The sequence below is a fragment of the Ruegeria sp. L12 genome, from assembly GCF_056531745.1.
In genome coordinates this window covers 1-57,671 of record NZ_JBQFMH010000016.1, presented here as the reverse complement: position 1 = coordinate 57,671, position 57,671 = coordinate 1, and the positions used below count along the sequence as shown (strand labels likewise).

The window sequence follows — 57,671 nt, the reverse complement described above, 5'->3', positions numbered from 1 at the left end:
CTCACTTCAATCGCAATTGGGTACGCATTTGGTAGGAGGTACTGCACCAGTCACAGTTGGCTGCGAGTGCATTCCGCATAGTTAGACCGAATACGGACACGAGTTTTCGTTTGCTGAGCATCAGCTTTGCTGCCTTCTCAAATGCTAAAGTACCCGCTTTGCGTGGCGATATTACTATGAGAAAGTGCTACCGCCCTGTCTGGCATGGTCGTCGCGGTCGAACCAAACCAACAACAACTGTATCAAGCCATTGTCGTCGAGGGTCCACTCCTCCCAGCCCAACAGGCGAACAGGAGAATTTTCACGCCTTCCGGGACCGACGAGCATACCGGTAAAGAGAGCGTGGTTCCCAGATAAACGAAAATCATGCAGCAACACCGAAGAACCAGGGAAATCGCGGAAGAACGGGGCTGCGTAATCCGAAGCAATTGCTTCCCGACCTTGTATCGCCGCGCCGGAATTGAGCCGAGCCGCCCCGTCTTCCGCGAAATGTGCTGCTACCTGTGCCGGATCGTTGGAACTCCACGCAGCAGCATACGAAGAAGCTTTCTCGAGTGCATCAGCAAACAACATTTCGGTTGCTCCTTTCTCGAACATGGCCACTTTTTGGCTTTGAGGGTGAGACCCTGGATGTATCTTAGACGCGTATGTGCAATAAGTCATAGCTATCCGCATTTTAGGCGTTCAATCCCAGCGCAGCGAAAGAGCACTCCTCCGAACCGGACGTTCGCAAAACTCGCAGCGACAGCGTCGGACGCACCCAAATTTCTGTTTTCTGCGGAGGTGACGAACGTCGGCCATACGTCTGAGCCAATCGATATTCCATCAGCACATGTCTCGCGCGCTTCACTGCCACGTTCCCAAAATCGTAAGCGCTATTCCGTGGACCCAATCAGAGCATACGACTAGCATCAGTGATTACTCAGCACGAAGGGAGACACGCATGTCGAAGTTCACTAATAGAACAACTGCCCATGGGGTTGCTGCACTCGTAATCTGCTGTTTCGCAATGGCTGCACAGGCTCAATCGGCGAGTGAGGAGATGTCATTTTTCATAACCAGTGTGGGTAAGGGGGACGGCGCCAATCTGGGCGGGCTAGAAGGCGCCGATGCTCACTGCAATGCGCTTGCTTCTGCGGCCGGTTCTTCCAAATCCTTTGCGGCTTACCTGAGCACCTCAATGTCTATTGATCGCAGCACCGACCCGATGACAATCACCAATGGCATTTCTGCGCGCGACCGGATCGGGTCGGGCCCTTGGTATAATGCCAATGGAGAGCTTATCGCCAACAATGTTGAAGACCTGCACAGTGACGGTGTGAATATCAATCTTCAAACCGCGCTCGACGAGAATGGTAACCCTGTCAACGGGCGTGGCAGTCAGCCGAACAAACATGACATTCTGACAGGTTCCGATTCCGCAGGACACTTTTCGACGGCAGGTGGCGATACGACGTGCAGCAACTGGACTTCGAATAGTGAAGACGGGTCTGCGATTGTCGGACACCATGACCGTGTAGGTCTCAACGATGCTCGAAACATGTTGTCCTGGAACTCATCGCACGGCTCGCGCGGTTGCGGAGAGGAACATCTGCCACGTTCTGGCGGGGCGGGCCTGTTTTATTGCTTCGCAACTGACTGATCAGGCAGCAATGGTGCGCGTGTCACGCGCATTGCACCTGATATTGTCTGGTTGGCTTTAAAGGTCGCGTTCTGAAAACGGTTTTTGGGCAGCAAAGCCCAATTGCCGTTTCGGCCTGTGGCCGACACCGAATTAGGAGAATCGCAATTTCTATCGACAGTTTTGCGGACACTGAGATTGGAAGACACTTGGCCGACGCTGCACGTCGTTGCCGCATGGTTTTCTTCACTGGATTACCGGCATCTGGAAAGTCATTCCTATTGCGCAAGCAAATATCCATTGCGATCTCCTTGGGACGTCGCGTGCATATCATGCGTTGGGATACGGGGCTCGCGGCGTTTCAAACCGAAGATATACTCGCGAGGTATCCAGATGTTTCAGATGGAACTCATCCGTTGATACGAAGGGCAGCTGGATTGTGGGGCCGGAGAGCCCTGGCGCGATGGCTGGTAGAGAATACCGACCCCACAGACATGATTGTCGGTGAAGTCCCTATAATCGGAAACAGGTTTTCCGAGTTCATCCAGGCGCAGCCGGATCAGGTTGAACCAGCCTTAGCATCCGAGGAAACCACATTCATCTATCCTGTACCCACAAAAAGCTTGCGTGCCAATCTCGAAGCCATCCGAAGGTCAACGTTTGCGAACCCAAAACATCCTGATGAGGCCAGAGATGCGCCTCCATCGACAATGGAACTGGCCTGGCGCCAGACATGCGCCAAGGCTGCGGAATTGGGCTTTGTCTCTGAGATTGACATCCATTCTCCGTACGAGGAGACGATCTATGTCCGATTTTTTGAGCACCTGCTGCAACACCGAAACGCCGTCAGAATTGCGGTCGATACGATTTATTCAGATGCCGGGTCAGCCCATGACCTTGAGGGCAACATCTTGGAACTCAGCGCAAGCCCGGACGAAGTACAATGTGCTATCGCAGAGGTAGAGGCTGCTTTCACAGTCGAGGAAGCCGCCCGAGACGTCGAAAACTGGTATCAAGTTTAGTTTCAGGCAATATTCTGCTCATTAGGGCATCTCGAAGACTGCAAAGTCCGGTCTGGGCTGCGAACCAGCCAATCATGCAAGCTGCGGAGAACGGCAACTCTGGAGCCCAAGGCAGTCATTGTGTTTTTATGCTGCGCGCGCTCGCAGCACGAAAATCGCTGCAATTGCGCGGTTTTCGACGCTGCAAAGCGGCGGGGATAGCGGCCATTGGTTCATGGCGCAGCGAAGTTTTTGGAGGGAACTTACGGGTCGCGGACGAACCAGACAGTCGGGTCGCAAGCTTCAACGTCAACAAACGGCCCTTAACGGATTTCAGCAGCCTTTAGCATTACTGCGGTCGCAATCCGCAAAGCCGCCATTCGCTGCGACAGGAAAAAGCAAAGCAAAAAATCATCGATAGTCCGGCAGGACGGTAACCGGTTTCACTTCACTACGCCGAAATACGCCAGGTGCGCTCGCCTCGTTCCATCGAAAAAGAGTGATGTGCCAAAGGCCCGGGCGCCTTCGTGAGGGATCAATCAATCCGATATGCCCGTCTGCTCTGATCCGATCAGCAGCGAACCATGAGGACGGATCCCTACCGGCAGCTACGAGTTTGCGCCAGGGTTGACTGGCAAGCGCATAGATATCTGCGGCTTCGGGGCTGCGCAGATCGAACAACGCACATCGTTCCACTTCGAAGGTCAGCACAACCCGCGGGCGATCATCCTTCCTGACGTCCTGCCCAATAGCGACTTTTGCGCTTTCGACATCAGGGCTCAGATACAAAGCGTCCTGCCCCCGGCGATTGAACCGGGCGGGTGGGCGATCCGGTGCGCCGCGCATGAGGTGAACGTCTGGGTCATCGGCCCAAACAATTTTTACGAATTCTCCGGAAACTTCTGTCAGCATAACGGGTGGCACTGATCGTTTGCGCGTCGCGCTATAGGAAAGACGCAGGGCGGCAGGGGTTTTCCTAGAAAAGAGAAGACGCATGATACCTTGATTGAAATCACCTACTCATGTTTCCTCGCATTGCGTTGCATTTCCAAAGGCCTCTCGCATGAAGGTTCCAAAGATCGCCCTCCTTGGCGCAATTCTCGAGTCAAATCGTTTTGCACCGCCGGCTGATTTGTCGGACTTTAAGTCTCTGACATGGCTTTCAGGCGATGCTTTGATGTCTGAAGCGAGATCCGCGACACCAAAGCTGGCAATAGAATTTGCAGCCTTTGTCAGGGCGATGGATGCCACGGGCGACTGGACGCCGGTACCCTGTATCTTGGCAGCCAGCCACCCGGCGGGTCCAGTACGAAAATCTGTAATCGAAGAGGTCATAGCGACTTCGGAAGACATGCTGCGCTCAGCTGGCCCTGTTGACGCAGTCTACATCTGCAACCATGGCGCGATGGTTGCCGAGCATGACCACGACCCCGACGGTTTGTTGATGTCACGCATTCGGGGAGTTGTAGGACCGGACATACCTGTCATTGCGACACTCGATCTGCATGCAAATATCTCACAACGGATGGTCAATGCCTGTGACCTGATCGTCGGCTATCGGACCAATCCTCACGTCGATCAGATAGAACGTGGCGAGGAAGCCGCCTTTTCGCTGCGCCGGGTTTTGGCGTCGGGCGTCCGGCCCCAAACCGCGCATGTCAAACTGCCTCTTGTTCCGGCATCCGTGACCCTGCTAAGTGCCGAGCACCCGTATGGCGCGCTGATCGACCATGGTCAGCGACGACAAGCCGAAGGTCGAGGTGAGATTCTAAACGTATCGATCTTCGGTAATTTCCTTTTCTCCGACACGCCCGACAACGGTCTGAGCATCGTTGTCACCGCGCGTGAGGACCAGAAGGCGGCCAATGCACTGGCGGAAGAATTGGCAGACATGGCCTGGTCATTGAGGAAGGATTTCGTTCGGAAACTGACATCCGTGACGGAAGCGATCTCAATTTCCACTGACCAAGCGCGCACACCTGTGATTTTCTCCGATGCCGGTGACAATCCTGGTGGCGGCGGCAGTGGCAGGACGACGGAACTGTTAGCCGCTCTTCATGCGGCAAAAGTCGAAGAATGCCTATTCGGTTCCTTTTGTGATCCGGAACTTGCGAACGAAGCCCATGGCATCGGTGTCGGCGGCAAATTCAGGGCACGATTCAACCGGTCTTCCGACTCCAGCGCTTTCTGGGCGCAATGGGATGTGCCTTTTGAGGCGGATGCAGAGGTCTTGGGTCTCCATAGTGGAGATGTGGTAGGTGAACTGGGCATGACGGCTGGTCGGAGATTGGCCCTAGGGCCATCCGCTGCGCTTCGTATTGGTGGTATCACCGTGGTGGTGATCACCGATCGCACACAGACTGCCGACCCCGTGTTCTTTCATATGTTCGGGCTGGATATTGCGTCTGCCCGGACTGTTGTTGTGAAATCCCGAGGCCACTTTCGGGCCGGGTTTTCCAACTGGTTTGGGCCAAGCCAGGTATTTGAGGTCGACACGGGCGGGCTTACGTCGCCAGTTCACGACCGCTGGCCGTTTGCGAATTTGCCACGACCGAACTTTCCGATGGACGTCGACACCTCGTGGTCGGCTACGATGCTGCGCTAGACGGGCTCTGAGTATTTGTCCTGCGGCGTCGTCAACTTGACAAATTGCATGAACTGGCGGGCAAGCTGAGAAGGTGGCCTTCCTGATGGAAGTACAAAGCTCGTGTCATAAAAAATGGCGGCGTCAAATGGCCTGACGACGACACCTTCCATCCCTGACGACAACAACGGGAAGGGATTGATCAGCGTCACGCCCAAACCCTCGCGGACGAGCTCCAGTGCGGCCATGTTCGTTGCCGTTTCTGCGACTTGTTTCGGCCGAATTCCAGCGCGCGCAAAGATCTTTTCGGTGATCGCTCGCGTACCCAGCCTTCGCAGAAACTCGATCAGCGCGACGCCTTCAAGGTCGTGCGGCGTCACCACTCGTTTTTCCGATAGCGGATGGTTGCTCGGCATGGCGCAGACCACCTGACTGCGGCGCCAAGGCATGAGATGAACACCCGTTCGTTGGATCATCGCACTCGTCAAACCAAGATCATAGCGGAGGTCGAGAATGCCGGCGACCAGCACGTCCGTGGCCTGAATATCCAATTGAAGCTGCTTTCCTTCATTCTTCTTGAGAAAACTGGCCACCCTGGAGATGACAAAGTGATGTGCCAGAGTCGGCGGCACGATCAGGCGTAACGGCTCATTATCCGGAGTAGCCCATTCTGCGCCCTCAATGTCCGCCAGCGTCTCGAAAATTGGGTCCAGTTTTTCGTTGAGACGCAAGGCTTCGTCTGTTGGGTCGATACGTCCCGATCGCCGGAGAAAGAGCGTTCGCCCAACACGGGCCTCGAGTTGTGATAAGGACCGGCTCACGGCAGACTGCGAAATCCCGAGACGCCGCGCGGCGCCGATGGTTGTCCCAGTCGTGATCACGGCTCTTAGCGACTCGAACTCGCGCAGTCTATGTCTGTGTTCCGTCATGCTACATTACTCCCCCGGTACGAGCGGCTGAACATCCAAACTCTTGGATTGGTCTATGCAAAGTCGCATAGCAATATGTATTGGCAATGATTTTTGCGGTAGCTAGCCTTTTTTAATAGGGCGCGGGATCGGCCAAAGATTCGCCCATTCACAAGCGCCAAACAAACAGGGAGTCTTTTTGATGAGGAAACTCACATCTGCGACAGCCGTCGCTGTCAGCATTTTGGCTTTCGGCGCCGGTGCTGTCTCGGCCGAAAAACTAACGATCGGCCTCGCTTCGGAGCCGACGTCACTCGATCCGCATTTTCACAACCTGGGTCCGAACAACGCGTTGTCCGTGCACATCTTTGACCGGCTGATCGCGCAGGATGAGAAGCAGCGCCTATCGCCGGGTCTTGCCGTGTCATGGGAGCCGATTGATGAATTAACTTGGGAGTTCAAGCTGCGTGAAGGCGTTAAGTTTCACGACGGAAGCGACTTCACGGCGGACGACGTCGTCTGCACCATGGCGCGCGCGCCGGACGTACCGAACTCTCCATCGGGATACGGCACCTATCTTAAGGGTAAGGAAGTCGTCAAGATCGATGACTACACGGTGCACTTCAAAACGGCCGCACCTTATCCGTTGATGGGCAATGACATTTCCACGATCCCTGTGATCTCAGAAGTGGGATGCGAAGCAACGACAGAAGACTTCAACGCGGGTACGGCCGCCATCGGCACAGGGCCGTTCAAGTTCCAAAGCTACACGCCGGGTGAAAGCATCGTGTTGGTGCGGAACGACGATTACTGGGGTGACGCACCGATCTGGTCCGAGGTGGAATTCCGCCCAATCACGTCCGGTCCGAGCCGTGTTGCATCGCTTCTTGCCGGTGACGTGGACATGATATCGGGCGTACCAACGACCGATATCACAACACTTCAGGGCAATGACGGTATCCAGTTGAGCCAGGGCGTGTCCAACCGAGTGATCTATCTTCACATGGACCAATTCCGCGAGGATTCACCCTTTGTGAAGGCCAACGGTGGCGGCGATATCAAGAACCCCCTCATGGACGTCCGCGTCCGTAAGGCGATCAGCATGGCGATCAACCGCGATGCAATCGTTGAGCGTGTCATGGAAGGGGTTGCCCTGCCCGCCGGTCAGCTTCTGCCCGAGGGGTTCTTTGGCGTGTCTGACAATTTGGACGTCGTGACCTATGATCCAGACGGTTCTAAAGCGCTTCTGGCTGAAGCCGGTTATCCCGATGGATTTGAAATGACAATCCATGGGCCGAATGACCGTTACATCAACGACGCCAAAATTGCCGAGGCAATTGCGCAAATGTTGACCCGTGTTGGCATCAAGACAGCCGTCGAAACCATGCCGCGTTCGGTATACTTTGGGCGCGCTTCCAAAGGCAGCCCAGAGGGTCTACCGGAGTTCAGCTTTATCCTCGTCGGATGGGGCGCGGGGTCCGGCGAAGCGTCCTCGCCTCTCAAATCGCTGATCCACACCCATGACAAGGATGCGGGCTTTGGATCATCAAACCGTGGCCGACACTCGGATGCTGAAACCGACGCGTTGATCGAAGAAGCCCTGCGAACAGTCGATGACGCAAAGCGGCAGGAACTGCTCGCCGCGGCAACAGAGCGCGCGATCGAGAACGTGGCGATCATTCCGACGCACTTCCAGGTCAACACCTGGGCGGCCAAAAAAGGTCTGAGCTACATCCCTCGGACCGACGAATACACTCTCGCGACAGGCGTCGTGAAAGAGTAAACGCAATGCAAACGGGCCGCCTTCGCAGCGGCCCGCAGCCTTTGCCCAGGGAATGTCCTCATGACCGTTTTTGTCATTCGCCGATTGCTGCAAGCAATGCTTGTTGTCTTCCTGATGTCGGTGATTGTCTTTTTTGGCGTCAACATCGTTGGTGACCCGGTCTACATGCTGGTAAGCCCCGACGCGGATCAGGCTGACATCGAAGCGGCCATTCGACGGCTTGGATTGGATCGGCCAATTTGGGAACAGTACTGGTTGTTCCTCAAAGGTGCGGCACAGGGTGACCTCGGCGATAGCTTCGTCTTCGGTGAGCCCGCGCTCAAACTGATCCTGCACCATATGCCTGCCACGATGGAACTGGCCTTCAGTGCACTCTTTCTTGCCATCGTGATCGGAATTCCATTGGGGCTTTATGCCGGGCTCTATCCCGACAGCCCGCTTTCCAAAGGCGTTATGGCTGGCTCGATTCTCGGTTTCTCGCTGCCGACCTTCTGGGTCGGACTAATGCTCATCATGCTGTTTGCCGTAGAACTTAGATGGGTACCTGCGACAGGTCGTGGCGACATCGGCTCGTTTCTTGGGATTCACAGCAGCCTTTTTACGCTCGATGGGTTGAGCCACATCTTCCTGCCTGCTCTCAACCTGGCACTTCTTAAGATTTCGCTGGCAATCCGTCTCACCCGAGCGGGTGTCCGGGAAGCGATGGGACAGGATTACGTTAAATATGCCCGGGCCAAAGGGCTTTCGACCCGACGCATCATTCTGGTGCATGTAATGAAGAACATCATGATCCCGGTAGTGACCGTCATGGGCCTCGAATTCGGCAGTTTGATCGGGTTCTCGGTGGTGACTGAATCAATCTTCGCGTGGCCGGGAATGGGCAAACTGCTGATCGACGCAATACTGCAATTGGATCGGCCTGTCGTCGTCGCCTATCTGATGATCATCGTACTGTTTTTCGTACTGATCAATCTGATCGTCGACATACTTTACTCGATCCTCGATCCGAGGGTTCGTTTGCAGGATCAGGGCGCATGACCGACACCGTCACAGATCATTCGCTGACCACCGCCAAATCCCCTAAGGTCGAGACGCCGTTCCAGCGATTTCGGGCCGAGTTCTTCGAAAGCAGGATCGCAACAGCGGCGCTCGGCATATTCCTGATCATCGTTCTTTTGGCCATCCTGGCACCCTGGATCACACCGCAGAACCCCTACGATCTTGGTCAGGTCAGCGTCATGGATGGGCGCTTGCCGCCAGGTTCCGAAGCCTTCGACGGATACACAATGTGGCTCGGCTCGGACGGGTCTGGGCGCGATCTCTACTCGGCAATTCTCTATGGTTTGCGTATCTCTCTGACCGTTGGGCTTGCATCCGGAGTGATTGCCCTTCTGATCGGTATGGCGATCGGTCTGGTCGCGGCCTACGCTGGTGGCCGGACCGAAGCGTTCATTATGCGCATCGTGGATCTTCAACTGTCGTTCCCGGCATCGCTGGTTGCGCTGATGATGGTTGCGGCACTTGGTAAGGGTGTCGACAAGATCATTCTTGCCCTTGTAATTGCGCAATGGGCCTACTACGCCCGCACGGTGCGCGCGACCGCGCTTGTCGAGCGTGGAAAGGAATATGTTGAAGCCGCACAATGTCTCGGCATTTCGCGTTCGCGGATCGTCTTTCGGCATATTCTCCCGAATTGCATGGCGCCTCTGATTGTCGTTGGCACGGTACAAACCGCCAGTGCGATCTCATTGGAAGCGACGCTTTCGTTCCTTGGCGTAGGCCTTCCACAGACTGAGCCTTCGATCGGGGTGCTGATCGCAAATGGATTCGAATACATGCTTTCAGGACGCTACTGGATTTCCGTTTTTCCCGGCGTCGCGCTGTTAATGACGGTGGTGTCCATCAACCTTGTTGGCGACCATTTGCGCGATGTTCTGAACCCGAGGTTGAAGAGATGACTGAAGTACTCGAAGTCAGCGGGCTGAAGACCCACTTCTTCACGCACGCGGGTGTGGTCAAGGCCGTAGATGGTGTGGATTTCACCGTCTCCAAGGGCGAGGTAATGGGTCTGGTGGGTGAGTCCGGGTCGGGCAAGTCGATCACCGGGTTTTCCATCCTTGGGCTGATCGATCCTCCCGGGCGCATCGTCGATGGGTCAATCCGTTTTAATGGTGACGAGATCGCGAACGCACCGGAAGAGCGACTCAAGACCTTGCGTGGCAACCGAATCTCGATGATCTTTCAGGATCCGATGATGACGCTCAACCCGGTCCTGCGCGTCGATACGCAGATGATCGAGGCCATTCTCGCCCATGAAAACGTAAGCCGCCAAACCGCCTGGGAAAGAAGCCGTGATGCGCTTGGTTTGGTTGGCATCCCATCGCCGGAAGAGCGATTGCAAGCCTATCCGCATCAGCTTTCCGGTGGGATGCGGCAGCGCGTGGCGATTGCGACAGCCTTCTTGAACCAGCCGGACCTCATTATTGCCGACGAGCCGACGACAGCGCTCGACGTGACAATTCAGGCGCAGATCATCCACGAGGCACAGAAGCTGACGAAACGCACGGGAACCGCGATGATCTGGATCACGCATGACCTTGCCGTTGTGGCAGGGCTCGCGGACCGGATTTCGGTGATGTACGCAGGACGGATCGTTGAGCAAGGCGGTATCGACGATGTTATCGACCGTCCGTTGCATCCCTATACGGTCGGGCTTCTCGGATCGGTTCCGACGGCGAACCGGCGCGGGCAGCGTTTGTTCCAGATCGAAGGGATGACGCCAAACATGCTCGCCCTGCCTGAAGGATGCGCCTTTGGACCGCGTTGTCAGGCCCGAACGGCAGCGTGTTCCAAGCGCCCCCCGATTAAGGACGTGGATGGCCGCAGCCTTCGCTGTTTCAATCCGCAACGCACCAAGGAGACGACGCTTTGAGTGAGCCGCTCGTTGAAATCCGAGGCGTTTCGAAGCGCTTCACCAAACGTTTGGACGTCGCGGGGAAAATCGCACAGCGACTTGGCGCAAACATCCGAGAAGAAACGGTCCATGCTGTCGATAACGTGAACCTGTCGATTCAAAAGGGTGAGGTTCTGGGATTGGTCGGCGAATCCGGCTGCGGCAAGTCCACTTTGGGACGCATTGTTGCCGGCATTCACCCTGCAAGTGACGGACAGATGTTCTACGGAGGCAAAGATGTTGCAACGTTGAACGGCACCGACAAACGCGCGGCGACCCTCGCAATTCAGATGATCTTTCAGGACCCCTTTGCCAGCCTAAATCCGCGAATGCGCGTCGAAGATATCATCGGCGAAGCACCGCGTATGCATGGGATCGTCAGCAAGGCAGAGAGTGCGGAATACGTGGACGACGTGATGCGCAAGGTCGGCCTCGACCCGTCGCTCAAGCGGCGTTACGCGCATCAGTTTTCCGGCGGTCAGAGGCAACGGATTGGAATTGCACGTGCGCTCGCCGTGAAGCCGAAGTTCCTTGTCTGCGACGAAGCCATCGCTGCGCTGGACGTATCGATCCAGGCGCAGGTTATCAACTTGTTCATGGATCTGCGCGAAGAGCTGGGCCTGACCTATCTGTTCATCAGCCATGACCTGAGCGTCGTCGAACACATCGCCGACCGCGTGGCGATCATGTATCTGGGCCGCATTGTCGAGAGAGCATCGACTGAGGAAATTTTTTCGGACCCACGCCATCCCTACACGAAAGCGCTGCTTGCAGAGGCTCCGCGCCTTGATCAGCGCCGGCGTGATTTTGCCCCGATTGAGGGGGAAATTCCGTCGCCGCTCGATCCGCCATCTGGATGTACCTTCCACCCGCGTTGCCCGGTGGCGACCGCTGAGTGCCGCACCACTGTTCCTGAACTGAAAGCCGGGCGCGGTGGGCGCGAAACAGCCTGCCTCCTGGAACACGCCGAAACCGTTTGAACGAGAAGCTGGAGAGCCCCTTGAAAAACGCCGATCCGATCTGGGACCACGTTGACCGCCATCGTGATGATTTTATCGCATTGTCTGACCGCGTCTTTGACACGCCCGAGACGCTTTACGCCGAGTACAAGTCCGTCGCTGAGCATGTGCAGATGTTACGTGCTCAGGGGTTCAAGATAACAGAGAATGCAGCTGGCATTCCTACGGCCGTGATTGGCGAAGCGGGAGACGAGGGTCCGGTGATCGCCATCCTCGGCGAATTCGATGCGCTGCCATATCTGAGCCAGGCGCCAGGTGTGGCTGAACATCAGCCACTTGAAGAGGGCGGCAACGGGCATGGGTGTGGTCACAATCTGCTGGGCGCCGCCGCACTCTTGGCCGCGACGGCGGTGAAAGACTGGCTGACCGAAAACGGCATCAAGGGCCGTGTGCGGTACTATGGCTGCCCCGCTGAAGAAGGGGGCGCGGCCAAGACTTACATGGTGCGCGAAGGACTGTTCGATGATGTCGACGCGGCCATCTCGTGGCATCCAGCGACCTTCACAGGCGTGAATGAGGCCAGATCGCTCGCGAACACCCGGATCGACTTCACTTTTCATGGAAAAGCTGCCCATGCTGCTGGCGCGCCTGAATTGGGCCGGTCCGCGCTTGATGCGGTTGAACTGATGAACATCGGCGTGAATTATCTGCGCGAGCACATGCCCGACAGCGCCCGGGTGCATTACGCCTATCTCGATGCGGGTGGCGTTGCACCGAACGTGGTGCAGGCCAAGGCCACGGTGCGCCAGCTCGTCCGGGCCAGTTCGCTACCCGACCTCGCCGAATTGGTTACGCGTGTCAGAAAGATTGCAGACGGTGCGGCGCTGATGACTGGAACGCAGGTCACAAGTCGGGTCTTTTCCGGCGTTTCAAACCTGCTTGGAAACCGTCCTTTGGAAGAAACCATGCAGCATGAGCTAGAGAAACTCGGACCCGTCGCCTTTGACGAGTCAGACCTCAGCTTTGCCCGTGAGATTCAGACTACATTGACCAAGGCTGACATCAACACGACCTTCAAGCGGATCGGAGCCAAGCCCAAAAAGGATCTCGCACTCTGCGACTTCATCGCACCTCTTGATCGCCACAGCGATGGTGGCGAAGGCTCAACAGATGTAGGGGATGTGAGTTGGGCAGTTCCGACGGTTCAGGCACGAGTTGCCACCTGTGCCATAGGAACGCCGTTTCATACGTGGCAAACAGTTGCTCAAGGCAAGGCACCCGCGGCTCACAAAGGCATGGTCTACGCGGCAAAAGCAATGGCCGCGACTGTGTGTCGACTGGTTGAGGATCCCTCGCGCATTGCAGCTGCACGCGCGACGCATCAAGACCATCTGGGCGAAACGCCGTACACATGTCCGATCCCTGCAGACGTGCGCCCACCTGTCTGAGGGAAAGTGAACATGAGCCGCGCTGCTGCCATAGACAACGTCGCCGAATATTTTGACAGCGGTCGATTTGCAACCGATCTTAGCGAACTGGTTGCCCATGAGACGGAGAGCCAGACACCAGAGAAAGTGGCGGAACTTCCGCGCTATCTTGAAGAAGCCCTCGTTCCGCGCCTGCGCAGTCTTGGGTTCTCCTGTGCAATACACCCGAACCCTGTGCCAGATGCAGGTCCTATCCTTGTCGCTGAACGCATCGAGGACGACGCGCGTCCGACAATCCTGTCCTATGGGCATGGCGACGTGATCCGCGCGCAAACGGATCAATGGCGCGACGGGCTTCACCCATTTCGATTGGTTGACGAGTGCGACCGCCTCTATGGACGGGGAACCGCCGACAATAAGGGGCAGCATCTCATCAATTTGGCGGCGCTGAGCGCTGTCATTGAGGCTCGTGGAGCGCTCGGTTTCAACATGCGCATTCTCATTGAAATGGGCGAAGAAATGGGATCACCGGGGTTGTCGGAGTTTTGCGCCAAGCACAAAGACAACCTAGCCGCCGACGTCTTGATCGCATCGGACGGACCGCGCCTTCAGTCCGACACGCCTACGTTGTTCATGGGGGCAAGGGGCGGCAATTCGTTCGACCTCATCGTTGACCTTCGAGACGGTGCGCATCATTCCGGCAACTGGGGCGGTTTGCTTGCCGACCCCGCGATGATCCTTGCACAAGCCCTCTCGACGATCACCGATGTGCGGGGCCAAATCCAAATACCAGAATGGCGGCCGACCAGCCTGACTGAAGACATCCGGGACACCCTGCGCAACTTGCCGGTTGGCGGGGATGGCGGTCCGAAGATTGACGAGAATTGGGGAGAGGAAGGCCTGACACCGGCCGAACGGGTCTTTGGCTGGAACAGCTTTGCGATCCTCGCAATGAAAAGCGGTGTCCCCGAAGAGCCGGTTAACGCGATCTCGGGATATGCCAAGGCCGCCTGTCAGCTCCGCTTCGTTGTTGGCACCGATCAAGCCGGTATCCTGTCGGCCCTTCGTCGCCACCTTGATGCAAGAGGATTTCAGATCGTTAAGATCAAACCTCACGACCGCGGATTTTTCGATGCGACGCGGACATCGCCGGAGCATCCTTGGGTGTCGTTTGTCGCGCGTTCGCTGGAAGAAACGTCTGGAAAGCGGCCACATATTCTGCCAAATCTCGCCGGTTCCCTGCCCAATGAGGTCTTTTCCGATGTGCTCGGCCTCCCAACGATTTGGGTGCCTCATTCCTATCGTGGCTGTTCACAGCACGCGCCAAACGAACACGTGTTGAAGTCGGTGTCGCGTGATGCATTGCGGGCAATGGCCGGTCTTTTCTGGGATATTGGTGACCTTGCCAGGCCACTCTGACCGCGCGCCACAAAGGCTTTCATCCACACCTGGATCGGGCGGGTATCGCACTCCCGACTTTAACTGACCGCTTTGCGGACAAAACCGACTTTTGTAGCCACGACTATTGCTCATACTGAAAGTGCTTGCATCCACAGCGGTAGATTTTTCGGTCGAGCAATGATTTCCGGTTTGCGGCCATTCTACTGGGCCAATCCAGCCCGAGTTCAAGCTATCCTTTCGGTGTAATCAGCGTTGAAAATTGAACGCCAGCGAAGCGGGCTCCCAAAAAGAGAAAACGAAATTCCGTTTTTGAATTTTTGTAACTTGCACGATTAGCAAAAACGACATCGGGTCGCTGGCAGGAAAGATAAAATGAGGAAACAAGTTTGACTAGTTCCAAGTCCATTGAGCACTTCTCATGCACGAACGTCGAATACCAGAATGGCTTCGCCATGCGCCAGCACCCAGCGTGCGGGGATTCGCCATTCTGGCGGGAACGGAGGCGATTGCCAGGGGTATTTTGATCTCTGTCTTTCCGGTAGCGATGTACAACGCGCTGAAGGATGCGCGTTTTGTATCCGAAATTTATTTCGCCATTGGCGCGGTATCACTCTTGATCGGTCTTCTGGTTCCCTACCTGATCCGGTTTGTCCCACGGAGATGGGTCTATGTGTTCGGCACTCTTTCGTACGTCGCGGGTACGGTTGTGACGACCGTTGCGACCCCTGCTGCCGTTATTGCGGGGCTCGCTCTCACGACTTTCGCCGTTGTGACGACATTTGTGTGCTTCAACGCCTATGTGCTCGACCATGTTGCCAGGATTGAACTGGGACGTTTTGAGACATCGCGGCTTTTTTACAGTGCGCTGGGTTGGACGGCTGGGCCTGCACTTGGCGCGATATTGTACGAATGGTGGCAACCTGCGCCGTTCCTGATTGCAGCCGGTGCGGCGATTGTCATGCTGCTCATCTTTCTTGTTATGCGCCTCGGAAACGGCAGGCTGATCACCAGAAGCCAAAGCGCTCCCGCAAATCCGTTCGCCTATTTCGGGAGGTTTTTTGCGCAACCGCGATTGGTTGCCGGATGGGTATTCGCGGTCGTTCGTTCCTGTGGGTGGTGGATTTATGTCGTATACCTGCCCATCTATGCGGTTCAGAACGGGCTAGGCAGCCAGCTTGGAGGGATTGCTTTATCGATTTCCAATGCCGCCCTGTTTTGCACCCCACTGATGCTTCGTTTCATGCAGCGCAGTTCGGTACGCGCAGCAGTCAGAACCGGATTCCTCATGTCCGGGCTGCTGTTTCTTTTTGCTGGAGTTCCATTCGGAATCCCTGAAGTCACAATCGCATTCTTAATGATGGGCTCGATTTTCCTGATCTTGCTCGATGTTTCCGCTGGTTTGCCGTTCCTTCTCGCAGTCAAACCTTCCGAACGAACTGAGATGTCAGCAATATACGCGAGCTTTCGCGACGTTTCGGGTATTATTACACCTGGTGCCGCCTGGCTGGTTCTTCTCGCTGCACCGCTCTCTGGCGTGTTCGCTGCGGGTGGCGCAGGTTTGCTTTGGACGTGGGTTCTGGCTCGTAAGCTGCACCCCCGGTTGGGCCAGACACGCATATCTGTCGAAAGTACTTCAAAGGAAGCTGGCAAAGTTGCTTCTGATATGGTGAGCCTGCCAAACTTAGTCCATGAGAAATCAGTCGCCAGTCGCTTACCGACTGACACATAATAGAAGCCAGCCATTGAGTGACCAAAGCAACTCAGGCGTCAGTACCGTGCAGCTTCTAGGATTTAGCAGAGATGTTGGACTACAAGAAATGCCATTTCAGCGAATGTGTTAAAGGCAAGCTTAACTCTTTCGACTCTGTTTCCTACACGAAAGGAACCGTTAGCCTTGTAGTCTCGGACTCTTAATCAAACGAGTACGGAAATCATCACCGAAACGTCGGGCCATGCGCCCAGACCGTCAACGAATACCGATCACCATTCTCAACCGGTGTCACCTGATGCAACAAGAAGCTGGGAAAGATGGTCGCGCTGCCCTGATGTCGGCTGGCCGTTACAGCATAAGCGCCCGGCATTATCTCCAAGTCTCCGCCGTCGTACATTCCGGGTTTGCTGAGTTGAACGACCAGCGACAGCTTTCTTTTTCGGGCAACAGGCCCGTCGCTGATATCGGAATGCCACGCAAAATGACCACCATCTGATGCTTTATAGCAGGCAATCTGCGGACTTTCGGCGAACTCGCTCAGATCAAAGCCAAACTTGTCGGTGTTGGAGCGACGGACAACATTGATCAGGCGTGACATCACCCAATCAGAGCCTTCGACGTCGTCCAGCCAGGTCACATCCGCTCTGCGCAGATTATGATCCTTGTTTTGCCCGACAAGCAGAGCCTCGTTCGCCGGGGCTTTTTGTGATGCAGCAACAATCTGCTCACATTCCCGCGCGGTAAATGCACCGGGAATCGAATGAACTTCCAGCATTCTGTACACCATTTTTGATTGGTACTGAATTTTGCCAAGATGCACAGATGGCGCTGCGCTGTTTTCGACCTAAGAGGCTGAAAGCGACGTAATTTTTCTGCAATCTCAATTGTTTTGGGTCCAGGAATCCGGATTTGGAATTCACCCTAGACGTTCTCGGATCCCAAACGGTATACGATGTGCGGCTATCGCCTGCTATTAGACCTTTCAGCGAGTTGCCGAGGTTTATTCCACGCTGGCTTAAGGTCATTGCGATGGCGCGTACCGTGATGGTCGCCCGGGAGAAAAGCGGAAATTCGGCTGTTCCGCAGCATAAGACAGATTGGGCTCGGAGCAACCGTTCGCCGCAACCCTTAAACACGACTACTTCGCGGACAACCTTGCCATCCGCTTCATTTTTCTCACTGTCTGCTAGTGGCGTACGACCGACATCTACCCTTTCCCCGAAAAAGGGGATGGTTCTTCTGCTGCCATTTGGTGCAAAGAAGGACGTCTTCGCTCCTACTGACGGATTTGCAACGTGTTGAAGCTCATCAAGAATGCGCGCCTCTATTCACCTGAACCTGTTGGTTTGGGCCATATTCTCACTGCGGGTGAACGCATCATTTACCTCGGCAGCAATAAACCCGAATTGCCTGTCCAGCTTCAGGCAGAGATCATTGACGTCGAAGGCGCAGCGGTTGTTCCGGGTTTTATTGATGGGCATGCGCATATAACTGGCGGTGGCGGTGAAACCGGACCAGCCAGTCGGGTGCCGCCGCTTGTCCTGTCCTCTTTCACGCGTGCCGGTGTCACTTCAGTTGTTGGAGTATTGGGCACGGACGATCTGACCCGCAACACGCAGACCCTGGTGCAACAGGCCTATGGGTTGCGCGAAGAAGGACTTTCAGCCTGGTGTCACACCGGTGGCTATCACGTCCCACTGACCACCCTCACCGGTTCAGCCCGTGGAGACATTGTGTTCCTTGATCCGGTCATCGGTGTTGGGGAACTGGCGATCAGTGATCACCGGTCGAGCCAACCGACATTGGACGAGCTTCTGCGGATCGCAAGCGAAGCGCATGTCGCAGGCCTGATGACTGGCAAGGCGGGGATTGTGCATTGCCATATGGGAGATGGCGAGCGAGGGCTGTCAATGTTGGAACAAGCTATCGCGACCTGCGAAATCCCCGCACGCGTCTTCAATCCAACCCATGTCAATCGCAACAAACCACTCTTCGAACAGGCCGTGGCGCTAGCTCGGCACGGATGTTACATCGACGCTACTGCATTCCCCTGCGGACATGTCGAGCCGGGCATCTCTGCTGCTGAGGCCTACATTCAGTTTCGCGATTTGGGCGGTCACGCCGACCGGTTCACCATCAGCTCTGACGGTGGTGGCTGCCTGCCCGCCTTTGACCATGAAGGCAATCTGACACGGTTTGGTGTGGGTTTGTCGGACACTTTGCCGGACACGCTGCGCGAACTCACCAACAGAGGAGTACCAATGCCCGAAGCGCTGGCTCCGCTGACCTCAAATGTCGCCGACCTGCTGAAGCTGCACCAGAAAGGTCGTCTGAACGTGGGTATGGACGCTGATTTGGTCGTTCTTGACGAAAACACTGCCGTGCGGCATGTGATGGCCCGGGGGGAATGGCATGTACGCGACGGCCAGATAGCCCGACGCGGCATGTATGAACAGGTTTGAGCGTCCGCGCGGTCCCCGGTGGCTGCCCGCTATAGCACCGGAAGGTAGTTAAGATATGTGCCCTGCACCCGTTGATGCAGAAACCCCGCGCGGGTTCATCATTCCGATCGGCGGCGGTGAAGACCGCGTCAAGGAAATGCAGATTCACCGAAAGTTCGTAGAACTGTCCGGCGGTGCCGACGCTGATATCGTCGTAATCCCAACAGCCTCGATGCTGGAAGAAACCGGGCCGGACTATAACCGCATCTTTTCCGAGCTTGGTGCAGGCAAGGTTGAATTCCTGCCTATCTCGCGCCGCGCCGATTGCGACAACCCGGATTACGCGAGGATGCTGGATCGTGCTACCGGAATTTTTATGACCGGTGGGAACCAGTTGCGCCTGTCAGCGATTCTTGGAGGCACGCTCGTCGCCCAAAAAATCCGGCGCCGAAACGCGGCAGGGGTGCCGGTTGCAGGAACATCGGCCGGTGCTTCGATCATGTCCGAGCATATGGTAGCAGGTGGCAGCAGCAACTCTGGTCCAGCCGAAGGTAACATCACGCTGGCTCCCGGTATGGGTCTGACCAACGCCGTCATCATTGATCAGCACTTCACCCAACGCAACCGCCTGGGTCGATTGCTAACCGCTTCATCTTTTAACCCTTTTCTAATCGGATTGGGCGTTGACGAAGACACGGCGGCCTTCATTGGGCCCGATAACGTCTTTGAAGTAATCGGCAGCGGAACGGTTACCGTGGTGGATGCCAGCCATTTGACCCATTCTTCGATGTGGGATGCCCGTCGCGGCGAAGCACTCAGCCTTCTTGGACTTCGGCTTGACGTTCTGGGTGAAGGGTGCCGTTATGATCTGACGGCTCGCCAGGCTTTTCCGCCGGATGAGCATATGGCGTTCTGCACATTGCCGGATCTGTCCGAGGATGAGGCCGCCAGCGGGGGGAAACAATAAGCTAACCAACGGGGAGCCTCATGAAAATAATCTCGACCAATGTCTTTGTCGGCCCGAATGTCTGGGCAAGTTTTCCGGTCATTCGCCACGTCATTGATCTGGGCGTTCTGGAAGATTGGCCTTCGGCCAAAATTGGTTCCGAGTTTATTGATGCATTGACCCAGACCCTTCCCGGTCTGGCGGAACATGGCTGTTCCTACCGCGAACCCGGTGGTTTCATCCGCCGATTGCGCGAAGATGAAGGCACTTGGCTTGGTCATGTTTTGGAGCATTGTGCCATCGAAGTGCAGAACGTGGCCGGTTCGGATGTAACCTTTGGCAGGACGCGCGGCACAGGCGAACCCGGCCAGTACAACATGGTTTACGAATACCGCCAGCGCGATGTTGGTCTGGACGCAGGCAAGTTGGCAATGCGGCTGCTGATGCATCTGTTGCCGCAATCCCTCAAGGAACAGGTGGACTACGACTTCGACCCGGAATTCAACTGGGATGACGAGTTGCGTAGCTTTGTGCTGCGGGCGCAGCGCAAGGAGTTTGGTCCCTCAACCGGCTCATTGGTTAAGGCCGCGCAAGAGCGTGACATCCCTTGGATCAGGCTGAATTCTGGGTCATTGGTTCAGTTCGGGCACGGCAAATACCAGAAACGCATTCAGGCAACCATAACCTCTGAGACCAAGCATATCTCGGTCGAGATTTCCTGCGACAAGGAAGACACCCACAATCTGCTGAACGATCTGGGCCTGCCTGTGCCGCAGCAACGCATGGTCTATTCCGCGCGTGAAGCCGTGCGCGCCGCCGCACGGATCGGGCACCCGGTGGTGGTCAAACCGCTCGATGCCAATCATGGGCGTGGTGTTTCGATCAACCTGAACTCGGACGAAGAGGTCGAGGCAGGCTTTGCCGAAGCCAAGGAACATTCTCGCAGCCGCGCCATTCTGGTGGAAAGCTTCATCACCGGGTTCGATCACCGGATGCTGGTGGTGAACAACAAGCTGGTCGCTGTAGCCAAGCGCGTGCCGGGCCATGTAGTAGGCGATGGCACGCACACGATTGCCGAACTGGTCGATATCGTGAACGAGGATCCGCGCCGTGGCATCGGGCATGAAAAAGTGCTGACTATGCTGGAGATCGACAATCAGGCCAACCGCCTGATGGAAAATGCTGGCGTGACGGAAGAAACTGTGCTGCCTGACGGCGAGGTCTTCTATCTGCGATCAACCGCGAACCTGTCGACCGGCGGCACGGCCATTGATCTGACGGATGTGGTGCACCCTGACAACCGTGACATGGCCGAGCGTGCCATCATGGCCGTCGGGCTGGATGTGGGCGGCGTCGATTTCCTGATCGACGACATCACCAAATCCTACAAGGATATCGGCGGCGCGATTGTCGAGGTGAACGCCGCCCCTGGGTTCCGGATGCACGTGGCACCGTCCGAAGGTCAGCCGCGCGACGTGGCGGGCAAAGTGATCGACATGCTGTTTCCGGCCACCGAGGAAACCCGCATTCCCATCGCGGCAATCACCGGAACCAACGGCAAGACGACCACTTCAAGGATGCTGGGGCACATCATAAAAACCAGCGGCAAGACCGTTGGCATGACCTCGACCGATGGCGTTTATGTTGACGGCAAGCTGAGCGTGAAGGGCGACATGACGGGACCTAAGTCGGCACAGATCGTTCTGCGCGACCCGGCTGTCGATTTTGCGGTGATGGAAACCGCACGCGGCGGACTTGTGCGCTCGGGTCTGGGCTATCAGCGCTCGAACGTAGCGGCCTGCCTGAACGTCTCGGCAGATCATCTGGGTCTTGGCGGCATCAACACGGTTGAGGAACTGGCCGTTGTCAAACGCGTGGTGGTGGAAAGCGCCACCGACACGGCAGTTCTGAATGCCGATGACATCAACTGTTTGAAAATGGCCGACTATGCCGGTGCGGATCAGATCTTTTATGTCACCACCAATCCGGGGCACAGCCTGGTCAAGGAACATATCAAGGCAGGCGGCAAGGCCATTGTGCTTGAAAAGGGCATGAATGGTGACATGCTGACCATTTATGACAACGGTCTTCATATCCCGGTGCTGTGGTCGCATCTGATCCCGGCGGCATTTGAAGGCAAGGCCATTTTCAACGTCCAGAACGCGATGTTCGCCGCCGCGATGGCCTATAGTTTCGGAGTGGATCTGGACAATATCCGCCATGGGCTGCGCACCTTCGACACCAGCTATTTCCAGGCACCCGGGCGGATGAATGTCTATGACGAGCATCCCTTCAAGGTGATCCTCGACTATGGCCACAACCCTGCCGCGCTCAGGGCGATGGCGGCTCTGGCCGATCAGTTGGAGGTCAAGGGCCGAAGGCTGTGCGTTGTTGCGATGCCCGGCGACCGGCGCGATGAGGATATCATCGACGGGGCCGCCGCATTGGCCGGGCATTTTGATCATTTCATCTGCAAGGCAGATGACCGCCGCCGGGGCCGTGGACACGACGAAGTACCGCAAATGATGCGGCAGGCCCTGATCGACAACCGCGTCGATGATGCCGCGATCACGATCATCCCGGATGAGGTCGAAGCGGTGACTGCAGCGTTGGAACAGGCCGCACCGGGCGATCTGCTGGTGATTTTCGGTGATGACACAACGCGCTGCTGGAAGCAGATCATCTATTTCAACTCCGATAGCGAAGCGCCGGTCACAGAGGCTGCGCCGGTGGCAAGCCCCATCGACACCTCGTTCGAGGACATGTTCGAAAGCGACCAGAACCTGATCCGGGATGCGCGCGGCGTGCGCCTGGCCCGCGACATCAGCGAAGACGCGGATTAAGCGGGGGTACCGGAATGGACCGGATCGAAGAGCTTGAAAACGCGCTGACAATTGAAAGCGCGTACGCCGATCATATCCGGGTAGACGATGCCCGACGCTTGACCGGGCCGGGACTGTTGTGGAACCGCCCCGGCACGGTGATGGATGTGTTTTTCACCGATACCGGCACCGCGCAGGTCACTGCTTTGTGGGAAAAACACGCGCGCCGCGTGCTGGACGCACTTGGCTGGCAGGATCAGGACGTAACCCACCGCAGTTTCACCGGTGGCGTCAATCTGGCGATTTCAGCACCGATGGATCAGCTCTATTCCGCTATCTTCGCGGTGCAAACCGTCTGGCATTTCTGTGCTGCCGAACTGTTGGCATCCGAGCCCGGCGATTTCGATCAGATGGTTGCGGATGTCAAAAGCGTTATGGAGAAGGAAGCCAATCCCGCGCTGATCGCCCTGATTGCGGCAGCAGAAGCGCATGGTGTGGATATCCTGTGCGATGATGACGAAGTGTCGATCGGGCACGGTACTGGCAGTCAGACCTGGCCGGTCGATGCGCTGCCTACCCCCGATGACTTGGACTGGTCGGCTCTGCACAATATCCCGGTGGCCTTCATAACCGGAACCAACGGCAAAACAACCACAACCCGTTTACTTGAGGCGATCGCCCGCGCTTCGGGCAAGGTTGCCGGGCTGACCTCGACCGAATTTGTGCGGGTGGGAGACGACATTCTCGACCGTGGCGATTATTCCGGCCCCGGCGGCGGGCGAATGCTGTTGCGTGACAAAAGGCTGGAGGTCGCCTGTCTGGAAGTCGCGCGCGGAGGTATCCTGCGCCGGGGTCTGCCGACCCGCGCGGCAACGGCAGCGGCGGTCACCAATGTGGCAAACGACCATCTGGGGCAATACGGGGTCAACACGGTGCCAGAACTGGCTCAGGCCAAATTCGCCGTGCATCGCACGCTGGCCGAGGGTGGCGTGCTGGCACTGAATGCCGATGACTTGTATGTCCGCGCAGAAGCGGAAAATACATCCGCAAATATCTGGTGGTTCTCGCTGGATGCGCAGAACAACCTTGTCCGTCAGGCGCGTGATGCGGGCAAGTGCTGCGCCTATGTGCAGGAGGGAGATATCGTCTTTTTCGACGGTGCGGTCGAACAGGTAGTCATTGCAGTTTCCGATGTTCCGCTGACCATGGGCGGCGCTGCGAAATACAATATCCTGAACGCGCTGGCGGCCCTGTGCCTTGCCTTGGCTCTGGACTTGCCCGTTCAGGGGGCTCGGGATGGGTTGGCCGGGTTCAAACCCGACGCCAAGGACAACCCCGGACGCTGCAACGAGTTTAGTTACAATAATGCGCGTGTTTTTGTGGATTTTGCGCATAACCCGCACTCAATTTCGGCCGTTTGCGATGCGCTGTCAAGCCTACCGGCGAAACGGCGTTACATTATGCTCAGCCATGCTGGCGATCGGTCGGATCAGGATATTCGGGACGTTACCGCGACGGCGTTAAATTTCCAGCCCGACGTGGTCGTCGCAGCCGAACTGGAAGGGTATTTAAGAGGTCGCGAATTGGGAGAAATCCCGGACCTGATCAAAAAATCCGCCTTAGAACAGGGATATGACGCGCAACAAGTCCTGAGAGCATCTTCGCCCTCTCTAGCTGCCTCGATGATATTGGAAAAGCTGGAACCGGGTGATCTTGCCTTGCTGTTGGTCCTGTCCGAACGCGACGCCGTGCTCGCGATGCTCGACGGATAAACAGAGCCGGGTGCCGGTGTCACGCAGTTGTAGCTAGCACGCGGCGATGTAAGCGCGCAAATGCAAACAGGCAGGGAAGTATGCACCAAAAATGTTGCACCTTCGACCAAAGACCGATCGGAGGCGGACTACGGTGCAGAACCCGCCAAGTGATCGTTGCGCAGTATCCGGTACTTTGGGCTCTCTGCCGCCTTTTGCTCGCGCAGCGATGACCAGATTCATGCGTCTCTGACACTGGCCATTCCTTCTGACTGAAAAATCGTCCCGTCAGCGCAGTGCTGATGATTGGGCATGGAGGGAGGATTGGAGGGCATATCATGCCTAGAGTTCAACTTCCCTCCGTCACCCCAAAGTGCAAGGCTTGGAACAAGGGGCGGATCATCGGTCAGAAACGTCCACTGTTGCCAAAGCAGGTTTGGGCTATCCGCGCCCGGCTCGAACTCGCTGGTAATCTTCGTGATCTGGCCTTGTTCAACGTCGCCATCGACAGCAAGCTGCGCGGTTGCGACCTAGTCAAACTGGCGGTGGCCGATCTCGTCAAGGATGAACGCGTCCGGGAACGTGTTTCAGTGGTCCAGAGCAAGACCAAACGGCCTGTGCAGTTCGAACTGACGGAAAACACACGCGAAACTGTCTTAGCCTGGGTCAAATCACCTGAGATGTTTGCGTGTCGGTTCATGTTTCCCAGCCGCTTCCATGATCGGCCACACATCTCAACCCGCCAGTATGGACGATTGGTTCGGGATTGGGTGACTGCGATTGGCCTGGAGCCGAGCGGATATGGCACCCATTCGCTCCGTCGAACAAAGGCAGCGGAGATTTATCGAAAAACCGGTAACCTCCGCGCGGTCCAACTGCTGCTCGGTCACACGAAGGTCGACAGTACAGTGCGTTACCTCGGCGTCGAACTCGAAGATGCTCTGAGCATCGCTGAGCGTATCGATATCTAAGCTACCTTGGCGAACGGTTCTGCCGTTCGCCATTTCAATGCGGGTGTCTGTCCCTCATGCGGCGTTGGTCGGTACCGAGCCCAACCTGTGAGTTCGGATTTTTCGCTGCGTGCGCACGCAGTACGGTAATTTCTGCAACTGCGTAAGGCTCGCTGCGGAGAAGCAGCGATAGGACCTGCCATCCGATCGGAGCGCTGCGATACTTGTTTCCAGAACTGATGGTCCAGGACAAAACGCAAGAATACACTCCCAAATTTAAAATCAATGACATTGTAAATGTTAGTCAGCCTGATGCAGCTCAATCCTATGGCGGGCACTATTTAAATGCTTCCTCGAAAAACGCGCTCATGTGTACCAGAAGTTTTAATCTGTTTTTTTGTTTGTAGATCCCATGGCCCTCATCGGAAAAGGTCAACAGGTCATGACCTATTCCCAACTGCGTGAGATCGTTGCTTGCGCGCCGAGAGTTTTCGGGACCGACATTCGTGTCACGCAGCCCATGCACGATCATCAATCGACCAGTGATATGTGGATAGTCCGTTCTGAGCGTACCCTGCTCATAGATGGCGGGTCTTTCCTTTGGAGTGCCCCCAAGCATCTCGACGCTGTAGTCTCGCAGATGCGGCATGGACGTACTTGCATAATCGATAAACAGGTCGCTCATGCCGCAGATCGAACAACTGGCTGAAACCAGATCACGCATTCGCGTGATTGCAAACCAGGCCGAATACCCGCCGTAGGATTGTCCTGCCACACCAATTTTGCCAGGTTGCGCTATTCCCTGTGCGATTAGCATTTCGATCCCGCATCGAATATCCTCCTGCTCGCGCCCGCCCCAGCCATCTTCACGGATCAGGTTTCGATAACGCATCCCAAATCCGGTCGAACCACGGTAGTTCGGGTCGAGCACAGTAAATCCGGCAGCCGCGAGATACTGAATGGCAGAATGCACCTGGTCCTTGCTCATGGCGGTAGGGCCACCATGAACCCAGACCACAAGGCCACGGCTTGGTTGTTGTGGTTGGTAGAGCCAGCCCTGAACCGGTTCGCCATCCGATGACAACCATTTCACCGATTGCGCTTTGGTGAAGCTTCGCTGCTGCTTTGGATGGGCGCAGACAGCCAGTTCCGTGCGGATTTTCCCTGTACTGTCTGTCCGCACAAGTTTTTCCGGTTCGGACGCGCTGTAGGCGCGGGCGATCCAGTCACCGTTCTCCAGCCTGTCCAGCGGGTCGAAACCATGGTCGCCTGTCCCGAAATTGGTTTCCGCTCCAGTGGCGACGTCAAGGATAAATGAGTGCAATCTTCCTTCGCGCGCCTCAGTCACGAGGATCACCAAGAATGGCGACCGCTACATCCGAAAGCTCCTGATCACCGGCATGACATCCCGTGCCCTGATGGGCAGGAAGCACCCGGAGCGCATAGATATCTGGATCGCCAGAATCCTCGCAGAGAAACCGTTTCGGTTGGCGACGGTCGCCATGGCCAACAAGAGCGCCCGGATCATCTGGGCGATACTGACGAAACAACACGAGTACCGGCAGCCGACCGCCTGAACAGGCCGACCTGCCCAGAGATGCAAGACACTTGATGTGATGATGCGGACTTAAGTCAACCAAAAGCCAGGACACTCCGACGAATGTCGCGGCCCAAACCGAGGTCGTTTAGCCGATAGGAACCTTACTTGCGGAACTCATCAAGGCCAGCAGCCGACAACAATGGCTGCGTGAACAGGCCGAACACACGACAGTACTGACGGACCGCCGCTATCAACGCAGAAAACACTTGCAATGCAGGCGCCACCCACACAGGTCCTCTGGCGTCAAATTGGTTGCCGCACTGCAGCATGCGTCAAAGCGGCCGTTCTAAGGCCTCCAAATTGAGTAGGAGCGGGTTCCTTCTTGATTGGGACTTGCACTCTATGAGCTTAGGCTACATCCCAGAAAGCCCCGCATTGGTGTTCAATAGGAACTGGCGGAAAATTGGGCTGCTTGCCGCCCCAATGCCGCGGGCGTTTTCCCCAACTGCTGCGGCTTCTACGACAGGAGGTATCAATCCGCGCTTGTCTTGGTTAAGTAGGTAACGACGAACCCGTGCAACCAACTCTTCCCGTACTTCCGATGGGAAAGCGCCGTCAATGAAAATTGCCTCAAAGTCGATGACCGCGCAAATGGACAAGGCAGCTTTGGCCAGTTCTTGTGCTGTTGTCCCAATCCAGGGTTCGACATATCGTAAAATGCTGCTCCAATCCTGTGGCTTCTGCCAGAGGATTTCGGGATCGACACCGGCTTCGATCAACCTGTCTTCGAGCAGGAAAAGTGAGGCAGTGTCGATCAACTGCTGGCTTTCGCCTAAAGGCCCGGTCGTTCGCATCGCACCCAAGGCACCTGCATTTCCCTGGTTGCCCTCAAACACGGTGCCGTTCAGCGCGACTCCGCCGCCGATCATTGACCCGATGAAGAAATAAAAATAGTCGCGATATTCGGCCCCGCGCCCATAAAGATGCTCGGCGTGACAGGCAGCCGTCGCATCGTTGACCACAAAAACTGGCAGGTCGCTGAACTTGGCGACCTCAGAAAAGAAATTCACGTTTTTCCAGGACCTGAATTTCTTGGCCGCAAGGCCAGACAGGTCGTGCCACTTCCACAGTTCGAACGGAGTTCCAATCCCAATGCCGCAAACACGGTCGCGTAACCTTTGAGGCTCATGGGACAGCAACGTTTCCAAGCCAGTTTCCAGAAACGCGAAAACGACCTCGGGCAGAGGATAGTCATATGTCGTAGAGAGCTGGCGACGTGGCTTGCCCGTAAAGTCGATCAAAAGCAGGTCAGCACTGCGTCGGCCGATCTTCATACCCACCGACAAGATGCCTTCCGGGTTTAGCTCCATTGGGATTGATGGCTTTCCCACTTTCCCGCGCAGTGGCGTTCCACGCTTGAGAATCGCATCATTTTCGAGCTTTCGCAAAATGATGGACACGGTCTGAGGAGACAGCCCCGTCAGGCGCGCGACGTCCGCGCCTGCCGCGGGTCCATGTCGTTGTAAAACTGTCAAAATCAGGCGTTCGTTATGATCGCGAACACCGCTTTGGCTTACGCCTCCAGTCAGTATTTTGAGAGCCTCTTTCTCCATAACCCTGAACATAAACACCTTGTTTTCTTATGGAAAGATACCGGTGCAAATTAATAAATAAACTTTATTTATTTATTGACAGAAGGGCTAGAATCACAGTTTCTTGGATGCGACCTTCATTGGAGGATGGAGGCGCGTCCCGCAGGAACGCCACGCGGGGCGACAACAATTTTCTGGGAGGACAATATGAGAAATCTATTCAAGATTGCTGCATCTGCGACCGTGCTCACAATGGCTGCGGCATCCGCTCAGGCAGCTGGGGAAACAGTCTGTCTGATTACGAAGACCGACACCAACCCGTTCTTTGTAAAGATGAAGGAGGGCGCAACAGCCAAGGCAGAAGAGCTGGGCATGACGCTCAAGGCGTTTGCCGGCAAGGTTGATGGCGACCATGAAACTCAGGTCCAGGCCATTGAAACCTGCATCCTCGATGGCGCAAAAGGCATTCTACTGACGGCATCTGACACCAGCTCGATCGTACCTGCGGTCAAACAGGCGCGGGATGCGGGGGTTTTGGTCATTGCGCTGGATACACCGCTTAGCCCGATTGACTCAGCGGACGCGACATTCGCGACGGACAACTACAAGGCCGGTCTGCTGATCGGTCAATGGGCCAAGGCCAAAATGGGCGACGCCGCGGCCGATGCCAAGATCGCGACGCTGGATCTGAATGTCAGCCAGCCGACAGTGGACGTTCTGCGCAATCAGGGTTTCCTCGACGGGTTTGGCGTGGACTTGGCGGACCCGAATGTCATCGGTGACGAAACCGATGCGCGTCTGGTCGGCAGTGACGTGACCGACGGCAACGAAGAAGGCGGTCGCCGAGCGATGGAAAACCTTCTGGCCAAGGATTCATCGATCAACGTTGTTCACACGATCAACGAACCTGCTGCTGCGGGTGCATATGAGGCACTGAAATCCATCGGGCGTGAAAACGACGTGCTGATCGTTTCGGTCGACGGCGGGTGCCCCGGTGTCCAAAACGTCGAAGCCGGTGTGATCGGGGCGACAAGCCAGCAGTACCCGCTGTTGATGGCCTCGCTTGGTGTTGAGGCCGTGAAAAAATGGGCCGAAGAGGGCGTGAAGCCCGAAAACACACCCGGCAAAGACTTCTATGACACGGGCGTCGCGCTCATCACCGACCAGCCGGTTGATGGGGTCGAGTCGCTGTCGGTCGCAGAAGGCCTGGATCTCTGCTGGGGCTAAAGACAGCCATATCGGGTGAGGCGCGCCACAGCGCCTCATCAATCCTCTCACCAGCAAACCGAAATTTCCTGTACACTGATTTCGTGGGCGCGATGCCAGCCACGAAAAGGGGGAGATATGTCTGAAGCAAACCAAAACACCCAGGAATTCGAAACCGCCGCCAACGCTTCAGAAACCGTGGCGGAGTTTGAAGATAACCGGCGTGGTGTTCTGGGGAAGTTGCAGCATCTTCTCCACGTCAATCCATCCTTTGTGCCATTGATCGTTCTGGTTGGCGCGATCGTGATTTTCGGCCTGCTGCTGGGGTCCAAATTCTTCTCACCCTTTGCGATGACGCTGATCCTGCAACAGGTCCAGATTGTGGGCATCGTGGCCGCGGCGCAAAGCCTTGTCATTCTAACCGCCGGCATCGACCTGAGCGTCGGTGCAATCATGGTGTTTTCATCCGTCATTATGGGTCAGTTCACCTTCCGCTACGGCATCCCCGTACCCATTGCGGTGATGTGCGGGCTGGCAATGGGAACACTAATCGGGGCTCTAAACGGCTGGCTGGTCAGTCGCGTAAAGCTGCCGCCCTTTATTGTTACCCTCGGCATGTGGCAGATCGTTCTGGCGACAAACTTCCTGTATTCCGCAAACGAAACAATTCGCAGTCAGGATATCGAGGCCAACGCCCCATTCCTGCAATTCTTTGGCACAAAATTCAGCATCGGTGGTGCGACTTTCACGGTTGGCGTGATCTTCATGCTCGTTCTGATATTCGTGCTGGCTTACGCGCTAAAACACACGGCTTGGGGCCGGCATGTCTATGCAGTCGGAGACGACCCTGAGGCCGCCGAACTTTCCGGCGTGAACGTCCACAATACCCTGATGTCCGTTTACATGCTGTCCGGTTTGATCTGTGCCTTTGCGGGCTGGGCTTTAATCGGGCGCATCGGATCGGTCTCGCCGACCTCCGGCCAATTGGCCAATATTGAGAGCATTACCGCTGTTGTGATCGGGGGTATCTCGTTGTTCGGCGGGCGAGGCTCCATTCTGGGATCGTTGTTCGGAGCTTTGATCGTCGGCGTGTTTACTCTGGGTCTGAGGCTGCTGGGCGCAGATGCGCAGTGGACCTTCCTGCTCATCGGGCTTCTCATCATCGCAGCAGTCGCAGTCGACCAGTGGATCAGAAAGGTATCGGGCTAATGTCAGGCACAACTCCAGTCGTCCAAGGGCGCGGGATCGTGAAGCGCTACGGCCACGTGACCGCCATCGACCATTCTGACTTTGAACTGCGCCAAGGAGAAATCCTAGCCGTTATCGGAGACAACGGCGCTGGCAAATCTTCCATCGTCAAGGCGATTTGCGGCGCCACTATCCCAGACGAGGGCGAGATTCTGATCGAAGGGAAAAAGGTCAACTTCACCTCTCCCATCGACGCCCGGAACATGGGGATCGAGATTGTCTATCAGCAACTTGCCATGTCTCCTGCTTTGTCGATCGCGGACAACATGTTCATGGGGCGCGAGCTCCGCAAACAGGGGTTCATGGGCAAATACATGCGTCAGCTTGACCGCCCTGCGATGGAGAAGTTCGCCCGTGAAAAGCTAACCGAGCTTGGGCTGATGACTGTACAGTCGATCAATCAGGCGGTTGAAACTCTCTCTGGTGGCCAACGTCAAGGTGTTGCTGTTGCCCGTGCCGCTGCCTTTGCAACCAAGTTTATCATCATGGACGAACCGACGGCTGCTTTGGGTGTCAAGGAAAGCCGCAAGGTGCTTGAGCTGATCCAGGACGTGCGGGCGCGTGGTATTCCGATCATTCTGATCAGCCACAACATGCCGCATGTCTTCGAGGTAGCCGATCGCATCCATGTGCATCGGTTAGGCAAACGCCTGTGCACGATCGACCCCAAGGATTACACGATGTCCGACGCGGTTGCCTTCATGACCGGCGCCAAAGAACCCCCCAAAGAGGACGCCGCATGATCGACCAGGATGCAAAGCGCGTTTGCGACCTGATTTCCTCCCGGAGGCAGGTTGGGGTTCGGACGATTGCCGCAATCGCCGGCCCCCCTGCATCGGGAAAGTCGACTTTGGCAGAAACCGTCGTGCAATCGCTGAACGCGCAACAAGGCTCTGCGGTTCCTTTAGCCACGCTGGTACCCATGGACGGTTATCATTTGGACAATCGCGTGCTGGAAAGGATGTGCCGCAAACTCTGGGGTCTAGTTGACGAGCCTGCGTGATCTGAGGTTTGTACTGTTCGAAATATTTCGAACAGGTTTTTTTGAGCATGATCTCGTTAAAGGGCAGTCATTTCCCCAAGGATACAGTTTTGTACGCTGTTTACTTCTATCTGCGGTACACAGTGTCCTATCGTGACCTTGAAGAGGTCATGGCTGAGCGCGGTGTGCAGGTGGACCACGCTACACTTAACAGGTGGGTTGTTAAGTATTCACCGATGATCGCAGCAAGAGCGCAATCGAAGAAACGCCCAACGCTGAGCTCCTGGCGCATGGACGAGGCCTATATTCGTGTTCGCGGCAAATGGATGTACCTCTATCGGGCCGTCGATAAAGCTGGGAATACTCTTGATTTCATGCTGTCTGAGCGTAGGAACCGTCCAGCAGCAGCCAGGTTCTTTGCCAAAGCTCTGTCTTCTAATGGAATCCCGAGCAAGATTGTCATTGACAAAAGTGGCGCCAACGCAGCGGGCATTCGAGAGGTGAACAAAATCCTCAATCGGTTCGGCTGCCCAGCCAAAATCCAAACGGTCAGGTCCAAATATCTGAATAACCTGATCGAACAGGATCATCGATTTATTAAGCGACGCGTACGGCACATGTGTGGGTTCAAATTGTTCAGATCCGCCTCGGCTACACTGGACGGCATCGAGGTCGCCAACATGATCCGGAAACGGTAATTCCCCAGCAATACGACCTCGGGTTTTCGGATGTTTGCTGAGATCGCAGGTTAGGTGTGTCCAGTAGTTGACTGCCTATGTTCGTTGCAAAAGTTTGCGACACATCCGCAATGCCACTGATCAAAAACCTGAGCTTGAGCAAGGTTGCCGCCCAAACTGTGCGCATTCATGGGTTTTCTGATCTCCGAAGATGCAATACGCCCGCTGCGAGAAAAACCGGTGGTGTAGCTTCTAACTGGAACGCGAGGGCAACTGGTCCGCTGCACTTACTGCAGCGTAAAGCCTGCGAAATCGCGCCAAGCGCTCGGACAGCGCTTCCATGTCAGCAGGCTCAAACCTATCCGTTGCTGGCGGTTGAAGTGCGAGATCGGCTTTGCTCAAGGCACCGCAACCACAAGCCGCCAGCCGTGCCGCGCCATAGGCCGGGCCGGAATCCGACCCTTCCGAACGCACAATAGGTTTCCCGGTCACGGTTGCTATCAGGCCCAACAAAAGATCTGATCGACTGCCCCCTCCGATGGCGGCCATTTCCGGCAAATTATCTATCGTTTCACCGAAACTCTGTGCAGCATCGGCAAAACAAAAGGCAATTGCCTCTACCACGGAACGGCAAATGTCTGCACGTGTTGTCGAATCCTCGAGGCCAAAGAAACAAGCCCGGATATGCGGATCCCCGAGCGGGCTGCGTTCACCAGTCAGATAGGGTAGGAAAATGGGCACGCGTTCGCTGCTGACCGTTTCAGCATGCGCAACAACTTCGGCGGCAGACAGCCCCAGTTGACCGCCGATCCATGAAATCGGCCTTGCTCCGTTCAGCATCGCCGCCATTTGATACCAACGGCCGGGCAGTGTGTGCGCAAAAGCATGCACGTAACGTTCGGGGTTTGGCTTGTAGCTTCGATCCGCCACAAACAGCTGACCAGAAGTCCCCAGTGAGATGAACCCGCGCCCCGGTTCGGTGGCACCCAAAGACACTGCCCCTGTTGCTGCATCTCCGCCGCCAGCAACGACAGGCACGCCGGTCTTCAATCCGGTCTCAGCCGCCGCTTTCGCCGTCACAGTCCCAACGACACTGTGGCCATCGAATACTTGCGGCAACCAATCCGCTGCTACATCAGTGGCTTCGGCAATACCGGCGTGCCAGTTACGCGACGCCTGATCGAGCCACATTGTCCCGGCGGCATCGGATGTATCGGTTGCCAATTCCCCATGCAGCTGTAAACCAATGTAGTCCTTGGGCAGCAGGATACGGGCAAGTTTGGCATATTGCCTCGGTTCATGTTGTTTTAGCCATGCAATCTTGGGTGCGGTGAAGCCCGGCAAAGGGAGGACACCCGCGATATGACCAATCTGCGGTAAGGTCGCGCGCAGTTCATCGCACTCTCGTGCCGCCCTGCTATCATTCCACAGGATTGCCGGGCGGATCGGGCGCAGATTATGGTTCAGCAAAACAGCCCCGTGCATCTGGCCGGACAACCCGATGGCCTCCACCTCTGACAGTGCAGTTTGCCCCGCAAGTTGGCCCAAAGCGTCGCGTGTTGCCTGCCACCAGAGGTCCGGATGCTGCTCGGACCAACCGGGCCGCGGCGAAGACGTCTTAATCCCCACTGATGACGTCGCAAGAATTCGATCGGCATCAGTACAAACAAGTTTGACCGCTGATGTTCCTATATCGATCCCGAGATACATTCAGCCCCCCGCCCTGTTCAAAAGCCGGGAACATGTCTGGCTCTTGATTTTTTAGCGCGCGCAAAGAATATGTAAAAATATGATAAGATCAAGACGGCTAATATCCGCAGGCAGACTGGCATGACCAAAATTAAGAACATGGAAGAGTTCGCGGCCCTCAGCGGTATCTCGCGGCCCACGGTGTCCAAGTACTTCCACGACCCCGACAGTGTTCGCCCAACGACAAGGGCTCGCATAGAAGAGGCGCTGGAACGCTTTGACTACCGCCCGAACATCTATGCTGTGAATCAGAACCGGAAGCTGACCAAGAATATAGGCATCGTCGTGCCCTATCTGGCCGATCCCTTCTTTGCCGAGATCGCCCGGTATCTTGAGCAATCCTGTATCGCAGCAGGCTATCGCCCGTCCTTGTTCAGTTCCCACGGAGAGCAAAAGCTGGAGAACGAAATTCTGGACGGGCTGCAATCGATGAAACCCGCCGGGGTTTTGTTGGCGCCATTGGGGCGGATTTCAGACCAATCCGCGATCGAGAAGTTCTGCGCCAATGTGCCGACGGTTCTGTTTGACAGCAACCTTGATGGGCTGGGTGCCGCATTTATCGGGTCGGACAATTTCAGTTTTGTGTCACAGACCGTTGAATACATGACCCGGACGGGCGAGCCCCCATCGTTCTTTGAAATGCGCACACCTGCGAACCCGAACGCCAACAAAAGAAGGAAGGCATATATTGAGATGATGGAGCGCCTCGGGTTCGAGCCGCATATCATCAAAGTCGACGGAAAAGGATGGGCGTTTGAAGAGATTGGGCACAAGGGTGCGCTGAAAGTTCTGGAAGAGCGTGGATTAAGGACGAATTCTGTTCTGTGCAGCAATGACCGGCTAGCAATTGGCTTTCTTGCGGCTTGCTACGAACAGGGGATTCGGGTTGGCCGGAAAGAAGATTGCACGCTGCGGGTGGCCTCAAATGACGACCATCCGTTCGCAAAATTCACGTGCCCGTCTCTGACCACGGCTGCGCATGATTACGACAACGTTGCCGGACGAAGTGTCGAAACTTTGTTTGAACTCATTGAAAACGGGGGGAAATTCGACTCACGAACCGAAACGCTTTTCCCTGCCCGTCTTGTTCTAAGGGATTCCGCATAGCCCATTATATTTGACGCGCGTAAAGTTTTTATTGACGGCGCGATAACTTACAAACTACGCTCTCTGCACAGCATCCAAGCTCAGGGAGGACAAGGATGTACTTGAAACACGCACTTCGTGCGGCGACTGCTTTGACATTCGTCGCCACGGTCGCGGCCCAAGCGCAAACCATCACGATCGCCACGGTGAACAACGGCGACATGATCCGGATGCAGGGCTATACCGACAAATTCACCGAAGCGACGGGGATCGATGTCGAGTGGGTGACGCTGGAAGAAAACGTGCTGCGTCAGCGCGTGACCACCGACATCACCACCAAAGGTGGGCAGTTCGACATAATGACCATCGGCATGTACGAGACGCCAATCTGGGGCGCAAATGGCTGGCTGGTGCCATTGGAAGGTATGTCCGCTGAATATGACGTGGACGACATTCTGCCCGCGATGCGCAATGGTCTCAGCCATGAAGACACGCTCTATGCGGCTCCGTTTTATGGTGAAAGCTCGATGATCATGTACCGCACCGACCTGATGGAAAAGGCCGGTCTGGAAATGCCCGAAGCACCGACTTGGCAGTTCATCCGGGAAGCCGCGGCGGCAATGACGGACCGTGACAACGACATCAACGGCATCTGCTTGCGCGGCAAGGCTGGTTGGGGCGAGGGCGGGGCCTTCATCACCGTGACCGGAAATTCCTTTGGGGCGCGCTGGTTTGACGAAGACTGGAAACCTCAGTTCGATCAGCCGGAATGGAACGAGGCACTGACCTTCTTTGTTGATATGATGACTGAATCTGGACCCGCAGGCTACGCGACCAATGGCTTCAACGAGAACCTCTCGCTGTTTCAGCAAGGCAAGTGCGGCATGTGGATAGACGCCACCGTTGCGGCCTCGTTCGTGACCAACCCCGATGACTCGACCGTGGCGGATAAGGTTGGTTTTGCGTTGGCTCCAAACTCAGAGGGTGTTGACAAGCGCTCGAACTGGCTCTGGGCCTGGGCTCTGGCCATTCCCGCAGGCACCCAGCAAGAAGATGCAGCCAAGCAGTTCATCGAATGGGCTACGTCTAAGGACTACATCGAACTGGTTGCCGAAAACGAAGGTTGGGCCAATGTTCCACCGGGTGCGCGCACCTCGCTGTATGAGAACCCCGAGTATCAGAAGGTCCCATTCGCCAAGATGACGCTGGACTCGATCCTTTCGGCCGATCCGAACAACCCGACGGTAAAACCGGTGCCTTATGTAGGCATCCAGTTTGCAGCGATCCCGGAGTTCGCAGGAATCGCGACACAGGTGAGCCAGGAGTTCTCGGCCGTCTATGCCGGACAACAATCAGTGGAAGAGGCTCTGGAGAAAGCGCAGGCCTTTACTGCCGAAGAGATGGAAGCCGCAGGGTACTGAGGTCTTCTCCCCGTGGGAGGGCAGCCTATTGCCCCCCGCACTACCCTTCCACAATCCGTATTTTTCTCGCGGGCTGGTTCGCGCCTGAACAGAGAGGACTTGCATCATGGCAACCCAACATTCCCGATCAGTTGCTCGCCTGATGATGGCACCCGCTGTGGTCCTGCTGCTTGGCTGGATGCTCGTGCCTCTGACGATGACGCTGTATTTTTCCTTTAAGAAATACCTGCCTTTGCGCGGCGGCGACTTGGGCTGGGTCGGGTTTGATAACTACGTCCGGTTCGTCTCGTCCAGTTCCTTTTGGCCAGCCGTGCAAGCCACCTTGGTGATCGTTGGTGGAGTGCTGATGATCACCGTCGTACTGGGCATCCTGCTCGCGATGCTGCTGGATCAACCCATGTGGGGACAGGGCGTTGTCCGAATCCTGGTGATTGCGCCGTTCTTTGTCATGCCCACCGTGTCAGCGCTGGTTTGGAAGAACATGTTTATGGACCCGGTGAACGGCCTGTTGGCCCATCTCTGGCGCTTTTTCGGTGCTGAACCGATTTCATGGCTGTCCGAGGCGTCGATGACCTCGATCATCATGATCGTGTCGTGGCAGTGGTTGCCTTTTGCGACATTGATCCTGCTGACCGCGATCCAGTCGCTGGACAGTGAACAGCTGGAAGCGGCCGAGATGGACGGCGCGCCAGTTCTGAAACGCTTTTACCACATCGTCCTGCCGCATCTGAGCCGCGCGATCACCATCGTGATCCTGATCCAGACGATCTTTTTGTTGTCGATCTTCGCCGAGATATTCGTGACCACCGGCGGCGCGTTCGGCACCCGCACACTCACCTACCTGATCTTCCAGCGCGTGCTGGAAAGCCAGAATGTCGGCCTTGGATCAGCCGGAGGTGTCTACGCTATCATCCTTGCCAATATTGTTGCCATCTTCCTGATGCGCATCGTCGGCAAGAACCTGGACGCGTGAGGAGGTAAGACCATGGCCCGCGCCGTCACAACCCGCCGCAAATCGCTGAACACCGTCCTTGCCTGGGCCGTTGGTCTGCTGATCTTTTTCCCGATCCTCTGGACCATCCTGACCAGCTTCAAGACCGAGGCGCAGGCCATCGCCAGCCCGCCGCTGTTCCTGAACTTCGACTGGACCCTTGAGAACTATGCCATCGTGCAGGAACGCTCGGATTACATGCGGTTCCTGTGGAACTCTGTCATAATCGCAGGTGGCTCGACCGTTCTGGGTGTGATCATCGCAGTGCCTGCAGCATGGGCGATGGCCTTCGTGCCCTCGAAACGGACCAAGGACATCCTGCTGTGGATGCTGTCCACCAAGATGCTGCCTGCGGTCGGCGTTCTCTACCCGATCTACCTGCTTTTCATCCGTCTGGGCCTGCTGGACACACGCGGAGGTCTGGTCGTGGTATTGATGCTGATCAACCTGCCGATCATCGTCTGGATGCTCTACACATATTTCCGCGAAATTCCGGGTGAAATTCTGGAAGCTGCGCGGATGGATGGAGCGACCTTGAAAGAGGAAATCCTCTACGTCCTCACCCCCATGGCCATTCCCGGCATCGCCTCGACCGTTTTGCTGAACTTCATTCTGGCGTGGAACGAGGCGTTCTGGACCCTCAACCTGACCGCCGTCGATGCTGCTCCGCTGACCGCGTTCATTGCCAGCTATTCTAGCCCCGAGGGTCTGTTCTTTGCCAAACTCAGCGCGGCCTCGACTATGGCAATCGCGCCAATCCTGATCCTTGGCTGGTTCAGCCAGAAACAACTTGTCCGCGGCCTGACCTTCGGCGCTGTGAAATAAGGAACACGACACATGGGACGTATTCAACTGAAGTCCGTGACCAAAAGCTTCGGCGACGTGCAGGTTATCCCTCCGCTGGACCTGACGATCGAGGACGGCGAATTCACAGTCTTCGTCGGCCCTTCGGGTTGCGGCAAGTCCACGCTGTTGCGCCTGATTGCGGGGCTGGAGGATATCACCACCGGTTCCATCGACATTGACGGGTCGGACGCAACCGACGTGCCCCCTGCCAAGCGGGGATTGGCGATGGTGTTCCAGTCCTACGCGCTATATCCGCATATGACCGTGCGCAAGAACATCGCGTTTCCGCTGCGCATGGCGAAGCTGGATCAGGCCGAGATAGACAGACGTGTCGAAGGGGCGGCGAGCGTTCTGAACCTGAGCGACTATCTGGATCGACGTCCGGGCCAGCTCTCGGGCGGCCAGCGCCAGCGAGTCGCCATCGGGCGCGCTATCGTCCGCGAACCGGCAGCGTTTCTGTTTGATGAGCCGCTGTCGAACCTCGACGCGGCGCTGCGGGTCGGAATGCGTCTGGAAATCAGCGAGTTGCACGAACGTCTGGCCACCACGATGATCTATGTGACCCACGATCAAGTCGAAGCCATGACCTTGGCCGACAAGATCGTTGTCCTTCAGGCTGGCGTGATCGAACAAGTCGGCAGCCCGCTAGAGCTGTACCGAACGCCGCGCAACCTGTTTGTTGCCGGTTTCATCGGTTCCCCCAAAATGAATTTCATCGAGGGCGAAGAGGCCGCAAAACACGGCGCGCATACGATCGGTGTGCGCCCCGAACATATCACTGTGTCCGACAGCGAGGGCACGTGGTCCGGCGTAGTTGGCGTATCGGAACACCTCGGATCAGACACGTTCTTCCATATCCATGAAACCGGTCTGGCCGAAACGATCACCGTCCGCGCAGATGGCGAGGTCGGGTTCCGCCACGGGGACCGTATCCACCTGACACCGCGTGCCGACGTAATCCACCGGTTTGACGCAAATGGCTTGCGGGTCGAATGACACGTCTGGCTGGCAAAACCGCTCTGATCACCGGGGCCGCGCGTGGTATCGGATTGTCCTTTGCCAAAGCCTATGTGGCGGAGGGTGCGCGTGTCGTGATCGCCGATATCGACATCGAGCGCGCGCAGGACGAAGCTGCTGAGATCGGTGAGGCTACTTTGGCCGTCGAATTGGACGTAACCAGCCAACGCAGCATAGATGACGCAGTTGCAAGAACGGCTGCACATTTCGGCTCCATCAACATTCTGATCAATAACGCGGCCATCTTCACCGCCGCACCAATTGTCGAGATTGAGCGCGCTGACTACAACCGCGTCTTTGAAATCAACGTCGCAGGCGCTCTGTTCGTGATGCAGGCTGTCGCGCGCCATATGATCGATCACGGGACCAAAGGCCGGATCATCAATATGGCGTCGCAGGCCGGGCGCAGGGGCGAGCCTTTGGTCGCCGTTTACTGCGCCAGCAAGGCCGCGATCATATCCCTGACACAATCGGCGGGATTGAACCTCATCTCTCATGGGATCAACGTGAATGCGATCGCACCCGGTGTTGTCGATGGCGAACATTGGGACGGCGTTGATGCGTTTTTCGCAAAACACGAAGGCAAACCCCCTGGCCAGAAAAAACGCGAAGTGGCAGCAGCTGTCCCCTATGGCCGAATGGGCCGCGCCGATGACCTGACCGGAATGGCGGTGTTTCTGGCCTCGGATGAGGCCAAGTACATCGTCGCCCAAACTTACAATGTCGATGGCGGAAACTGGATGAGCTGATGAACCCAATGGCGGATGCAAACTCTCCGACGCGGCTGCGGCGCGATGGTCTTTCTGACCTGCCGGCAACTGTCAGGACTCCGACGTATACGCGCTCGGACTTGGCGCCGGGGATCGTCCATATCGGGCTGGGCAATTTCCACCGCGCCCATCAGGCCTGGTACATCCACCAGATGATGCAGCAGGGTCTGGCCTATGACTGGGCGATCCTCGGGGCGGGCATGCGAAACTATGACGCGGAGATGCGAGAGAGGCTGCTCGCGCAGGACTGCCTGACCACCTTGATCGAACTCGACCCGCAAGGAATATCTGCCGAGGTGATCGGCCCGATGATCGACTACCTGCCGATTGAGGACAACAACGCTGCCCTGATCCGTAAGATGGCTGACCCATCCATCCGGATTGTGTCGCTGACAGTAACCGAGGGCGGGTATTTTCTGGATGCCAACACCGGGGCCTTCGATACGGATCACGAAGATATTCGCCATGATGCGAGGAATCCGAACCAGCCCCGCACGGCTTTTGGCGCCATTGTATCGGCGCTAAAGCAGCGCCGGGCGAACAGCCTCAGGCCCTTTACTGCGCTCAGCTGCGACAACCTTCAGGGAAACGGTACGATCCTGCGAAACTGCGTTGTTGGTTTGGCGCGCGCGTCAGACCCTGATCTGGCCGACTGGATCGACCAAAACAGCGCATTCCCCAACTCGATGGTGGATTGCATAGTACCTGCGACGACTGAGCAAGTGTTGTCACAATGCCTTGCCCTTGGAGTCGACGACCGCGCTCCGGTCTCGCACGAGAACTTTCGCCAATGGGTTATCGAGGATGACTTCTGCGCCGGGCGACCGCCACTCGAACAGGTCGGTGTGACGCTGACCCACAATGTTCACAGCTATGAGACGATGAAACTGCGCATTTTGAACGGAGGGCACCAACTGCTTGCGAATGTCGGGGAAATCCTGAGCGTTCCGACGATTTCAGATTGTATGCAGGACCCGGACATCTTGGCGTTTTTCAGAAAAGTTCAGGCAGAAGAAATTCTGCCGCATGTCGAAGCCGTACCCGGAATCACAGCGAAACAGTACCTTGGGTTGGTAAAGAGGCGTTTTGCAAACAATACAATTCACGATACGACGCGCAGGGTCGCGTTCGACGGATCTGCACGACATCCGGGGTTCATTCTGCCGTCGCTGCGTGATGTACTCGCGTCCGGTTTTTCCGCAAACGGGCTCGCGCTGGCCGAAGCATTCTGGTGCAGGATGTGTGCGGGTGTTCGTGAAGATGGCTCAGAAATCGCCCCGAATGACCCTCAATGGGAGAGCTTACGAACAACAGCGTTGGCGTCCAAAGCCGACCCTGAAATTTGGCTCGAACAACGCCAGTACTATGGAGACTTCGGCCAGAGCACACACTTTTCCAGAGCCTTCGCCTCTTGGCTGAGCGCGATCTGGCAGATTGGCAGCCGAGCAGTCATAGCTGAATATGTCGCGAACGGCTCGATATCACGCTAATCGCGTATACAATGCGCGATTAGTCAGAGACGCACATTGGGTTTTGCTTTAAGGACTGTAGCGCACATTCACGATAATCTGCCTTAAAACAATGCGCTTGAGCGCCAAACCCCGGAAGATTGATGGGTAGCAGACGATAGCTGTTGGCAAGGTGTGTGTTAGCCAAACCTTCAAACATGCTCGCATTGTCACCAAATCCTGCAACACAGAGAATGGCGGGTCTTTCATCGTTCTCTTGACTGGGGCGTTTGGTCATTTCGGCTTACAGAGCATCGCATGCGGACGGCTCCGCAGCATTCAACAATTTAGGCTCAGTCCGGTCATCTGACGGTTTCGGTAGGTTCTAGGGTCGGTTCAGACGACATCAAGTTCGGCTCAGCGCACTAACTTGCCTTCGGTCCGAGTGGTTTCACTATGGTGGGGTCTGCGGCACCGAGATTGTTTTTAACCCATCAGTGGCCGTATGCCGGGACAAGCAGGCGACGGCGGCACTCTCTCCAAGTCTGAGGCAACTCTCAATCGGCCAGTCTTCGTGGATTCCATGGACAACGCCAGAGCAGAAAGCGTCACCTGCGCCCACCGGGCTGATTATTTGCTCCGCAGGTATAGGGTCCGGTGCGAAAGCGATTTCAACCTCGTTCTCACAACATACAATTTGTGTCGGGCTATGGATTATGACAGCCCGGTTGACCCCGCCAGACTTCAGGATGCGAGCCGCTTTCATCATTTCGTTGGGATAAGTTCTCTGCGTCAGGTTGATACCTGTCGCCTCCTCGGCTTCAAGTTCATTCGCAAACAGAAAATCGATTTCCGGAAGCGTCTTTGACACGATGTCTCTGTATGCCCCGGATCTGAAAGATGCGAGGTCAACGCAGGTTAGCATGCCCGCAGCTCTGGCGTCGGACAAAACCAGTGCGGCCCCGGTTTTGCCCTCCGGCAGAACCTCATCCAGCTTATCGAGCAAAGTTAGATAACCAAGATAAAAGAGCTTAACTCCGGCGGCCGATAACTCATCAATTTTTATCGACGAAGCGTCAAACAAACTGTTCGCACCACGGTGGTGGAAGAACGTGCGGCTGTCGCCCTGCACGTTCATTACATGCGTCTGTGATGTTGTTGCCCGTGTTGTTCGCTGCAGGCCGTTCACCGGTAGCCGCGCCTCGGCGCAAAGACGCAAGACTTCGTCGCCCATAGCTCCTGCGCCGATTAGCCCGATTGGGATCACCGGGTAACAAACGCCCATAGCTTTCAAACCCAATGCAACATTGGCCGGTCCGCCGCCAAGGTCGATATGCTGGTTCTCAATAAGCGCCAGACCTGACTTTTCTGGCCAATGCGAAATTCTGTGCACCGTGTCTAGGATCCAATTTCCCGCGCATGCGATGCCTTGTCTCTCATTTCCGGGCTTTATCGGACTAAGCACGTAATTTTCCTACATAAAAGATGATGCGCCGTGAGATTAACAGACCTCTTTCGACTGCGCACTCTGGAACCAGGCTACTGATTAACCTGCTGTCGACTGAGACCACCACACAATCATCTTTTCAACCAAGCGCTGCTTCAGTCGCTTTGGGCTTAAAACGGGCGCCTACCGAGCTTTACCAAATAACCTTAAAGTCGTTCAGCAAAATTCCAATCATTTCGTCCGCTGAACATAGTTTGCATGGCGGGTGGTGAATGTCTTAATCGAATGCCTCACTGGCGCTGACGACGGCCCGTTTGCGATACCAGCGCATCGGTATCACGACGAACGTCGATGCACTGGCTGTTATCAGGTTTTGCTATCCCCAAAGCTAGGGCTCCACCAATTTTGACATCTGTGACTAAGTTCAGTTTATCAGACCCTATGAGATACGGCGCGAAGTTCTTATCATGGCCGGTATGAGAGATACGATAAGCCCCTCCCCGGAACTTGCAGCGATTGTGGAACGTTGGATAAACGCCTATGGCCGGGGCGATGGTGAGACAGTGGCACATCTATTTTCTGACGATGCTGCACTGTCATACTTCGGCTCAGCCCAAGGAGAGGCGTGGAAAGGTGATGCTCTGCGTCGCGGTATGGATCAATACATCAGAGAGGTCCCACGATTCCGGTGGAACGCAAAGGAACTGAGAGGATTTGAATGCGGATCACTTGGTTGGGTGGAATGGGAAGCAAGGATTGATGGCATTGAGACAGGGCAGTCCGCGCATCTGCGCTCTACAGTCATTCTGAAACTCGAAAAAGGTTCCTGGAAGATCGTGCACGTTCACAATTCCATTCCGGTCAACAACGTCGAAGGCTTCGGATACGAGGCCAGAGGCTTTGAAGAGTTGCTCGATGCCGCCCTCTCTACACCCTACGAACTCGGGCAAAGTGGGATTGCGACCATTATGTTTACTGACATAGCGGATAGCACGACTATTGCTGAGGCTATAGGAGATACACTTTGGACAGACGCCCTCGGAAGACATCTGCGACTGGTCGAAACACAGATTGTTGAAAGCGGTGGGCGTTTAGTGAAATCACTGGGAGACGGCGTAATGTCATCTTTTGCATCCGCAAGGGCAGCGCTTCTGGCAGCTCAGAATATCCAGCAGGCAAACTCGGCGGAAACCAACGAGCCAAAGCTACAGGTCCGAATTGGCTTGCACACAGGCGAAGTGATTACGTCCGATGCTGATCACTTCGGGACCGTTGTCAATAAGGCTGCACGTATAGCGGCCCTCGCAGCACCCAGTGATATACGCGTCTCGGAGGCAACACGGATCATGGTAGGCGGGTCACAGGAGTTCCAGTTTGCCGAGCAAATAACAGTTCCGCTCAAAGGCCTGGAAGGGGAACATACGATTTTTAAACTGAACTGGCTTGAACGCACTTGAAACCGGAAGCCATGATCGGTTCATCACTATCGCCTGAAGTGCAGAACGACCAGAATTGTGCAATCGCAGAAATTTGACTTCGAGCACATTGCAGACCTCCGAGCAGAAGAAGCATGCACCCTGTAGCGCGAATTGGTCAACGGCCCTTTCCTGCCGTTGATCGAAACCCGTCAATGTTGCGGTCGCAGCCCGCTTTCCGGACTTTCGCCGCATACGCGCATTCGCGATGCCTGCGGTTTGGTAGATTGCGACCTGGAGCCGCCTTTTGCTCATGCGGCTATTGCTGACGCAGTAATGGTTTGCAGGGGCAGCACAAATATCGTTGCGTTGCACCTGATGTCTTTAGACCGGTCATTCTCAACAACAGTGAATTCCAGGTCTCCATTGGTCCGAATGCGCCCACAGAGCCGTCTTGCAATAGTTGGAATTTTTGATCCCAGGCCTCAAATATTCCAGTCAAACATCAGTGATGAGGTTATGTCATCAGCACGTTTGCGAAGTTGATTGCGCAATGCCTAGATGAAAATGCGGCCTTTGAACTGTACATCGCACCAAGGAAACCGCACCGCCGCTTATGTCGATCCGACGCTTCAAGCCTCGGTTAGGTGCTTCCTGATTGTCGGATCGATCCTATTGCTTTGAATTGGGTAGATGCCACAAGCGGCAATAGCCTCGCGCGCAGTTACACGCTCGTGCAATCGTTTCCAGATTGTTTTGGCAGCATAGGGATGCGGGTATGGGCGCCATGCGACGCCCATGGTCATCCCTCGCAGATATTTCAACTGCTGGCGGTGTGCGGAGTACAAGATAGTATTGGCTACGCTGCCTTCGCGCGCGAGCTCGTGTTCGGTCACGAATATCCTGTTGCCACGCATTGTCACCAACCCTGCGTAACGTGAAATCTGGTGCGTGCTTTTATCTTGTGAAGTGGCAATTTCTCGGGAGCGAATGGTGAAAAGCCCATCAACTTCCTGAATGCGGATCAATGAACAGAAGATCTTTCCTTCCCAAGATGGCGTACAGAAATATGAATGATAGAAACCTACGTAACGCCTCAGGTTTTTCTGTTGACCTCTAAACGGATCCAGAAATGCGTCTGTCGGCGTTTTGCCAACTTGTGGCTGGACACCCTTTAGCATTCGTTCGAAGCTCGCAGTTTCAGCGAACAGCTCTGCTTCTGTCAGATCGAAGTGACGCGCAATTCGGCGCATGTTGTGGGCTGAAGGCAGGCTAGAGCCATTCAGGTAGCGATTGAATTGCTGTCTGTTGACGCCGATATCACGACAAATCTGCGAAATGCTCCCGTGTTCTGCACATAACGACTTTAGGTTTGTGGAAAAATTCTCTGTCACAGGTAAAACCTTTCGCGTTTTGACGCTATATCACAACAGATAGCGTCAATTCGCACAAGTTCGCACAATTTGTTTTCACTGCAAATTGGTTTCTTCTTCGGCATCAGCTCGAAACAGACAAGCCTCCAGATGCCAATTCAAACCATCGAAAACACATGGATCACACTCTCGGATGGACGGAGGCTTGCTGCGCGACTCTGGTTACCCGAAACGGGCCCTGCACCGGCCATTCTGGAATATCTGCCCTATCGCAAACGCGACGGAACGGCGCCTCGAGATGAAACAACACACATAGTGTTTGCTGAAGCGGAGTATGCCTGCATCCGAGTCGATATAGCCGGCACCGGGGACAGCGAAGGGATATTCGACGACGAATACTCCGAGCAGGAACTGCGTGATGGCGAGGAAGTCATAGCCTGGATCGCCGCGCAGGATTGGTGTGACGGCCATGTCGGAATGATCGGAATATCGTGGGGCGGATTTAACGGCTTGCAACTGGCTTTTCGCCGACCACCGGCTTTGAAGGCTGTTATCAGCGTCGCCTCGACCGTGGATCGCTATGCGGATGACATCCATTTTATGGGCGGGTGCCTGCTGAGTGACAACGTGAACTGGGGTAGCCAGATGTTTGCGTATCTGACGCGCCCTGCCGATCCGGACCTACGTGCAGATTGGCGAGAGGATTGGCTGGCACGCCTGCAAAACGTCCCGTTCTCTGCCGCAGATTGGTTGCGTCACCAAACCCGTGACTCCTATTGGAGGCATGGCTCTGTTTGCGAGGATTGGTCTGCCATTCAGGTTCCTGTTTTGGCGATCACAGGCTGGGCAGACGCTTATGTCAATGCTCCACCCGCTTTGGCTGCAAACATGAGAGCACCAAGCAAGGCCGTCATCGGACCATGGGAACATCGGTATCCTCATATCTCGAAACTTGATCCTGCGGATTTCCATTCCGAAGTGATCGGTTGGTTTGATCGCTGGTTAAAAGGGCAAGAAAATGGTGCAGAGGACCTGCCTGTCTATCGGACATACATGCAGGAACATTTTAATCCGACACCGCAAAATGGCCCTCGGCAAGGTCGTTGGATTGCGGAAGCTAGCTGGCCGTCACCGCACGTACAGGAACAGATTTGGTATTTAGCACCCGGCGGATTTTCCCAAAGCCCAGGCCCTGGCTCCCTAGCTATCGCGTCGCCTTGCCATGTTGGTCTACAAAGCGGGTATTTCTGTGCTGGCATGCGGATTGACAACGAGCTTCCCGGAGATCAGTCCAGCGATGACGCCTTGTCGCTCTGTTTTGACAGCGCACCAGTGCAAGCGCCGCTGGAGTTGCTGGGGCGCGCTAAACTGAAGTTTCAGTTTTCGGTGGATCAGCCTGTCGCCCAGCTTGTTGCTCGATTGTGCGATGTGTCGCCGGGCGGTGTTTCGCAACGCATCAGCTATCGGTCGCTGAACCTCTGCCATTACCAGAGTCACGAAACGCCTGAAATCTTGCAGCCGGGGGAGGTTTACGAGGCTGAGATTGCCCTGAATGAATGTGCGCATCGCTTGCGTGTGGGGCATGTATTACGGCTGGCCGTGTCGACATCCTACTGGCCGATCATCTGGCCGACGCCGAATTCTGCAGAGGTGACACTACACTTGCAGAATTGCACCCTGCATCTGCCTGTGCGCGAAGTTACGCACGAAATACAAGCCTCTGAACCTGGTCCGGCGCAGGATTATCCGGTTCTAGCCGCCGAGCTATTGCGTTCGACTGCGGCGCAATCCGAGCATTCTATGACTGAAGATGGCCGGATGGTGCTGGAGACCTTTGATGACTACGGTAAAACGCAGGATCCCTACCACGATCTGATTGTCGGCAGCGATGTGCGAATGCACTACGGTATCCATCCCGATGATCCGGCGACTGCACGTTTCGAGACTGCCTGGAATTTTACCTTTGAGCGGGCGGATTGGCAGGTCGCTATCTCGACCGAATGCCGCATGAGTTGCGACACGCAGAATTTCTATCTCTACCGCAGACTACGCGCCACCGAAGGCGCCGATGAAACCGAAGTTCTGACGAAGGAATGGTCCGAAACCGTTCCACGCGGACTTCTCTGACTTAATCCAAGGGAGGAAACCATGAAGATCGAATGGACAAAGGCCAATGTTGGTCGCAGGAAGTTTTTGAAAGGCGCGACCGCGCTTGGGGCGGCCACAGCGCTTCCGATGGGATGGGCGAACCGCGCATTTGCGGCAGATGACGGTGTTCTGCGGGTGCGGGCTTATGGTGATGCGCAGAACATGGATCCGGCCCATTCCGTTGGTGTTGTCGAAGAAGAGGTACACGCCTCCATCTATAACAAGCTGATCCAGTACAAGCCTGGCGAGGAATGGGGCTGGCAGTTGGATGCTGCGACGATGATCGAACAGGCTGATCCGACCCATATCAAGTTCGCGTTGCGTGACGATATCGGATTCACCAACGGGTTTGGCGCCATGAGTGCCGAGGACGTCAAATTCAGCATGGAACGGATCGTGGATGACGCGACCGATAGTCCGAACAAACCCGACCTGGGTCCCTTCAGCCATGTTGACGTGACCGGTGAACGCGAAGGGACGATTGTACTGAATAAGCCGTTCGCGCCGATTTGGTCGATTGCCCTGCCTTACATTACTGGAAACATCGTCTCAAAAGCAGCGGTCGAAGCCGCCGGCGGCCGGATCGGCGCTGATCCGGTGGCAGAGTCCGGCCCCTACCTCCGGGACAGTTGGTCACCCAAGGAAAAGACGGTTCTCAAGCGCAATCCCGACTGGAAAGGGGATGCACCCACTTGGGATACCGTCGAAATCTATCCGATCGACGACGAAAACACCGCCGAGATCGCGTTCGAGGCGGGTGAACTGGATGTAACCCGCGTGTCTCTGGGCTCGGTCGAGCGATATCGTGCCGAAGTTCCAAATGGTGGATCGTTGGTTGAGAAACCCTCGCTCTACTATGTTTGGATGGGCATGAACGTCGAGCATCCGAAGCTACAAAATCAGAAACTACGACAGGCAATTCAGCACGCAGTTGATGTACCCAGCATTCTGGAGGCCGCATATTTTGGTGCTGCTGAACCATCAACAGGTATCATTGCACCAGGCCTTGCCGGCCATCGACCTTCTTCGCTTGTGCCACCGGAGGCGAATTTTGAGAAAGCCGCGCAGCTGCTTGCGGAATCTGGTGAAACCAACGTCACGCTGACCCTGGATACGCTGAACAAGACGACATTCACAACAACTGCACAGATCATTCAGGCGACGTTGGCACAGATCGGGATCACGGTTGAAGTGAACGTTCTGGAATCCGGGGCGTTCTGGGCATCTGGCGACAACGAGAACCTGCAGCTTGTTCTGAACCGCTATTCGATGACCCCAGACCCGTATTATGCGACGTCGTGGTTCACGCCCGAACAGATTGGCAAATGGAACTGGGAACGCTTCAACAGCCCTGAATTCAATGAAATTCATGAAACCGCGGCCGCAGAAACGGACGTTGCAAAGCGGGCAGAAATGTACCAGCGCGCGCAAGATCTGATGGAAGAGAGCGGCGCCTATCGCTTTATCACCCACGAGGCGACGCCGGTTATTCACAGTGCTCGTGTCATTCCTGCGCTGCGACCGGATGGCCTGTCCTTGCTTCGCTATTTCGGCAAGGCGACCTGAACTCGCCAGGTCGACCGGGTACGGCGGGCGCGTGACGCTCGCCGTACCAAAACCAACGCCACCAAGCCACAAGGAGCCAGTTGGCCATGCTGAATTTTGCAACCCGTCGCTTCGGGCTGTCGCTGCTCATCCTGTTTGTGGCGGTCACCGTCATGTTCCTGATGATCCGCGCCGTGCCAGGCGATCCGGTCCAGATCATGCTGGGCCCGCGTGCCACGCCCGAGCTTCAGGCCCAACTCACCGCGGCGCTGGGGCTTGATCAACCGATCTGGAAACAGCTTTTGATCTTCTATGGGAACCTTCTTCAGGGTGACCTTGGAACCGATGTCTTCTCGGGCCGTTCCGTGACTGAGATTGTTTTCCAGCAATTGCCATTCACTCTGGAACTGATTTTTGCGTCGATCTTGTGGTCCGCAAGCTTGGGAATTGCGCTTGGTGCCTATGCGGCCGCGCATCCCAATACTGTGATTGATCGGATCGCCGCTGCGGTATCTGTCAGCTTTGTCGCTGCTCCGGCCTTTGTTGTCGCGCTCTTGGCGCTTTTGATTTTCGCCGTGCATCTGCAATGGTTTCCCGCCATCGGGGCAGGAGAAGGCTTTTGGGATCGCCTAAACCATCTGGTTCTTCCCGCCTTTGCCATCGGGCTCAGTTGGGTCGGCTATATTGCCCGGCTGGTGCGGGCTTCGATGCTAGAGGTCATGGGCGAAAGCCACGTACGCACCGCCCGGGCATTTGGTATCGCCGAACGCCGCGTCGTCATGGTTTACGCCTTACGTATCGCCATTCTGCCAGTGGTTACCGTGATCGGGGTCGGGATGGGCTTTCTTCTCAGCTCGGCCGTCTTTGCCGAAATCGTCTTTGCCCGGCCGGGTCTGGGTAAATTAGTTATCGATAGCATTACGACCCGAAACTACCCAATTGTGATGGGCTCAGTCCTCATATCCACCGCGTTGTTTGTGGTTTCGACCGCGTTGGCAGATTTGATCAACGCGTTGCTCGATCCACGTGCACGTACGGCTCATTGAGGGGAAAAGTGATGGAAAAATCTCGTTCCGAATTGGGTCAGATTATAGTCGGGGTCGCCCGTGACCCACTTGGCCTAATGGGCTTGATCATCGTCGGCATCATCGTGTTCTGCGCGATATTCGCGGCTTGGATCGTGCCCTACGACCCGATTGCCATGGATATTAAATCGCGCATGCAAGGACCATCCGCAGCACACCTTCTGGGGACCGACCAACTGGGGCGCGATACATTTTCGCGGGTGATTGCAGGCGGTCAGGTTGCGCTCAAGGTGGCATTGCCCGCCGTGTTCGGCGCAATGGCGATTGGCCTGACGCTGGGCATGATAGCCGGGTACGGGCCGAAATGGCTCGACAATCTTCTGATGCTGTTTTTCGATACCATTCGATCCTTTCCGACAGTGATGTTCGCACTGGCCGTTGTTGCTCTGGTTGGGCCAAGCCTTCAGACGGTGGTGTTCGTGGTCATGGCGACCTCGATCCCAACCTATGGGCGCGTGGCGCGAACCCAGACGCTGACGCTGCGCAACTCCGAATTTATTTTGGCCGAGCGGTCGATGGGGGCCAGCATGGCGCGCATTCTGGGTGTGCATATGCTGCCGAACATCATCGGCGTTCTGGCTGTGCTGGCAGCCATGGATATCCCCACGGTCATCGCGCTGGAGGCAGGTCTGTCCTTTCTGGGTCTGGGGGTCAAACCTCCTACACCCAGTTGGGGAGCTTTGCTCAAGGACGGCTATTCTCTGATCCGACAAACGCCTTGGCTGGTAGTTGGCGGAGGCCTGCCGATCATTCTGGCAACACTTGGATTTACGTTCCTGGGCGAAAGCCTGCGCGATGTAGTTGACCCGAAACTGAGGAAACAGCGATGACCGATACACTTCTGGAAATCGACCACCTTAGCGTCGACTACGAAACAGGCCGTGGCGACCTCAAAGCCTTGAGGGACATCACATTCAACGTCAATAGGGGTGAAATTGTTGGCATAGTAGGGGAATCTGGTTGCGGTAAATCCACCTTGATTTCATCCATCCTGCGTTTGACCGCACCCAATACGCGGTTCCGCGAGGGAGAGGTTCGGTTCAAAGGGCAGGACTTGTTGCAGGCTTCCGAGCGCCAGATGCGAGACCTGCGCGGGGCAGACATTTCCATTGTCTTTCAGGATCCGATGCAAACGCATAATCCGGTTCTAACTATCGGGCAGCAGATGCTGGACATTCAACACCGCTCCAAGCAGTCAAAGGCTGATAAGCTGGCCCACGCGGCCAAAATGCTGGGTGCTGTTGGTATTCCCGATCCCGAGGCGCGTCTGAAACAGTATCCGCATGAGTTCTCGGGCGGAATGCGCCAGCGGATCGCAATCGCGATGGCTTTAATGTCAGAGCCTGATCTTTTGATCGCTGATGAGCCGACCACGGCATTGGACGCGACACTTGAGGTGCAGATCATCGAGCGCCTGCAAGAGCTGCAGCGCGAGTTTCACTGTGCCATCCTGTTCATTTCGCACCATCTGGGCGTGATTGCAGAGCTCTGCGACCGGGTGGTGGTGATGTATGCCGGTGCGGTTGTCGAAAGCGGAGAGGTGCGTGAGATTTTCCACAATCCCAAACACCCCTACACGCGTCGACTGATCGAATGTGACCCCGGTCACATCAAAGAGCGCGCCCGCGTTTTGCCAACTATTCCAGGCGAAGTGCCCGATCTGGCCAACCTGCCGCAGGGCTGCATTTTCAGAGACCGATGTGATCAAGCCTTGGGGCGCTGTGCCACCGAAGTGCCGCCGCTGGATCAGTTGAAAGAAGGCCATCACGCCGCTTGCTGGCTGAACCACGAGGAGGTCACAACATGAGCTTGCTGAACGTCGTGGACCTTAAAACCAGTTATGGACCAGTCAATGTTCTGGCGGGTGTCAGCTTTACCGTAGAACCAGGTCAGACCTACGCGCTGGTCGGTGAAAGTGGCTCTGGCAAAACGACAGTTATTCGCGCCATTGCCGGTCTTGCGCCTGCGCAAGACGGCTCGGTCACATTTGAGGGTCAGGAAATTCGTGGCGCCCCGGAAAGTGTCATGCGTCCGTTGCGCAAAGACATGGCAATGATGTTTCAGGATCCGGTCGGAAGCCTTTCACCACGCCTGACGATCCGCAGCCTGATCACCGAACCCTATCGCATTCAGGGCATGAAGGACCGTGATCTGGATGCAGAGGCTAAGCGCCTGTTGGAAATGGTGAACTTGCCCAAGCATTTTGCTGATCGTTATCCATATCAGCTATCTGGCGGCCAGGCACGGCGCGTGGGTGTAGCTCGCGCGTTGGCGTTGGAACCCAAGCTGATCCTCGCGGATGAACCAACTGCTGGTCTTGATGTATCGGTACAGGGTGAGTTGCTGAACCTGCTCAACGATCTTCGTGAAAGGCTGGGCTTGGCGATGGTTATCATCACTCATAACCTCAGCGTCGTGCGCCACGTGGCCGACAGAATGGGCATCATGTATCTGGGCCGTCTGGTCGAGGAAGGCACAACCGAGACGATCTTCAACGACCCGCGCCATCCCTACACGCGCTGCCTTCTGAGTGCCAACCCAGAGCCCGATCCGGATGCGCGATTGGAACGGATTGCCCTCAAAGGGGAACCCCCCAGCTTGCTCAAGCGCCCTTCCGGGTGTGAGTTCCGCGAACGCTGTCCTTTTGCCAAGGACATCTGCACCCAGACCCCGGAATGGGAGGTGGACGACGGCCACGGGCTGCGTTGTCTGGCACCACTGTCTTAGTAGGAAATTCAATGCCAAGCACACTCTATTTTAACGGCACAATCCTAACGATGCATGCGCAGAACTCTTCACCAGAGGCTGTTTTGACCGAAGGAAGCAGAATTCAGGCAGTGGGTGCCGAGGCTGATCTGCGCGCACGCATGACCGCGGATTCTCAGGAGTACAATCTTCAGGGTCGTACTCTGATGCCCGCATTTATCGATCCACACGGGCATTTTCCAGATCCTGGGTTTATCCGGCTGTTCCGTGTCGACCTGTCTTCGCCTCCTTTAGGGGACTGCAGGCAAATGGCACAGGCGCTGGACAGGCTTCGGGAGAAGGCCAAATTAACGCCCGAAGGTGAATGGGTCATGGGGGTGTCCTTTGACAATACATCTATTCTGGAAGGCCGCATGCCCACGCGGGCCGAACTGGACGATGTATCACAACACCATCCGATTTGGGTTATTCATGCGTCGGGTCACAATGGCGTGGCCAATTCTCTTGCGCTTGAGAAGCGCGGAATAAACCGCCAAACACCTGATCCGGAGGGCGGCCGTTTTGGCCGTGATCCGGAAACTGGGGCTCTGACCGGATTGATTGAAGGACTTTCGGCCATGGGTGAGATGGGCGACACGGATTTCCTGATCGACCGCGAAAGGTTCTGGCAAGGCTTTGACGCCTGTCGCGACGAATACCTGTCTCATGGGGTGACCTACGCCCAAAATGCCTGGGCGTCGCAAACCATGTTGGATCACTTCGCCAGCCTGCCTGCGGATCAGGACCCGGGAATTGACATAGAGCTCTTACCTGTCGGCAGTCTGGAACCAGAATTATCCTCGCATTGGATTGATGCTGAATGGCCGGGGAACCCGCACTTCACTCTGGGTCCGCGCAAATTGTTTACGGACGGGGCCTTTCAGCTGCAGACTGCGTTTCTGTCTGCCCCATATTACCAACCAGCCAATCCGGACCATCCTTGCGGGATGACTTACACCTCGCAAGAGCAGTTGGATGCCGACGTAAGCAAACTCCATAGCCAAGGTTTCCAGACTCACTGCCATTGCAATGGCGATGCCGGCGCGGAGATGTTCATCGATGCGGTGGAAAAGGCGCTTATTGCGCATCCACGCCAGGATCACCGTCACACCATTATTCACGGTCAGGCCCTTCGGGATGACCAGTTAGAGCGTATGGCTCGGCTTGGCCTTACTGTCAGCTTCTTCTCGGCTCATGTCTATTTTTGGGGGGACCGTCACCACGACACCTTCCTTGGGCCAGAACGGTCCGAGCGAATATCGCCGGCAGCGTCAGCAGAACGGTATGGCGTGCGATATACGATCCACAACGATGCTTCGGTCACGCCGACACGTCCGATCCACCTGGCTCATTGTGCGGTAAGTCGGAAATCCGTTTCGGGCCGCGTCCTCGGCGAGGATCAGAAGATCAGCGTTCTATCGGCTCTGCGTGCCCAGACAATCGACGCGGCTTGGCAGGTATTCAAGGAAGACCAGCGCGGATCTATCGAACCGGGGAAAGTTGCTGACTTCGTGGTCCTTTCGCGCAATCCACTCCACGATCCGGACCGCCTGATAGAAACTTCTGTGCTTGAAACCATCCGCTATGGTCAAAGTGTTTTTGCTGCAACGCAGGCCGAACAAGAAATTGAGCACACAGAATGACGACAATGCGTATTGCGATCGCAGGGTTTCAGCATGAAACCAATTGTTTTGGTGTGACGAAAGCCGGTCTACACGAATTTGAAATGGCGGATTCCTGGCCCGGTATGTTGCATGGAACGCAGGTGGTTTCGGAAACAACTGGCATGAACCTTCCGATCGCAGGTTTTGCCAAGACCGCAGTAGCAGAAGGGTTTGAAGTCGTGCCAATCCTGTGGTGCGCTGCCGAGCCGTCCGCACAAGTGACCGATCATGCTTTTGAAACGATTTGCGGAATGTTGTTGGACGGGCTCAGAGATGCGGGCCACATAGACGGCGTTTATCTTGACCTCCATGGGGCAATGGTCACTGAAAGCTTTGCTGATGGTGAAGGAGAGATATTACGTCGCGTACGAGAAATCGTGGGCTCCAATACTCCGGTGGTCGCAAGTTTGGACCTGCACGCCAACATTTCTGCTGAAATGGTTGATTACGCCGACTATTTGTCGATTTTTAGAACCTATCCTCATTTGGACATGGCGGAAACGGGTGCACGTTGCGTTCCGGTTCTGCAGCGCTTGTTAGAAGGCGAAAAGCTGAACAAGTCATTCTTACCGGTGCCTTATCTCATCCCCCTGCATGCGCAACATACAGGTTCTGTACCGTTCAACGAAATCTATCAATTGCCGGCAAGATTTGAACAGCAGGAGGTCCTGGCCGAAATTGCTCTTGGTTTCACAGCGGCGGACTTCCCCGACACCGGCCCGTCTTGCGTTGTCTACGCATCCAAAGCCGAGAAAGCCGCAGCTGCCGCCGAAGAAATCGTGAACTTGTTTTTGTCCCGCGAAGCTGATCTCGATTGCTCGATGCTGTCTCTGGAGGAAGCCGTTTCGACATGTCGTCAAAGGTGGAAGAAACCTATTGTTCTCGCAGATGTTCAGGACAACGCCGGTGCAGGCGGGGCGTCTGATACCACGGGACTGTTGGCAGCACTGATTGACGGTGGGACAAAGAATGTCTTGATGGGTTTGTTCCATGATCCTGAAAGCGCAAAGCAAGCCCATGAGGTTGGAGAAGGCGCCTTGGTCGAATTGGCAATTGGCGCAAAGTTCGATTTGGCTGGCCAGATTCCAGTCATAGCAGAGTTTAAAGTCCTGGCTTTGGGTGACGGCACTTGCCGCTATACCGGAGAAATGTATGGGGGTGGTGTCGCAACGCTTGGCAAGACCGCGGCGCTACGTTTGGTTGGACAAGAGGCCGAAATCGATCTTGTTGTCACAAGCCTACGCAATCAATGTCTGGATCGTGCACATTTTACTCATATCGGCCTTAACCCTGAGAGTTATTCAGTGATTTGCGTTAAGAGTACCGCACATTTCCGGGCAGATTTTGAACCTATAGCAGGAGATGTATTTGCGGTTTCTTCTCCAGGCGTTTTTCTCTGCGACCTCAAAAAAATCCCTTACACTTGTGCCACCAGACGGCTGCCCAACACTTGCAGTGCTTCCACAAGCCGACACACATGAAGGTCTATTGAATTCGGAACTACTCATTCTCCGGCTGACCAATGAGAACGGGCATGTGATCGGGAGGTTTCAATTCTGTGGCTTGATTGAGAGGGTAACTAGAAAGGAAGGTGCTGCTCGAAGCCGTGTTGAGGCGTTACGGCAAACTGCTTCTAATTCCAATGATCTGAATGTCAGCTTTTGACGTCGGATTTTAATTCTTACGCGAGTGCAGCGAACGGCTGCTACCCGCCGATTCTGTGGAAAAACAACGTGTTGCTGACGCAGAAAGTGACCATCTGAACTGAAGGCGAGCGCCTTTCTTATCAGGCTTTTCGCGTTTGCTGCGGCGCATGAAAGATCTTTGCCAGTTTGCGGAGGTTCTGGGCGGTGGCAGCGAGGAGGAATTCGTCATTTGCGCCACATGGTCCACGTAGTCGGAGGCGGCCCAACCCGAGAATGCGCTTGAGATGGGCGAAGAGCATCTCGACCTTCTTTCTGAGCTTCATCGATATGTCGTACTGGCGGGTCTTGGCGATGTCGCGCGCGACCTGACGGGCGTCTTCGTGCTCCTCACGGGTGATCTTGCGGGCATCGGCGTTCGGGCAGCATTTGGCTTTGGATGGACAGACTTGGCAAACGTCTTTCAGGGCGCGGTAGCGGGCCGTACCCTTGCCGGTTGGGCCTCGGTTTGGGTCAGAATAGTTGCGGCGGAACTGCTTGAGTTCCTGGCCCTCAGGACAAATGTACTGGTCGTTCTCTGCATCCCACTCGAAATCCGCCCGTGTCCAGGTGCCATCGTTGCGCCCGGACTTGTCGAAGACCGGAATGTGCGGGGCGATTTTGCGATCTACAAGCCAACCCAGCAGCGGCCCGGTTCCGTAGGCGGTGTCCGCGATCAGGCGTTCGGGATGCAGATCGAACTTGTCCTCTACCCGGTCCAGCATGGTCTTGGTTG

48 protein-coding genes are annotated in these 57,671 nt (G+C 55.9%); 38 read left to right on the top strand and 10 right to left on the bottom strand.

Annotated elements, in window-relative coordinates; genetic code table 11:
* Window positions 1–174 precede the first annotated feature (174 nt).
* A complete protein-coding gene (locus ACR0K9_RS18890) occupies window positions 175–573 on the bottom strand; it encodes a nuclear transport factor 2 family protein (protein ID WP_480825491.1) in 399 nt (132 codons plus the stop codon).
* A gap of 370 nt (window positions 574–943) precedes the next feature.
* Between ACR0K9_RS18890 and ACR0K9_RS18885 the strand changes: the two genes are divergently transcribed.
* Together ACR0K9_RS18885 and ACR0K9_RS18880 are read left to right on the top strand one after the other, a co-directional pair.
* A complete protein-coding gene (locus tag ACR0K9_RS18885) occupies window positions 944–1,642 on the top strand; it encodes a hypothetical protein (RefSeq protein WP_480825489.1) in 699 nt (232 codons plus the stop codon).
* A gap of 188 nt (window positions 1,643–1,830) precedes the next feature.
* Entirely contained in the window at window positions 1,831–2,643 is an 813-nt protein-coding gene (locus tag ACR0K9_RS18880) for a DEAD/DEAH box helicase family protein (protein WP_480825487.1), read from the top strand.
* A gap of 390 nt (window positions 2,644–3,033) precedes the next feature.
* On the opposite strand, the gene ACR0K9_RS18875 is transcribed toward ACR0K9_RS18880, so the two are convergent.
* Window positions 3,034–3,468, bottom strand: coding sequence for an RES family NAD+ phosphorylase (locus ACR0K9_RS18875; protein ID WP_480536249.1), 435 nt, complete (start codon window positions 3,466–3,468; stop codon window positions 3,034–3,036).
* 217 nt (window positions 3,469–3,685) lie between these two features.
* Here ACR0K9_RS18875 and ACR0K9_RS18870 point away from each other — a divergent pair, with 217 nt between their 5' ends.
* On the top strand, window positions 3,686–5,227 hold the full coding sequence (locus tag ACR0K9_RS18870; protein WP_480825485.1) for a M81 family metallopeptidase: 1,542 nt from the start codon (window positions 3,686–3,688) through the stop codon (window positions 5,225–5,227).
* Here ACR0K9_RS18870 and ACR0K9_RS18865 read toward each other — a convergent pair.
* Window positions 5,224–6,135, bottom strand: coding sequence for a LysR family transcriptional regulator (locus tag ACR0K9_RS18865; protein WP_480486503.1), 912 nt, complete (start codon window positions 6,133–6,135; stop codon window positions 5,224–5,226). The two genes, ACR0K9_RS18870 and ACR0K9_RS18865, sit on opposite strands and share 4 nt — an antisense overlap.
* A 181-nt stretch (window positions 6,136–6,316) precedes the next feature.
* Here ACR0K9_RS18865 and ACR0K9_RS18860 point away from each other — a divergent pair, with 181 nt between their 5' ends.
* The 8 genes from ACR0K9_RS18860 to ACR0K9_RS18825 all read left to right on the top strand — a co-directional run bounded on the left by ACR0K9_RS18860 (window position 6,317) and on the right by ACR0K9_RS18825 (window position 16,366).
* Window positions 6,317–7,897: an ABC transporter substrate-binding protein gene (locus tag ACR0K9_RS18860; RefSeq protein ID WP_480825483.1), complete on the top strand. Its 1,581-nt coding sequence runs from the start codon at window positions 6,317–6,319 to the stop codon at window positions 7,895–7,897.
* Window positions 7,898–7,957: 60 nt separating this feature from the next.
* Window positions 7,958–8,935, top strand: a complete 978-nt coding sequence (locus ACR0K9_RS18855; protein ID WP_170482633.1) for an ABC transporter permease — start codon at window positions 7,958–7,960, stop codon at window positions 8,933–8,935.
* Entirely contained in the window at window positions 8,932–9,855 is a 924-nt protein-coding gene (locus ACR0K9_RS18850; RefSeq protein ID WP_170387150.1) for an ABC transporter permease, read from the top strand. The genes ACR0K9_RS18855 and ACR0K9_RS18850 overlap by 4 nt, the downstream gene beginning before the upstream one ends.
* Window positions 9,852–10,829 carry an ABC transporter ATP-binding protein gene (locus ACR0K9_RS18845; protein ID WP_170482634.1) on the top strand — a complete coding sequence of 326 codons (978 nt, stop codon included), beginning with the start codon at window positions 9,852–9,854 and terminating at the stop codon, window positions 10,827–10,829. The genes ACR0K9_RS18850 and ACR0K9_RS18845 overlap by 4 nt, the downstream gene beginning before the upstream one ends.
* The gene (locus ACR0K9_RS18840) at window positions 10,826–11,830 is read left to right on the top strand and encodes an ABC transporter ATP-binding protein (protein ID WP_480825480.1); all 1,005 of its coding nucleotides are present in this window, start codon (window positions 10,826–10,828) and stop codon (window positions 11,828–11,830) included. Before ACR0K9_RS18845 ends, ACR0K9_RS18840 begins: the two co-directional genes overlap by 4 nt.
* A gap of 20 nt (window positions 11,831–11,850) precedes the next feature.
* On the top strand, window positions 11,851–13,257 hold the full coding sequence (locus ACR0K9_RS18835; RefSeq protein ID WP_480825478.1) for an amidohydrolase: 1,407 nt from the start codon (window positions 11,851–11,853) through the stop codon (window positions 13,255–13,257).
* Between the two features lie 12 nt (window positions 13,258–13,269).
* On the top strand, window positions 13,270–14,655 hold the full coding sequence (locus tag ACR0K9_RS18830) for a M20 family metallopeptidase (protein WP_480825476.1): 1,386 nt from the start codon (window positions 13,270–13,272) through the stop codon (window positions 14,653–14,655).
* 400 nt (window positions 14,656–15,055) lie between these two features.
* Window positions 15,056–16,366 carry an MFS transporter gene (locus tag ACR0K9_RS18825; RefSeq protein WP_480825474.1) on the top strand — a complete coding sequence of 437 codons (1,311 nt, stop codon included), beginning with the start codon at window positions 15,056–15,058 and terminating at the stop codon, window positions 16,364–16,366.
* A 205-nt stretch (window positions 16,367–16,571) separates the two neighbouring features.
* Here ACR0K9_RS18825 and ACR0K9_RS18820 read toward each other — a convergent pair whose 3' ends face one another.
* Window positions 16,572–17,123, bottom strand: a complete 552-nt coding sequence (locus tag ACR0K9_RS18820; protein ID WP_480825511.1) for a 2OG-Fe(II) oxygenase — start codon at window positions 17,121–17,123, stop codon at window positions 16,572–16,574.
* A 520-nt stretch (window positions 17,124–17,643) separates the two neighbouring features.
* Here ACR0K9_RS18820 and iadA point away from each other — a divergent pair.
* The 5 genes from iadA (at window position 17,644) to ACR0K9_RS18795 (ending at window position 25,279) form a co-directional block, all read left to right on the top strand.
* Window positions 17,644–18,810 carry a beta-aspartyl-peptidase gene (gene iadA, locus ACR0K9_RS18815; protein WP_480825472.1) on the top strand — a complete coding sequence of 389 codons (1,167 nt, stop codon included), beginning with the start codon at window positions 17,644–17,646 and terminating at the stop codon, window positions 18,808–18,810.
* A gap of 55 nt (window positions 18,811–18,865) precedes the next feature.
* Entirely contained in the window at window positions 18,866–19,756 is an 891-nt protein-coding gene (locus tag ACR0K9_RS18810) for a cyanophycinase (RefSeq protein ID WP_480825470.1), read from the top strand.
* A 20-nt stretch (window positions 19,757–19,776) separates the two neighbouring features.
* Complete coding sequence (gene cphA, locus ACR0K9_RS18805) at window positions 19,777–22,578, top strand: cyanophycin synthetase (RefSeq protein WP_480825468.1); 2,802 nt, start codon at window positions 19,777–19,779, stop codon at window positions 22,576–22,578.
* A gap of 14 nt (window positions 22,579–22,592) precedes the next feature.
* Window positions 22,593–24,329, top strand: coding sequence for a Mur ligase family protein (locus ACR0K9_RS18800; protein ID WP_480825466.1), 1,737 nt, complete (start codon window positions 22,593–22,595; stop codon window positions 24,327–24,329).
* A gap of 317 nt (window positions 24,330–24,646) precedes the next feature.
* Entirely contained in the window at window positions 24,647–25,279 is a 633-nt protein-coding gene (locus ACR0K9_RS18795) for a tyrosine-type recombinase/integrase (RefSeq protein WP_480825464.1), read from the top strand.
* Window positions 25,280–25,595: 316 nt separating this feature from the next.
* On the opposite strand, the gene ACR0K9_RS18790 is transcribed toward ACR0K9_RS18795, so the two are convergent.
* Window positions 25,596–26,606 (bottom strand): alpha/beta hydrolase family protein, encoded by a 1,011-nt coding sequence (locus ACR0K9_RS18790; RefSeq protein WP_480825462.1) that lies wholly within the window; start codon window positions 26,604–26,606, stop codon window positions 25,596–25,598.
* Window positions 26,607–26,658: 52 nt separating this feature from the next.
* Here ACR0K9_RS18790 and ACR0K9_RS18785 point away from each other — a divergent pair, with 52 nt between their 5' ends.
* A complete protein-coding gene (locus tag ACR0K9_RS18785) occupies window positions 26,659–26,835 on the top strand; it encodes a hypothetical protein (RefSeq protein WP_480825461.1) in 177 nt (58 codons plus the stop codon).
* 376 nt (window positions 26,836–27,211) lie between these two features.
* Here ACR0K9_RS18785 and ACR0K9_RS18780 read toward each other — a convergent pair whose 3' ends face one another.
* Window positions 27,212–28,411, bottom strand: a complete 1,200-nt coding sequence (locus ACR0K9_RS18780) for an ROK family transcriptional regulator (RefSeq protein ID WP_480825459.1) — start codon at window positions 28,409–28,411, stop codon at window positions 27,212–27,214.
* A gap of 231 nt (window positions 28,412–28,642) precedes the next feature.
* On the opposite strand from ACR0K9_RS18780, the gene ACR0K9_RS18775 reads away from it, so the two are divergent.
* From ACR0K9_RS18775 to ACR0K9_RS18755, 5 genes are all read left to right on the top strand, one after another.
* A complete protein-coding gene (locus tag ACR0K9_RS18775; protein ID WP_480825509.1) occupies window positions 28,643–29,617 on the top strand; it encodes a substrate-binding domain-containing protein in 975 nt (324 codons plus the stop codon).
* A 117-nt stretch (window positions 29,618–29,734) separates the two neighbouring features.
* Window positions 29,735–30,805, top strand: coding sequence for an ABC transporter permease (locus tag ACR0K9_RS18770; protein ID WP_480825457.1), 1,071 nt, complete (start codon window positions 29,735–29,737; stop codon window positions 30,803–30,805).
* Complete coding sequence (locus ACR0K9_RS18765) at window positions 30,805–31,587, top strand: ATP-binding cassette domain-containing protein (RefSeq protein WP_480825455.1); 783 nt, start codon at window positions 30,805–30,807, stop codon at window positions 31,585–31,587. The genes ACR0K9_RS18770 and ACR0K9_RS18765 overlap by 1 nt, the downstream gene beginning before the upstream one ends.
* Entirely contained in the window at window positions 31,584–31,847 is a 264-nt protein-coding gene (locus ACR0K9_RS18760) for a hypothetical protein (RefSeq protein ID WP_480825453.1), read from the top strand. Before ACR0K9_RS18765 ends, ACR0K9_RS18760 begins: the two co-directional genes overlap by 4 nt.
* A 47-nt stretch (window positions 31,848–31,894) precedes the next feature.
* On the top strand, window positions 31,895–32,524 hold the full coding sequence (locus ACR0K9_RS18755; RefSeq protein WP_480825507.1) for an IS6 family transposase: 630 nt from the start codon (window positions 31,895–31,897) through the stop codon (window positions 32,522–32,524).
* Window positions 32,525–32,755: 231 nt separating this feature from the next.
* Here ACR0K9_RS18755 and xylB read toward each other — a convergent pair whose 3' ends face one another.
* Window positions 32,756–34,213, bottom strand: a complete 1,458-nt coding sequence (gene xylB, locus ACR0K9_RS18750) for a xylulokinase (protein WP_480825451.1) — start codon at window positions 34,211–34,213, stop codon at window positions 32,756–32,758.
* 120 nt (window positions 34,214–34,333) lie between these two features.
* Between xylB and ACR0K9_RS18745 the strand changes: the two genes are divergently transcribed.
* From ACR0K9_RS18745 to ACR0K9_RS18715, 7 genes are all read left to right on the top strand, one after another.
* Window positions 34,334–35,359 (top strand): LacI family DNA-binding transcriptional regulator, encoded by a 1,026-nt coding sequence (locus ACR0K9_RS18745; RefSeq protein ID WP_480825449.1) that lies wholly within the window; start codon window positions 34,334–34,336, stop codon window positions 35,357–35,359.
* A gap of 95 nt (window positions 35,360–35,454) precedes the next feature.
* Window positions 35,455–36,759, top strand: a complete 1,305-nt coding sequence (locus ACR0K9_RS18740) for an ABC transporter substrate-binding protein (protein ID WP_480825447.1) — start codon at window positions 35,455–35,457, stop codon at window positions 36,757–36,759.
* 106 nt (window positions 36,760–36,865) lie between these two features.
* A complete protein-coding gene (locus ACR0K9_RS18735) occupies window positions 36,866–37,732 on the top strand; it encodes a carbohydrate ABC transporter permease (RefSeq protein ID WP_480825445.1) in 867 nt (288 codons plus the stop codon).
* 12 nt (window positions 37,733–37,744) lie between these two features.
* Window positions 37,745–38,575, top strand: a complete 831-nt coding sequence (locus ACR0K9_RS18730; protein ID WP_480825443.1) for a carbohydrate ABC transporter permease — start codon at window positions 37,745–37,747, stop codon at window positions 38,573–38,575.
* 12 nt (window positions 38,576–38,587) lie between these two features.
* The gene (locus ACR0K9_RS18725) at window positions 38,588–39,592 is read left to right on the top strand and encodes an ABC transporter ATP-binding protein (protein WP_480825441.1); all 1,005 of its coding nucleotides are present in this window, start codon (window positions 38,588–38,590) and stop codon (window positions 39,590–39,592) included.
* Window positions 39,589–40,362 (top strand): L-iditol 2-dehydrogenase, encoded by a 774-nt coding sequence (locus tag ACR0K9_RS18720; protein ID WP_480825440.1) that lies wholly within the window; start codon window positions 39,589–39,591, stop codon window positions 40,360–40,362. The genes ACR0K9_RS18725 and ACR0K9_RS18720 overlap by 4 nt, the downstream gene beginning before the upstream one ends.
* Window positions 40,362–41,873 (top strand): mannitol dehydrogenase family protein, encoded by a 1,512-nt coding sequence (locus ACR0K9_RS18715; RefSeq protein WP_480825438.1) that lies wholly within the window; start codon window positions 40,362–40,364, stop codon window positions 41,871–41,873. Before ACR0K9_RS18720 ends, ACR0K9_RS18715 begins: the two co-directional genes overlap by 1 nt.
* 412 nt (window positions 41,874–42,285) lie before the next feature.
* Here ACR0K9_RS18715 and ACR0K9_RS18710 read toward each other — a convergent pair whose 3' ends face one another.
* Window positions 42,286–43,296, bottom strand: a complete 1,011-nt coding sequence (locus ACR0K9_RS18710; RefSeq protein WP_480825436.1) for a carbohydrate kinase family protein — start codon at window positions 43,294–43,296, stop codon at window positions 42,286–42,288.
* 449 nt (window positions 43,297–43,745) lie between these two features.
* Between ACR0K9_RS18710 and ACR0K9_RS18705 the strand changes: the two genes are divergently transcribed.
* Window positions 43,746–44,735, top strand: a complete 990-nt coding sequence (locus ACR0K9_RS18705) for a nuclear transport factor 2 family protein (protein ID WP_480825434.1) — start codon at window positions 43,746–43,748, stop codon at window positions 44,733–44,735.
* A gap of 590 nt (window positions 44,736–45,325) precedes the next feature.
* On the opposite strand, the gene ACR0K9_RS18700 is transcribed toward ACR0K9_RS18705, so the two are convergent.
* A complete protein-coding gene (locus tag ACR0K9_RS18700) occupies window positions 45,326–46,087 on the bottom strand; it encodes a helix-turn-helix transcriptional regulator (protein ID WP_480825432.1) in 762 nt (253 codons plus the stop codon).
* A gap of 129 nt (window positions 46,088–46,216) precedes the next feature.
* On the opposite strand from ACR0K9_RS18700, the gene ACR0K9_RS18695 reads away from it, so the two are divergent.
* The 8 genes from ACR0K9_RS18695 (at window position 46,217) to ACR0K9_RS18660 (ending at window position 56,734) form a co-directional block, all read left to right on the top strand.
* Window positions 46,217–48,193 (top strand): CocE/NonD family hydrolase, encoded by a 1,977-nt coding sequence (locus tag ACR0K9_RS18695; RefSeq protein ID WP_480825430.1) that lies wholly within the window; start codon window positions 46,217–46,219, stop codon window positions 48,191–48,193.
* Between the two features lie 21 nt (window positions 48,194–48,214).
* Window positions 48,215–49,780, top strand: coding sequence for an ABC transporter substrate-binding protein (locus ACR0K9_RS18690; protein WP_480825428.1), 1,566 nt, complete (start codon window positions 48,215–48,217; stop codon window positions 49,778–49,780).
* 86 nt (window positions 49,781–49,866) lie between these two features.
* The gene (locus tag ACR0K9_RS18685) at window positions 49,867–50,805 is read left to right on the top strand and encodes an ABC transporter permease (protein WP_170745545.1); all 939 of its coding nucleotides are present in this window, start codon (window positions 49,867–49,869) and stop codon (window positions 50,803–50,805) included.
* An 11-nt stretch (window positions 50,806–50,816) separates the two neighbouring features.
* A complete protein-coding gene (locus ACR0K9_RS18680; protein ID WP_170362625.1) occupies window positions 50,817–51,674 on the top strand; it encodes an ABC transporter permease in 858 nt (285 codons plus the stop codon).
* Window positions 51,671–52,651: an ABC transporter ATP-binding protein gene (locus ACR0K9_RS18675; protein ID WP_480825426.1), complete on the top strand. Its 981-nt coding sequence runs from the start codon at window positions 51,671–51,673 to the stop codon at window positions 52,649–52,651. The genes ACR0K9_RS18680 and ACR0K9_RS18675 overlap by 4 nt, the downstream gene beginning before the upstream one ends.
* Window positions 52,648–53,571 (top strand): oligopeptide/dipeptide ABC transporter ATP-binding protein, encoded by a 924-nt coding sequence (locus tag ACR0K9_RS18670; protein ID WP_480825424.1) that lies wholly within the window; start codon window positions 52,648–52,650, stop codon window positions 53,569–53,571. Before ACR0K9_RS18675 ends, ACR0K9_RS18670 begins: the two co-directional genes overlap by 4 nt.
* 11 nt (window positions 53,572–53,582) lie before the next feature.
* Complete coding sequence (locus ACR0K9_RS18665) at window positions 53,583–55,232, top strand: amidohydrolase (protein ID WP_480825422.1); 1,650 nt, start codon at window positions 53,583–53,585, stop codon at window positions 55,230–55,232.
* Entirely contained in the window at window positions 55,229–56,734 is a 1,506-nt protein-coding gene (locus tag ACR0K9_RS18660) for a M81 family metallopeptidase (RefSeq protein WP_480825420.1), read from the top strand. Before ACR0K9_RS18665 ends, ACR0K9_RS18660 begins: the two co-directional genes overlap by 4 nt.
* Before the next feature lie 305 nt (window positions 56,735–57,039).
* On the opposite strand, the gene ACR0K9_RS18655 is transcribed toward ACR0K9_RS18660, so the two are convergent.
* The coding region (locus ACR0K9_RS18655; protein WP_480825418.1) for a transposase at window positions 57,040–57,671 on the bottom strand (632 nt) is incomplete at its 5' end.

Coding starts and splice junctions, on each gene's coding strand:
- ACR0K9_RS18870 (WP_480825485.1), top strand. CDS start 3,686: ATGAAGGTTCCAAAGATCGCCCTCCTTGGCGCAATTCTCGAGTCAAAT.
- ACR0K9_RS18795 (WP_480825464.1), top strand. CDS start 24,647: ATGCCTAGAGTTCAACTTCCCTCCGTCACCCCAAAGTGCAAGGCTTGG.
- ACR0K9_RS18785 (WP_480825461.1), top strand. CDS start 26,659: ATGACATCCCGTGCCCTGATGGGCAGGAAGCACCCGGAGCGCATAGAT.
- ACR0K9_RS18860 (WP_480825483.1), top strand. CDS start 6,317: ATGAGGAAACTCACATCTGCGACAGCCGTCGCTGTCAGCATTTTGGCT.
- ACR0K9_RS18760 (WP_480825453.1), top strand. CDS start 31,584: ATGATCGACCAGGATGCAAAGCGCGTTTGCGACCTGATTTCCTCCCGG.
- ACR0K9_RS18865 (WP_480486503.1), bottom strand. CDS start 6,135: ATGACGGAACACAGACATAGACTGCGCGAGTTCGAGTCGCTAAGAGCC.
- ACR0K9_RS18685 (WP_170745545.1), top strand. CDS start 49,867: ATGCTGAATTTTGCAACCCGTCGCTTCGGGCTGTCGCTGCTCATCCTG.
- ACR0K9_RS18705 (WP_480825434.1), top strand. CDS start 43,746: ATGGCCGGTATGAGAGATACGATAAGCCCCTCCCCGGAACTTGCAGCG.
- ACR0K9_RS18740 (WP_480825447.1), top strand. CDS start 35,455: ATGTACTTGAAACACGCACTTCGTGCGGCGACTGCTTTGACATTCGTC.
- ACR0K9_RS18775 (WP_480825509.1), top strand. CDS start 28,643: ATGGCTGCGGCATCCGCTCAGGCAGCTGGGGAAACAGTCTGTCTGATT.
- ACR0K9_RS18755 (WP_480825507.1), top strand. CDS start 31,895: ATGATCTCGTTAAAGGGCAGTCATTTCCCCAAGGATACAGTTTTGTAC.
- ACR0K9_RS18720 (WP_480825440.1), top strand. CDS start 39,589: ATGACACGTCTGGCTGGCAAAACCGCTCTGATCACCGGGGCCGCGCGT.
- ACR0K9_RS18680 (WP_170362625.1), top strand. CDS start 50,817: ATGGAAAAATCTCGTTCCGAATTGGGTCAGATTATAGTCGGGGTCGCC.
- ACR0K9_RS18730 (WP_480825443.1), top strand. CDS start 37,745: ATGGCCCGCGCCGTCACAACCCGCCGCAAATCGCTGAACACCGTCCTT.
- ACR0K9_RS18735 (WP_480825445.1), top strand. CDS start 36,866: ATGGCAACCCAACATTCCCGATCAGTTGCTCGCCTGATGATGGCACCC.
- ACR0K9_RS18770 (WP_480825457.1), top strand. CDS start 29,735: ATGTCTGAAGCAAACCAAAACACCCAGGAATTCGAAACCGCCGCCAAC.
- ACR0K9_RS18825 (WP_480825474.1), top strand. CDS start 15,056: ATGCACGAACGTCGAATACCAGAATGGCTTCGCCATGCGCCAGCACCC.
- ACR0K9_RS18820 (WP_480825511.1), bottom strand. CDS start 17,123: ATGCTGGAAGTTCATTCGATTCCCGGTGCATTTACCGCGCGGGAATGT.
- ACR0K9_RS18665 (WP_480825422.1), top strand. CDS start 53,583: ATGCCAAGCACACTCTATTTTAACGGCACAATCCTAACGATGCATGCG.
- ACR0K9_RS18695 (WP_480825430.1), top strand. CDS start 46,217: ATGCCAATTCAAACCATCGAAAACACATGGATCACACTCTCGGATGGA.
- ACR0K9_RS18745 (WP_480825449.1), top strand. CDS start 34,334: ATGACCAAAATTAAGAACATGGAAGAGTTCGCGGCCCTCAGCGGTATC.
- ACR0K9_RS18850 (WP_170387150.1), top strand. CDS start 8,932: ATGACCGACACCGTCACAGATCATTCGCTGACCACCGCCAAATCCCCT.
- ACR0K9_RS18690 (WP_480825428.1), top strand. CDS start 48,215: ATGAAGATCGAATGGACAAAGGCCAATGTTGGTCGCAGGAAGTTTTTG.
- xylB (WP_480825451.1), bottom strand. CDS start 34,213: ATGTATCTCGGGATCGATATAGGAACATCAGCGGTCAAACTTGTTTGT.
- ACR0K9_RS18890 (WP_480825491.1), bottom strand. CDS start 573: ATGTTGTTTGCTGATGCACTCGAGAAAGCTTCTTCGTATGCTGCTGCG.
- ACR0K9_RS18800 (WP_480825466.1), top strand. CDS start 22,593: ATGGACCGGATCGAAGAGCTTGAAAACGCGCTGACAATTGAAAGCGCG.
- ACR0K9_RS18765 (WP_480825455.1), top strand. CDS start 30,805: ATGTCAGGCACAACTCCAGTCGTCCAAGGGCGCGGGATCGTGAAGCGC.
- ACR0K9_RS18810 (WP_480825470.1), top strand. CDS start 18,866: ATGTGCCCTGCACCCGTTGATGCAGAAACCCCGCGCGGGTTCATCATT.
- ACR0K9_RS18830 (WP_480825476.1), top strand. CDS start 13,270: ATGAGCCGCGCTGCTGCCATAGACAACGTCGCCGAATATTTTGACAGC.
- ACR0K9_RS18675 (WP_480825426.1), top strand. CDS start 51,671: ATGACCGATACACTTCTGGAAATCGACCACCTTAGCGTCGACTACGAA.
- ACR0K9_RS18845 (WP_170482634.1), top strand. CDS start 9,852: ATGACTGAAGTACTCGAAGTCAGCGGGCTGAAGACCCACTTCTTCACG.
- ACR0K9_RS18780 (WP_480825459.1), bottom strand. CDS start 28,411: ATGGAGAAAGAGGCTCTCAAAATACTGACTGGAGGCGTAAGCCAAAGC.
- ACR0K9_RS18885 (WP_480825489.1), top strand. CDS start 944: ATGTCGAAGTTCACTAATAGAACAACTGCCCATGGGGTTGCTGCACTC.
- ACR0K9_RS18875 (WP_480536249.1), bottom strand. CDS start 3,468: ATGCGCGGCGCACCGGATCGCCCACCCGCCCGGTTCAATCGCCGGGGG.
- ACR0K9_RS18660 (WP_480825420.1), top strand. CDS start 55,229: ATGACGACAATGCGTATTGCGATCGCAGGGTTTCAGCATGAAACCAAT.
- cphA (WP_480825468.1), top strand. CDS start 19,777: ATGAAAATAATCTCGACCAATGTCTTTGTCGGCCCGAATGTCTGGGCA.
- ACR0K9_RS18670 (WP_480825424.1), top strand. CDS start 52,648: ATGAGCTTGCTGAACGTCGTGGACCTTAAAACCAGTTATGGACCAGTC.
- ACR0K9_RS18725 (WP_480825441.1), top strand. CDS start 38,588: ATGGGACGTATTCAACTGAAGTCCGTGACCAAAAGCTTCGGCGACGTG.
- ACR0K9_RS18855 (WP_170482633.1), top strand. CDS start 7,958: ATGACCGTTTTTGTCATTCGCCGATTGCTGCAAGCAATGCTTGTTGTC.
- ACR0K9_RS18715 (WP_480825438.1), top strand. CDS start 40,362: ATGAACCCAATGGCGGATGCAAACTCTCCGACGCGGCTGCGGCGCGAT.